General features: G+C 45.2%; 53 protein-coding genes and 2 tRNA genes (2 of these 55 running past the window's edge). 25 read left to right on the plus strand and 30 right to left on the minus strand.

Annotated elements, in window-relative coordinates; genetic code table 11:
* The 10 genes in view from GO816_RS10270 to GO816_RS10315 are tightly spaced (at most 15 nt apart) and all read left to right on the plus strand, a layout consistent with a single transcriptional unit that may run on beyond the window.
* Positions 1–1632: the 3' portion of a TraG family conjugative transposon ATPase gene (locus GO816_RS10270; protein ID WP_157541779.1), read on the plus strand. 822 nt of this gene lie to the left of the window's left edge; the window shows 1632 of its 2454 coding nt (coding positions 823–2454); the start codon falls outside the window, past its left edge; its stop codon occupies positions 1630–1632.
* Positions 1629–1931, plus strand: coding sequence for a hypothetical protein (locus tag GO816_RS10275; protein WP_157541781.1), 303 nt, complete (start codon positions 1629–1631; stop codon positions 1929–1931). The genes GO816_RS10270 and GO816_RS10275 overlap by 4 nt, the downstream gene beginning before the upstream one ends.
* Positions 1928–2596: a conjugal transfer protein TraI gene (locus tag GO816_RS10280; protein ID WP_157541783.1), complete on the plus strand. Its 669-nt coding sequence runs from the start codon at positions 1928–1930 to the stop codon at positions 2594–2596. The genes GO816_RS10275 and GO816_RS10280 overlap by 4 nt, the downstream gene beginning before the upstream one ends.
* Complete coding sequence (locus GO816_RS10285) at positions 2583–3212, plus strand: hypothetical protein (protein ID WP_157541785.1); 630 nt, start codon at positions 2583–2585, stop codon at positions 3210–3212. The genes GO816_RS10280 and GO816_RS10285 overlap by 14 nt, the downstream gene beginning before the upstream one ends.
* The gene (locus GO816_RS10290) at positions 3199–3822 is read left to right on the plus strand and encodes a TerB family tellurite resistance protein (RefSeq protein ID WP_157541787.1); all 624 of its coding nucleotides are present in this window, start codon (positions 3199–3201) and stop codon (positions 3820–3822) included. Before GO816_RS10285 ends, GO816_RS10290 begins: the two co-directional genes overlap by 14 nt.
* 8 nt (positions 3823–3830) lie before the next feature.
* Positions 3831–5033: a conjugative transposon protein TraJ gene (traJ, locus tag GO816_RS10295; RefSeq protein ID WP_157541789.1), complete on the plus strand. Its 1203-nt coding sequence runs from the start codon at positions 3831–3833 to the stop codon at positions 5031–5033.
* 4 nt (positions 5034–5037) lie between these two features.
* Positions 5038–5655 carry a conjugative transposon protein TraK gene (traK, locus tag GO816_RS10300; protein WP_157541791.1) on the plus strand — a complete coding sequence of 206 codons (618 nt, stop codon included), beginning with the start codon at positions 5038–5040 and terminating at the stop codon, positions 5653–5655.
* Positions 5652–5873 (plus strand): hypothetical protein, encoded by a 222-nt coding sequence (locus GO816_RS10305; protein WP_157541793.1) that lies wholly within the window; start codon positions 5652–5654, stop codon positions 5871–5873. Before traK ends, GO816_RS10305 begins: the two co-directional genes overlap by 4 nt.
* A 4-nt stretch (positions 5874–5877) precedes the next feature.
* Positions 5878–6882: a conjugative transposon protein TraM gene (gene traM, locus GO816_RS10310; protein WP_157541795.1), complete on the plus strand. Its 1005-nt coding sequence runs from the start codon at positions 5878–5880 to the stop codon at positions 6880–6882.
* Between the two features lie 15 nt (positions 6883–6897).
* Positions 6898–7656, plus strand: coding sequence for a hypothetical protein (locus GO816_RS10315; protein WP_157541796.1), 759 nt, complete (start codon positions 6898–6900; stop codon positions 7654–7656).
* Between the two features lie 140 nt (positions 7657–7796).
* Here the strand turns inward: GO816_RS10315 and GO816_RS10320 are convergent, their stop codons facing one another.
* The gene (locus GO816_RS10320) at positions 7797–8549 is read right to left on the minus strand and encodes an SDR family NAD(P)-dependent oxidoreductase (protein WP_157541798.1); all 753 of its coding nucleotides are present in this window, start codon (positions 8547–8549) and stop codon (positions 7797–7799) included.
* A 93-nt stretch (positions 8550–8642) separates the two neighbouring features.
* Between GO816_RS10320 and GO816_RS10325 the strand changes: the two genes are divergently transcribed.
* The 3 genes from GO816_RS10325 (at position 8643) to GO816_RS10335 (ending at position 10791) form a co-directional block, all read left to right on the plus strand.
* Positions 8643–8999, plus strand: coding sequence for a winged helix-turn-helix transcriptional regulator (locus tag GO816_RS10325; protein WP_157541800.1), 357 nt, complete (start codon positions 8643–8645; stop codon positions 8997–8999).
* 115 nt (positions 9000–9114) lie between these two features.
* The gene (locus GO816_RS10330) at positions 9115–9855 is read left to right on the plus strand and encodes an SDR family oxidoreductase (RefSeq protein WP_157541802.1); all 741 of its coding nucleotides are present in this window, start codon (positions 9115–9117) and stop codon (positions 9853–9855) included.
* A 24-nt stretch (positions 9856–9879) separates the two neighbouring features.
* Entirely contained in the window at positions 9880–10791 is a 912-nt protein-coding gene (locus GO816_RS10335; protein WP_198171484.1) for an AraC family transcriptional regulator, read from the plus strand.
* Here the strand turns inward: GO816_RS10335 and GO816_RS10340 are convergent.
* A complete protein-coding gene (locus tag GO816_RS10340; RefSeq protein WP_157541804.1) occupies positions 10788–11015 on the minus strand; it encodes a hypothetical protein in 228 nt (75 codons plus the stop codon). The two genes, GO816_RS10335 and GO816_RS10340, sit on opposite strands and share 4 nt — an antisense overlap.
* Entirely contained in the window at positions 11012–12130 is a 1119-nt protein-coding gene (locus GO816_RS10345) for a S1/P1 nuclease (protein ID WP_157541806.1), read from the minus strand. Before GO816_RS10345 ends, GO816_RS10340 begins: the two co-directional genes overlap by 4 nt.
* Positions 12131–12526: 396 nt before the next feature.
* Here GO816_RS10345 and GO816_RS10350 point away from each other — a divergent pair, with 396 nt between their 5' ends.
* From GO816_RS10350 to GO816_RS10370, 5 genes are all read left to right on the plus strand, one after another.
* On the plus strand, positions 12527–12796 hold the full coding sequence (locus GO816_RS10350; protein ID WP_198171485.1) for a hypothetical protein: 270 nt from the start codon (positions 12527–12529) through the stop codon (positions 12794–12796).
* Between the two features lie 339 nt (positions 12797–13135).
* Entirely contained in the window at positions 13136–13405 is a 270-nt protein-coding gene (locus tag GO816_RS10355) for a hypothetical protein (protein WP_157541809.1), read from the plus strand.
* 11 nt (positions 13406–13416) lie between these two features.
* Positions 13417–14142, plus strand: coding sequence for an ImuA family protein (locus tag GO816_RS10360; RefSeq protein WP_157541811.1), 726 nt, complete (start codon positions 13417–13419; stop codon positions 14140–14142).
* Complete coding sequence (locus GO816_RS10365) at positions 14135–15637, plus strand: Y-family DNA polymerase (RefSeq protein WP_157541812.1); 1503 nt, start codon at positions 14135–14137, stop codon at positions 15635–15637. Before GO816_RS10360 ends, GO816_RS10365 begins: the two co-directional genes overlap by 8 nt.
* Positions 15634–18843: an error-prone DNA polymerase gene (locus GO816_RS10370; protein ID WP_157541814.1), complete on the plus strand. Its 3210-nt coding sequence runs from the start codon at positions 15634–15636 to the stop codon at positions 18841–18843. Before GO816_RS10365 ends, GO816_RS10370 begins: the two co-directional genes overlap by 4 nt.
* Positions 18844–18851: 8 nt before the next feature.
* On the opposite strand, the gene GO816_RS10375 is transcribed toward GO816_RS10370, so the two are convergent.
* The 3 genes from GO816_RS10375 to GO816_RS10380 form a co-directional block, all read right to left on the minus strand.
* Complete coding sequence (locus GO816_RS10375) at positions 18852–19766, minus strand: SOS response-associated peptidase (RefSeq protein ID WP_157541817.1); 915 nt, start codon at positions 19764–19766, stop codon at positions 18852–18854.
* Positions 19715–20017: a hypothetical protein gene (locus tag GO816_RS18725; protein WP_198171486.1), complete on the minus strand. Its 303-nt coding sequence runs from the start codon at positions 20015–20017 to the stop codon at positions 19715–19717. The genes GO816_RS10375 and GO816_RS18725 overlap by 52 nt, the downstream gene beginning before the upstream one ends.
* 341 nt (positions 20018–20358) lie before the next feature.
* On the minus strand, positions 20359–20874 hold the full coding sequence (locus GO816_RS10380) for a hypothetical protein (RefSeq protein ID WP_157541819.1): 516 nt from the start codon (positions 20872–20874) through the stop codon (positions 20359–20361).
* A gap of 387 nt (positions 20875–21261) precedes the next feature.
* Between GO816_RS10380 and GO816_RS10385 the strand changes: the two genes are divergently transcribed.
* Both GO816_RS10385 and GO816_RS10390 read left to right on the plus strand, forming a co-directional pair.
* On the plus strand, positions 21262–23010 hold the full coding sequence (locus tag GO816_RS10385) for a hypothetical protein (protein WP_157541820.1): 1749 nt from the start codon (positions 21262–21264) through the stop codon (positions 23008–23010).
* Positions 23010–26123, plus strand: coding sequence for an AAA family ATPase (locus GO816_RS10390; protein ID WP_157541823.1), 3114 nt, complete (start codon positions 23010–23012; stop codon positions 26121–26123). Before GO816_RS10385 ends, GO816_RS10390 begins: the two co-directional genes overlap by 1 nt.
* 326 nt (positions 26124–26449) lie before the next feature.
* Here the strand turns inward: GO816_RS10390 and mobC are convergent, their stop codons facing one another.
* The 11 genes from mobC to GO816_RS10445 all read right to left on the minus strand — a co-directional run bounded on the left by mobC (position 26450) and on the right by GO816_RS10445 (position 35308).
* Entirely contained in the window at positions 26450–28342 is a 1893-nt protein-coding gene (gene mobC / locus GO816_RS10395; protein WP_157541825.1) for a conjugal transfer protein MobC, read from the minus strand.
* A gap of 2 nt (positions 28343–28344) precedes the next feature.
* Positions 28345–29556, minus strand: a complete 1212-nt coding sequence (locus tag GO816_RS10400) for a relaxase/mobilization nuclease domain-containing protein (RefSeq protein WP_157541827.1) — start codon at positions 29554–29556, stop codon at positions 28345–28347.
* The gene (locus GO816_RS10405) at positions 29523–29933 is read right to left on the minus strand and encodes a plasmid mobilization protein (protein WP_157541829.1); all 411 of its coding nucleotides are present in this window, start codon (positions 29931–29933) and stop codon (positions 29523–29525) included. Before GO816_RS10405 ends, GO816_RS10400 begins: the two co-directional genes overlap by 34 nt.
* A gap of 142 nt (positions 29934–30075) precedes the next feature.
* On the minus strand, positions 30076–30357 hold the full coding sequence (locus GO816_RS10410; protein ID WP_157541831.1) for a hypothetical protein: 282 nt from the start codon (positions 30355–30357) through the stop codon (positions 30076–30078).
* 158 nt (positions 30358–30515) lie between these two features.
* On the minus strand, positions 30516–31121 hold the full coding sequence (locus GO816_RS10415) for a ParA family protein (protein WP_157541833.1): 606 nt from the start codon (positions 31119–31121) through the stop codon (positions 30516–30518).
* A gap of 35 nt (positions 31122–31156) precedes the next feature.
* A complete protein-coding gene (locus GO816_RS10420; RefSeq protein ID WP_157541835.1) occupies positions 31157–31465 on the minus strand; it encodes a hypothetical protein in 309 nt (102 codons plus the stop codon).
* Between the two features lie 50 nt (positions 31466–31515).
* The gene (locus GO816_RS10425; RefSeq protein WP_232336543.1) at positions 31516–31833 is read right to left on the minus strand and encodes a helix-turn-helix domain-containing protein; all 318 of its coding nucleotides are present in this window, start codon (positions 31831–31833) and stop codon (positions 31516–31518) included.
* Positions 31834–32230: 397 nt separating this feature from the next.
* The gene (locus GO816_RS10430) at positions 32231–32593 is read right to left on the minus strand and encodes an ORF6N domain-containing protein (RefSeq protein WP_157541837.1); all 363 of its coding nucleotides are present in this window, start codon (positions 32591–32593) and stop codon (positions 32231–32233) included.
* Complete coding sequence (locus GO816_RS10435) at positions 32590–33630, minus strand: PDDEXK nuclease domain-containing protein (protein ID WP_198171488.1); 1041 nt, start codon at positions 33628–33630, stop codon at positions 32590–32592. The genes GO816_RS10430 and GO816_RS10435 overlap by 4 nt, the downstream gene beginning before the upstream one ends.
* Positions 33630–34919, minus strand: a complete 1290-nt coding sequence (locus GO816_RS10440; RefSeq protein ID WP_157541839.1) for a site-specific integrase — start codon at positions 34917–34919, stop codon at positions 33630–33632. Before GO816_RS10440 ends, GO816_RS10435 begins: the two co-directional genes overlap by 1 nt.
* 315 nt (positions 34920–35234) lie before the next feature.
* Positions 35235–35308: transfer RNA gene (locus GO816_RS10445), tRNA-Ile, on the minus strand.
* Positions 35309–35381: 73 nt separating this feature from the next.
* On the opposite strand from GO816_RS10445, the gene GO816_RS10450 reads away from it, so the two are divergent.
* Both GO816_RS10450 and GO816_RS10455 read left to right on the plus strand, forming a co-directional pair.
* Positions 35382–36014, plus strand: coding sequence for an HAD family hydrolase (locus GO816_RS10450; RefSeq protein ID WP_157541840.1), 633 nt, complete (start codon positions 35382–35384; stop codon positions 36012–36014).
* 45 nt (positions 36015–36059) lie between these two features.
* A complete protein-coding gene (locus GO816_RS10455; RefSeq protein ID WP_157541842.1) occupies positions 36060–36890 on the plus strand; it encodes an SDR family oxidoreductase in 831 nt (276 codons plus the stop codon).
* On the opposite strand, the gene GO816_RS10460 is transcribed toward GO816_RS10455, so the two are convergent.
* The 4 genes from GO816_RS10460 to GO816_RS10475 all read right to left on the minus strand — a co-directional run bounded on the left by GO816_RS10460 (position 36874) and on the right by GO816_RS10475 (position 39965).
* Complete coding sequence (locus GO816_RS10460; RefSeq protein WP_157541844.1) at positions 36874–38034, minus strand: GAF domain-containing protein; 1161 nt, start codon at positions 38032–38034, stop codon at positions 36874–36876. The two genes, GO816_RS10455 and GO816_RS10460, sit on opposite strands and share 17 nt — an antisense overlap.
* 124 nt (positions 38035–38158) lie before the next feature.
* On the minus strand, positions 38159–38776 hold the full coding sequence (msrA, locus tag GO816_RS10465; RefSeq protein ID WP_157541846.1) for a peptide-methionine (S)-S-oxide reductase MsrA: 618 nt from the start codon (positions 38774–38776) through the stop codon (positions 38159–38161).
* Positions 38777–38843: 67 nt separating this feature from the next.
* Entirely contained in the window at positions 38844–39095 is a 252-nt protein-coding gene (locus GO816_RS10470; RefSeq protein WP_157541847.1) for a hypothetical protein, read from the minus strand.
* 48 nt (positions 39096–39143) lie between these two features.
* Positions 39144–39965, minus strand: coding sequence for an MOSC domain-containing protein (locus tag GO816_RS10475; protein WP_157541848.1), 822 nt, complete (start codon positions 39963–39965; stop codon positions 39144–39146).
* Positions 39966–40088: 123 nt separating this feature from the next.
* Between GO816_RS10475 and GO816_RS10480 the strand changes: the two genes are divergently transcribed.
* Positions 40089–40162, plus strand: a tRNA-Arg gene (locus tag GO816_RS10480).
* Positions 40163–41197: 1035 nt separating this feature from the next.
* On the opposite strand, the gene GO816_RS10485 is transcribed toward GO816_RS10480, so the two are convergent.
* A complete protein-coding gene (locus tag GO816_RS10485) occupies positions 41198–43576 on the minus strand; it encodes an ABC transporter permease (protein ID WP_157541849.1) in 2379 nt (792 codons plus the stop codon).
* A gap of 642 nt (positions 43577–44218) precedes the next feature.
* Between GO816_RS10485 and GO816_RS10490 the strand changes: the two genes are divergently transcribed.
* Complete coding sequence (locus GO816_RS10490) at positions 44219–44953, plus strand: DUF3667 domain-containing protein (RefSeq protein WP_157541850.1); 735 nt, start codon at positions 44219–44221, stop codon at positions 44951–44953.
* A 127-nt stretch (positions 44954–45080) separates the two neighbouring features.
* Here GO816_RS10490 and uvrA read toward each other — a convergent pair whose 3' ends face one another.
* The 7 genes from uvrA to GO816_RS10525 all read right to left on the minus strand — a co-directional run bounded on the left by uvrA (position 45081) and on the right by GO816_RS10525 (position 55514).
* Complete coding sequence (gene uvrA, locus GO816_RS10495; protein WP_157541851.1) at positions 45081–47603, minus strand: excinuclease ABC subunit UvrA; 2523 nt, start codon at positions 47601–47603, stop codon at positions 45081–45083.
* A 464-nt stretch (positions 47604–48067) separates the two neighbouring features.
* Positions 48068–49081 (minus strand): hemin-degrading factor, encoded by a 1014-nt coding sequence (locus GO816_RS10500; protein WP_157541852.1) that lies wholly within the window; start codon positions 49079–49081, stop codon positions 48068–48070.
* Positions 49082–49102: 21 nt separating this feature from the next.
* Entirely contained in the window at positions 49103–49882 is a 780-nt protein-coding gene (locus GO816_RS10505) for a heme ABC transporter ATP-binding protein (protein WP_157541853.1), read from the minus strand.
* The gene (locus GO816_RS10510) at positions 49879–50925 is read right to left on the minus strand and encodes a FecCD family ABC transporter permease (protein WP_317163619.1); all 1047 of its coding nucleotides are present in this window, start codon (positions 50923–50925) and stop codon (positions 49879–49881) included. The genes GO816_RS10505 and GO816_RS10510 overlap by 4 nt, the downstream gene beginning before the upstream one ends.
* Positions 50925–51779, minus strand: coding sequence for a heme/hemin ABC transporter substrate-binding protein (locus GO816_RS10515; RefSeq protein WP_157541854.1), 855 nt, complete (start codon positions 51777–51779; stop codon positions 50925–50927). The genes GO816_RS10510 and GO816_RS10515 overlap by 1 nt, the downstream gene beginning before the upstream one ends.
* 73 nt (positions 51780–51852) lie before the next feature.
* Complete coding sequence (locus GO816_RS10520; protein ID WP_157541855.1) at positions 51853–53223, minus strand: HmuY family protein; 1371 nt, start codon at positions 53221–53223, stop codon at positions 51853–51855.
* Positions 53224–53252: 29 nt separating this feature from the next.
* Positions 53253–55514, minus strand: a complete 2262-nt coding sequence (locus GO816_RS10525) for a TonB-dependent receptor (RefSeq protein ID WP_157541856.1) — start codon at positions 55512–55514, stop codon at positions 53253–53255.
* Positions 55515–55611: 97 nt separating this feature from the next.
* Here GO816_RS10525 and GO816_RS10530 point away from each other — a divergent pair, with 97 nt between their 5' ends.
* Positions 55612–56577 (plus strand): helix-turn-helix transcriptional regulator, encoded by a 966-nt coding sequence (locus GO816_RS10530; RefSeq protein ID WP_198171489.1) that lies wholly within the window; start codon positions 55612–55614, stop codon positions 56575–56577.
* A 420-nt stretch (positions 56578–56997) separates the two neighbouring features.
* On the opposite strand, the gene GO816_RS10535 is transcribed toward GO816_RS10530, so the two are convergent.
* A protein-coding gene (locus GO816_RS10535) for a methionine synthase (protein ID WP_157541858.1) crosses the window boundary here: on the minus strand, positions 56998–57671 show its 3' portion. 355 nt of this gene lie beyond the right edge of the window; only the last 674 of its 1029 coding nucleotides appear in the window; the start codon falls outside the window, past its right edge; its stop codon occupies positions 56998–57000.

The raw sequence follows: 57671 nt of genomic DNA on the forward strand, positions 1-57671 counted from the left end.
AAGCTTGAAGCAAAAAAACTGCGGCTGCAATCCCTGTCGGCCTATTCCCGCGAAAATGCGATCGGCCGCGACGCTACCCAGGATTTCTTAAATGAGGCGATCAGCGAACAGCGCCTGCCGGTAAAAGCGCACTTTAATGTCCTGGCCTGGACGGCAGATAAAGACGAATTGAAGGATGTAAAGAATAAGGTCAGTTCTGCTTTAGCTCAACTGGATGCCCAGCCGAAACAGGAGACCGATGGCGCGCCGCAGATCTGGTGGGCAGGACTTCCCGGGAATGCGGGTAATTTTCCGATGAACGACACCTTTGACACGTTCGCGGAACAAGCCTGCTGCTTTTTTAACCTGGAGACCAATTACCAAAGCAGCCTTTCGCCTTGCGGACTTCGGCTTGGCGACCGGCTCAGCGGTAAGCCGTTGCATGTCGATCTCAGCGATGAACCTATGAAGAATGGCGTTATTACCAACCGGAATAAATTTATCCTGGGGCCGTCCGGTTCCGGAAAATCCTTCTTTACAAATCATTTGCTGCGCAGCTATTACGAGCAAGGCGCACATATCGTGCTCGTTGATGTCGGCCACAGTTATGAAGGCCTGTGTACGTTCGTTGGGGGTTATTACTTTACCTATGCCGAGAACAATCCGATCAGCTTCAATCCCTTTTACGTGGGTGCCGGTGATACACTGGATACGGAGAAAAGGGAAAGCATCAAAGCCATGATCCTTGCGCTCTGGAAAAAAGAGGACGAAGGTGTACTGCGTTCCGAATACATCGCGATCTCTGATGCGCTGTTCCATTATTATGAAAGCCAGCCAGAGTTTGCCTGTTTCAATACCTTTTATGAATTCCTGAAAGGACCTTTCTATGATAACATGAAACAAAGTAAGGTGAAGGACCAGCACTTTGACATCGATAATCTCTTGTTCGTACTGCGCCCTTACTACAAGGGCGGCGAATACGACTATCTGCTGAACGCGACCGAAAACCTGGATCTGCTGCACCGCCGGTTCATTGTATTTGAACTGGACAATATCAAGGATCATCCGATCCTGTTCCCGGTCGTTACGCTGATCATCATGGAAACCTTTGTGAGCAAGATGCGCAAACTACCCAAAGACGTGCGCAAAATGATCCTGATCGAGGAAGCCTGGAAAGCGATCGCCCGTGAAGGCATGGCGGAATACATCAAATACCTGTTCAAGACCGTGCGCAAATTCTATGGTGAGGCCTTGGTCGTTACCCAGGACATCGAGGACATCATCAGTTCGCCCGTGGTCAAGCAGGCGATCATCAACAACTCAGATTGCAAGATCCTGCTCGACCAGCGAAAATATCAGAACGACTTTCCTAAGATCCAGCAGCTATTGGGTATCACCGATAAAGAGACGGCGCTGATCATGAGCATGAACCGGGCCAATGATGAACGCTATCGCTACAAGGAAGTATTCATCAGCCTGAACGGCCAGTTATCCCGGGTATACCGTACAGAGGTCAGCCGGGAAGAATACTGGACCTACACCACAGAATCGGCTGAAAAGGCGAAGGTTAAGGCCTACCAACAAAAATATGGCGATATCCGAAAGGCCATTGCCGTTATCGTCCAGGAAGAAAAACAAAGAAAGCAATTATGAAAAATCTAATAGTCCTTGCGGTAGCGGCAATGTTATGTGCCGCCTGTAAAGATAACCACGATGGAAAATATGTAACGAAAGTTAGCAGTCAATATTCCATAGCTGAAGATACGATCATTTTAAATGGAGATCTCATAATAAAACGTATCGGTTACCATAAGATCATCAATGATTCAGTTTTGCCTAAGCATTTCTCGATCAAAAGCTGGCATGTCGGTGACTTCGAAGCTCCGGTTATTCAGTTTGGCAGCAGACAAATCACTATTAATGGAACCATTTATAAAAAGATCGAGCCATGAAAAAACTATTCATTTTTTGTGTGCTGATGCTCACCATATGCACCAGCCGTTCGGAAGCCCAAATCCCTGTTGTTGAAGCAGTAAAGTTGGTCGTTAAAAAAGTAATTAAAGCGATCGACCTGAAAGTTCAGCGGATGCAGAATAAGACCATTTGGCTGCAAAACGCACAAAAAACGCTGGAAAACGAACTGGCTAAATTCCGGCTGACCGAGATCTCAGACTGGTCGGAAAAACAAAAGAGACTGTACAACGACTACTACCAGGAACTTTGGAAAGTCAAATCAACGATCGCCTATTATCAGCGTATTAAGGAGCTGACCGTAAAGCAGGTGGGAATGGTCAGCGAATACCAGCGGGCCTGGAAGCTCTTTCGTGCTGACAGACACTTCCGTCCGGAAGAGATCATCGAAATAGAACGCGTCTACCTGGGCCTGCTTGACGCCTCTGCCAGGAACCTTGACCAGATCATGCTGGCGATCAACCCCGGCAGAACCCAGATGACCGACCAGCAACGCCTGGAAGCGATCAATGCCGCCGGGGACCGGCTTGATAAAAACTTCAGTGACCTTAAGCAATTCAACAATCAGAATATGATCCTTAGCTTCCAGCGAAGCAAAGACCAGAACGAGATACAAACCATCAGGAGGTATTATGGCTTACGTTAGATTGGTTTTGATCGCGCTGATGTTTAGTACCAGCGCAAAGGCACAAAACTTTTCCGAATGGTTCCGGCAAAAGAAGACTCAGAAGAAATACCTGTTACAGCAGATCGCTGCCCTCCAAGTTTATGGCGGCTATCTGCACAAGGGTTACCAGATCGCGCAGGGAGGTCTTGGTTCGATCGGCGGTTATATCGGTCACGAACTGCTGTTGCATAAGGACTATTATGACCGCTTAAAAACAGCCAGTCCATCAGTCAAAAGCAATCCGCAAATAAAGCAGATCATGCGCTGGCAGCAGGATATTCTCTTTGTAACCAGGGCTATTAATAAACAAGGTGGGCTTAATGAATCCGAAGCGACCTATGCTGCCCAAGTCACTGAAAAACTGCTTAATGACTGCGATGCGCAACTGCACGATCTGGAAACGGTCCTGGCGGCCAATAAAGTGGCCATGAATGATGAGGAACGTTTACGGCAGACGGGAAAGATCTATGAAGCGATGGAAAGCAACTTCCGGTTTGTCACAAGCTTTCAGGCTCAGCTGGGTTGGTATGCCTATAGCAAGAATAAGGAACAATTGGACGTCAAACGATTAAGGAAACTGTATGAAAACCATTAGCATTATCGTGGCTTTGTTCGTGATAACGGTCAAAGCACAGGCACAAAGTGATGAGCTGCAACAATTGCTGCTCAACCTCGAAAAACTGACCCAGTTCAAAGCGATCCTGTCGGATATGAAAAAGGGATATCAGATCTATCAACACGGCTATGGTACCATATCCAATCTATCAAAAGGCAACTTTGACCTGCACAATATCTACCTGAGCGGGCTGATGGCAGTTAGCCCGGAGATCCGTAACAATCCACGTATCAGCGAGATCATCGGTCAACAATATGACCTGGTCAGGGAATACAAGCGCTACCAGGCACTCTTCCGGCAAAGCGGGTCGTTCAGCGGCAATGAACTTAGCTACATCAATAATGTATTCAACCAATTGATCCGGCAAAGCGATGAAAATGTAAATGACCTGGCTAACGTTACGACCGCCAACCGGCTGCGGATGTCTGATGACGACCGGCTGCGGGCGATCGACCGGATCTATCAAAGCAGCACCGATCAGCTTCAATTCCTGCGTTATTTCAACCGGAAAGCTGTGCTGCTCAGCTTACAGCGCAGCAAAGACATCACTGACACGCGAACCCTGAAACGTCTCTACGGCATCAAATAAATAACAGTATGAAAAAGCTATTTACATGCGTCTTTTTGACGCTGACAGGAATACTCATCCCTATACTTTCGCGGGCAGACGGTTTAGCGAATGATATACAAGGCTTACAAGGCGTGCTTAACAACGTCTACAACGAGATGCTCCCGATGTGCAGTCAACTGATCGGTGTTGCCCGAGGCATCGCCGGATTCGGAGCATTATGGTACATCGCCGCCCGGGTCTACCGACACCTTGCCAGTGCTGAAGCCATCGATTTTTACCCGCTCATGCGGCCATTTGGTATTGGCCTCGCCATCCTGCTGTTTCCGACCGTTACCGCTGTGATCAACGGCATTATGAACCCAACGGTCAAAGCTACCGGCGGAATGGTCAAGAATTCTGATGCAGCCATCGCCAAATTGCTGGAGCAGAAAGAAAATGCGATCAAGCAAACCAAAACCTGGCAAATCTATGTGGGTGATGACGGAGAAGGAAATAGAGAAGAATGGTATAAATACACCCATCCAACTGATCCTAAAGGTAAGGATGATAAGCTGTTGACAGGGCTTGGCAACGATGTCAAGTTCGCCATGGACAAGGCCAGTTATAAATTTCGAAACAGCGTTAAACAATGGATGTCCGAAGTTCTGCAGGTGGTCTACGAAGCCGCGGCACTTTGTATCAATACTATCCGGACCTTTTATCTGGTGGTGTTAGCGATACTCGGACCGCTGGTCTTTGGCCTGAGCATTTATGACGGGTTTCAGCATACGCTCACGACCTGGCTGGCGAAGTACCTCAACGTGTTCCTGTGGTTACCGGTGGCCAACATTTTTGGTGCGATCATCGGCAAGGTGCAGGAAAATATGCTCAAACTGGATATACAACAGGTTCAGGGTGCAGGCGATACGTTTTTCTCAGGCACCGATACGGCCTACCTCATTTTCCTGCTGATCGGGATCGTCGGTTATTTCACCGTCCCTGCGGTAGCCGGCTATATCATCAATCCCGGCGGCGGCAATGGCCTACTCAATAAGGTCACCAATCTGACGTCGATCAGCCTGAGTTCGGTCCGGTCTTCGTCCTATGCCGCTGGTATGGCAGTGGGAGAACGAATGGGTAACGGCGCTCAGAATATCGTCAATGCTCCGGGCCACATCGCCGACGGCTACCGGTCCGGCGGCAGCGACACGGTACAATCAGAAAAATTAAACGGAAACCCTAAAAAATAAGATCATGTTCACCCATCTCAAAAATATCGAAACTGCATTTCAGCAGAATAAAAAGATCGTTGCCCTGGTGATTTTGACAAGTGCATTCATCTCCATAGCTGCCATCTATTTTTCCTTCGCAGCCTATCAAAATGCATCCGCGCACATTTACGTCCTGGCCAATGGTAAAGCGCTGGAAGCGATCGCTGCCGATCGAAAGGACAATATCCCGGTAGAGGCCCGTGATCACATCAAAATGTTTCATCATTATTTTTTCACGCTGGACCCGGATGAAAAGGTGATCAACGGGAACATCAGCAAGGCGCTTTACCTGGCGGATGAAAGTGCCCGCAACCAATACAATGACCTGAAAGAAAAGAGTTATTACAACAATCTGATCTCCGGCAACATCAGCCAGCAGATCGCGGTCGACAGTGTCCAACTCGACATGAATGAGTATCCCTATTATTTCAAATGTTTCGCTACGGAAAAGCTGATCCGGGCTACGTCAACGATCCACAAACGACTGATCACACAAGGTTATCTGCGCAATGTGAGCCGATCCGATAACAACGCCCACGGCTTTCTGATCGAGCGCTGGGAAACGATCTCCAACCGGGACACCACGCTAACCAGGCCATGATGAAAGCATTGATCGGCCGTTTCAGCCGCTGGTACAATGGGTTGCACCAGAACAAGCAGTTTTCTCTGCTCATCGGCTTTTGTGTGTTGTTCCTTCTGATTATTTGGCTAAGTATCACTTATATCCGCTTCGATACCCGGGTTTACCAAAGCGACATCCCTGCACACATTGGCCAGTCTTCCGGCAAAGTAACAGATCCATCCACTCTAAATAAATAAGCATATGGAAAAGCAACGCAAATTTTTACTGGTGTTACCATTACTGGTGATCCCGTTTTTAACGATGGCCTTCTGGGCACTCGGGGGCGGCAAAACAGCCCGTCAGGAGATCGTTTATACTAAAGGTCTTGATACCGATCTGCCGCAGGCTCAATTCAAAGATCAGGACCAGGCTAACAACAAACTGGCCATTTATCAGGCCGCTCAGCGTGACTCAACGCAGGACGGCGTCAGCCCGGCATTTCTTAAATCATTGGGCATCACGGATCCCGCAGCTACACCAGATGATCCGGCGCAGAAGATCCAGGAAAAGCTGGCGAAGTTGAACCAGCAGTTGAGCCAACCAGAAACCGCCAGGCAGGCTGCAGCTGACTATCCGGAAGAGGAACCGCAACAGGTCAAAAATCTTAAAAAGATGATGCGCCGTGCCCACGCTGATAATGCGGCTGATCCCGAAATGCAGCAACTCAGCCAAATGCTCGACAAGATCCAGGCCATCCAAAACCCAAGTGCTACTGTCACAAAGCCAAAAGTTACGGAAGCAGCTAAGCCATTCCGGGCCATTACGGCTATCATTGATGGTAAACAAAAAGTGGCCGATGGTGCAACGGTCAAACTTAAGCTGACCGATACGGTCACGATCAAGAAACAACTGCTCAACAAAGGACAATTGCTGTATGGTTCCTGCCAGATCACCAATCAAAGGCTGCTGCTAACCATACAAAATATCCGGTTGGATAAGCAGATCATCCCGGTCAACCTGACCGTATTCAGCCTCGACGGTATGCCAGGCATTCCGGCACCTGAAGCAGAACTTAGTGGTGTCACCGGCAGTAATGCCGATCAGGCCTTGCAGAGTATGCAGATCCTGAGCATGGATCAATCGATCGGCGCTCAAGCGGCAGCCGGCGGCATCAACGCCGCAAAGGACCTTTTCAGTAAAAAAGTAAAGAAAATTAAAGTCAAACTGCAGAACGAATATCCCGTGCTGCTGAAGATCAATCGTTAATTAAAATTGAATGTTATGAACACACAAAATTTGAGCTATCTGCAAAAACAGCTGCTGAACCTGGGCTTCGGCGAGGGCATGAATGCTGAACTTGAGAAACAGATCAAAGGTAAACCAGAAGGCTTCACGTTAAACGCTACGCTGGAATACAACAAACAGCCCGTCGACTACGCCTTACATTTTAAAGCCGGTGATAAGGAGGAAATGTACTTCTTCAATAAGTATGACGCATCACTGAAGGATAAAGACATGCAGCAAACGTTCTATATCAACAGAGGCGGCGCCATTACGGCCAAGGAGGCTTTTAACCTCATGGAAGGCCGGGCGGTATACAAACAACTGGAAAATCTTGAACAGCAAAAGTATAATGCCTGGATCGTGCTGGACAAAGAAAGCAAGACCGATAACGGTAATTTTAAGTTAAGACCGTTCACCGATGGCTGGAACTATAAACCGGAGCGCGCGGTAGATAAATTGGATATCGTCGGCATTGACGACCCAGGTGCCCGTGAAAAACTGATGCGGTCACTAGAGAAGGGCAACCGTCATCAGGTCACAGCAATGAAGGATGGCAAAGAGGTGAAGCTATTTCTGGAAGCCAACCCAGCTGAACACCGGGTCAACCTGACGAACTGGAAGGGTGAAGCTCAGCAGCTGGAACATTACAAAAAGCCTGAACTGAAAGCGGAAACTAAAAAGGACCAGAAGCAAGCGCAGACCCAGGAGGCTGCGCCTGTAAAAAAGCAGCGCAAGGGCGCTAGACAAAGCGTATAAAAATAAATCATTATACTTGCGGTCTAAGCCGGTCTTGCCGGCTTATTGTGATAAGGTTTAGGTTGAAAGTCCCCGGCAGCGAGTGTTTGGGGACTTTTGTTTTAATGACCGATGCAAATTCTAACCATACTCCAGCCGATTTAAAAGGCGTAACGTCGGGCGCCGCCGTCTACCACTGCGACCGTTCCTGTGATATAACTCGCACGCGGCGAAACCAGGAAGGCCGCCATATTTGCCATATCTTGGGGCTCACCAAAATCCCCAAGTGGTATCTCTTGTGCGGCATGGGCTTTACGTTCCGCGGTCGTAAACATCCTTCGGATATTTTCTGTGTCGATCAATCCTGGTTGTAAACAATTCACCCTGATCCCGTGCTGCCCTAATTGCCCGGCAAGTTGCTTTGACCACATCACAATGGCTGCTTTGGCAATAGACGAAGCATTTAGGAAACGCAATTCATAGGTGCTGGTGAGGTTTAATATTGTGCCTGTCCGGCCGGAGATCATACCCGGGAGTAATGCTTGCGTTAATTGACGGTGGCGATCGAAATCAAGTGTCATCGATTCAACCCAGGGTTCCTCTGGGCCAACCACATCAACAGGCTGGCTACGTCCGGCATTGTTGATCAGTATATCTACCTGTCCAAGTGCCGTTAAGGCAGCATTAGCAATATTCTGGACACTGTCTGTGGCGACCATATCCTGTGTAAATGTCAGTGGGACCACGCCGTTAAGCGCTTTTACATCGTGTATTAATTCTTGCAGTAGTTGCTGATTTCTGCCGACAGCAAAAACCTGAACACCTTCGCGTGCTAATTCAATCGCTATGGCCTTGCCAATGCCTTGGCTGGCCCCGGTAATAACCGCTGTTTTTCCTTTTAAATAAAGATCCATGTTGTATTTTAAATAATTGATTCAAAGCTAGCCGGTAACATCTACTTTTGTTGGTAAGCAACCAAATGTGTGGTACGAACAAAAGTGTAAGTAATGACCAAACGTAAATTAAACTCAACTTTTACCTTAAATGAGAGCTTCCTGACCGAGTGCGATCTGACCTACGCAGTTAATAAGATCGGTGGCAGGTGGAAGATCCTGATCATAGATAAATTAAGTGATCAAAAGCTTCGATTCAGTGAATTGAACAAGATCTTCCCGCTGATAACGGAACGGATGCTCACGCTTCAATTGCGTGCTTTGGAATGCGACGGCCTGGTTAAACGGACTGTTTATGCGGAAGTGCCACCACGCGTGGAATACGAGTTGACACCCATGGCACTTGAGTTTTTACCCATCTTCAAACAATTGAGCGCCTGGGGAAATAAACACAAAGGGCTGACTAAATAAGTGCTTGGTCAGCGGCGCTAAAAAGGTACGCTGTCTTTTGTCAACTGGCTAAAAAGGCTACATCTTCAACCAAATCGGCTACAATTAAAAATCAATTCCTACCGAACTTTGGTCTATGAAAAACGGAATAGCAAACAAAGTAGTTGCCATCACAGGGGCAAGCAGTGGCATTGGTCGGGTTACAGCGGAGTTGCTTGCTGCGCAAGGCGCTAAAGTGATACTTGGTGCCCGCAGGGCTGAAAGATTAAAAGAAATCGCAGATCAGATCAACGAAAATGGCGGAGCGGCCATATATGCCGAGATCGATGTGACCAGGCAAAGCGATCTTGCCAACTTAACCGGTTTTGCATTAGAACGGTTCGGCCGTCTCGACGTGATGATCAATAACGCCGGCATCAGTCAACTGCAAAAAATGGAGGAATTGGATGTAGCCGGGTGGGAACAAATGATCGATGTTAATGTAAAAGGCACGTTATATGGGATCGCGGCAGCTTTACCCATTTTTAAAAACCAGGGCTCCGGCCATATTATCAATGTCATATCTACCGCGGGCATTGCTATTGTTCCTACGATGGGCGTTTACGCTGGTACGAAAAATGCGGTGCGTACCATCAGCGAAGCGCTAAGACAGGAGTCGCAGGGCCGCTGGCGGGTCACCGGTATTTCACCCGGGTTTGTGGCTACCGAGTTTGTAAGTAATATTAAGAACGATGCGATCAGAGATCAACTTCAAAAAACGGCTGATGATATTGCCTTACCGGCAGAGGCTGTCGCCCGTGCCATTGCGTATGCCATTGAACAGCCAGACAATGTTGACATCGGCGATATTGTTATCCGGCCAACTGTTCAAGGCTAAATTGACCACTAAGCAATAATGTAAATGGATGTTCTGAAGTTTAGTACGGTAAGTGATCTTATGCAACGGTTGGCGTTAGCGCCACCAATGCATCCATTGATCGCATTAGTTAATTATGACCGGCAACAGATCAGTTTGTCTGACGCCGGAAAATGGTTCATGCTGGATTTTTACAAGATCACCTTTAAAAGAACCTTTCAGGGCAGTGTTAAATATGGCCCGGGAAGTTATGATTTTAAAGAAGGTGGCATGGCATTCCTGGGGCCAGGACAAGTGGTACAAATGAGTGGCGACCAAAATGACTATGAAGGGTATGCGCTCTATTTTCATCCGGATCTTTTAGCACATTACCCTTTAGCACAAGGCATTAAACAATACGGATTCTTCGATTACACCGTTGCAGAGGCGTTGTTCCTTTCTGCTAAAGAAAAACAAGTAATAGTGACTGTCTTTGAGGCCATTGGTCTTGAGTTAGAGAATTCGATAGATCAGTTCAGCAATGATGTACTTGTAGCCCAGTTGGAACTGCTGTTTAATCATAGCAACCGGTTTTACAACCGACAGTTCCAAACCAGGACACCAACTCATCACGAACTTATTGCGAAAATGAACGCATGGATATATGATCAACTGGATAACGGCGAAAAATTGATAAATGGTTTGCCATCGCCTCAAGATATCGCTGCTTATTTAAACGTCTCGCAACGTTACCTTTCAGATATGTTGCGTTCCATGACCGGAATGACAACTCAACAACATATCCATCTGGCCCTGATCGAAAAAGCAAAAACATTGCTGAATCAAACAGACCTCAACGTAGCAGAGATCGCTTACCAATTAGGTTTTGAACATCCGCAATCTTTTAATAAGCTATTTAAGCAACGGACAAATAGTACACCCGTACAGTTTCGGCGGGATCGGCAAGGCGGCAACTAAATGGAAAGTTGTTTCAGCCGGTCAGCGATCGCGTGTAGTAAACCGACCGCTGCATCGCCGGTGCCTAACACGCGATAATTTCCTTCCTCATCCGGTTCGAAAACATAAGCCTGGTCGTTGATGGAGACAGCGATACGGTAAGTGTAGCCATAACGTTGAAAAGCCGCGTGTAATTCAAGCACTTGGTCAGCATGATCTACTTCCAGAATAAAGGGCTCGTTCATTTGACAGTGATCTGTTCCGGTTTGGTAACTATGATCTCCGGTTTACCTTTGAAATCAATCACTTCACCGCTGACGGTGATCATTTTTCCTTCCAACTGGGCTCCCAGGGCTTTAGCATCGCCTTTTAGCGCCAGTGTAAGCAACTGATCAGGGTAGGCCGCCCCTAAATTTACCAGTACCATACTACCAATATCTTTAGCGCTATAGGCTTTCGCTGTTACGTAGATCGTCTTTCCAATATATTTTGCTACGTCATTAATGTCCACGGGGCCTACCGCGATCCCTTTAGTGGCGTTATTTTTCAGCATGTTGCTTTTGTCAGCTTTGTCTGATCGAGCAGGTGCGTTCGCATTGTTAAACAGCTTGTTCAGTTCTCCCGCCAATCGGATACCTGCCTGATCCACTCTTTTACGAATAACAGGAATGTACTTTTGATAGTAAGCGTCATCAATGGTTTGCCCGGGTTTGGCATTGGCATATAATTCAGATGTGACCTGATAGCTTTCCCATAGCCATTCCATAGGACTGTCGTTCTGCCATTTTTTGATCTCGGCAGGTGTGGCTTTATCGTAGGTTCTCACCATATCGTCTTGCGACAGTCCTTCCTGATCGATCAATTTGCTGTCCCACAAGCTGTGCAGGTTAGTACCTTTACCGTTAAGTCGCAGCTGGATCGTATTTCCGCCTTTATCTTCCTTGCGGCTAACATGCATAGGTTGGTGTGCATCACCAACAAAATGAATAAGATATTTGAGCGCTTCATTCTTCTGTGCCACACTAGCAGCAGGATCTTTCAAGGTCGCTTCCATTTTCAGGATCGCTGTATAGACGGTGCCCTCACTTTCCTGTACCGTTTTTACGAACTGCTCGCGGTTCAGGCCAAGCGGCAAGTTTATATAATGCCAGGCTGCTGTTTTCGGGTCGCGGTTCTCATCCGCCCAAGTGCTGACGGCATCCATGGGTTGTCCGCCCAGGTAGGCCGATACGACATAAGCCGTGTTACTTGTCAAATGTCTTTGCGCGATCGTCGCTACAGCACGATGCCCTTTAAAGCCCCAAGATATTAAACCGACAGCGCCGCTCAAAGCGAGTACGATAAACAGATATTTTTTCATTGATTAAATTTGATCTTTGTTAGGTAGGGTACTAATAAATCCCGGGAAGTAAACGCCTGAAAACGCAGGATCTTATTAGCGGCCGGGTCATAAAACGTCTCCACATAAAAGGCATGCACACTGTACAACTGGACGATCACTCCGTTTTCCTCACGGTCAGCCAGAAAGCTGCCTGACCAGACCGCCTCGGCCTTTCCGTGATCTGTTAATTCATTAAAATTGTAAAGGGTCAGCACAGATCAAAGATAAAGGTTCATTTAATAATTTACTACAGAAATTAGCAAACATCCATCTCTAGGCTGGAGATCAGGTTTAAACAATTGCAACGACGGTTGTGTTAAGCGATGGATGAATGCGCCAAAAAAGCAACTATTCAGTCCATTTTTTTTGTTCGCAGTGATTATACTGATCCCACTGCTCGTGCTGAGCATCCACAATGGCGGTAAGCTGGTTGATATCTATTTTACCAATCCCAGAGGCTATAAGATCACCAAAGCTAAACTGCTGACCAACTATCATCGCAAATACAACAATCGCGCAACTTATCAATTTACAAACGACGGAAAAACAGTTGAAGGCAGCGCGGGTAGTATTCTGTGGGAATCGGTTGGCGAGGAGGTCACCATCTATTTTGAAAAAATAACATTCAAAACAACGGCATTCTGAGCGGCTTATACTTCCTCACTATCAGCCAATGGCTTCTTTTTATCGTGTTTAGTAGCTATGTGACCTTTAAAATCGTCCGACATGCCAGAACACCGTAATACGGGATCGCGATCTTCGCAATCCCTGCAAGATCCGAGATGGGTACGGATCTTACTTTCACGCACCAGGAGATATTTTTGTTGAGATCACATCCCAACAAGAAAAACACTTAGCTCCACTCTCCTCGGTTATAGCACCAATTATGTTTCCATTAAAACAATAGTGGAAAAATAATTGTAAAAAAGATGGCAAGAATGCTAAAAATATTAGCATAACTTTATAGTCCCAAAATTCATTGCTATGACCCCATTTTATCTGCAAATCGAAATAGAGAGCAAACCACTGACAATCACGGTAGAACAATTAGATCCATTAAGTGATGATGATGGCTTTATGCGCTACCAAGTAGCCAGCTTTAACCACCATTCCGTGATCTGCGTGAACGATGGGAAATCATTTGGTGAGGACGAAACCTTCACGACTGACGAAATACAGGTGATCGCAACAGCAATTAAAGAATATAACAATGGGCGTATACTACGCTTCGATCAAATGGCTTTTGACTTTTAACCTGTACGATCATGTCGAGAACACGGGAAGCTATCATCGATAAACTCAAGCAGGATATTCTGCGCTGGGAAGGCTTCAGGCCTTCACCGGCTGGCACCAATAACGACATGGGCCTCGGCCCCTTGGCAGAGGCTTTTCCGGGCGGTATGTTTCCGACCGGGGTCATTCATGAATTTATTAGTCAAAGTCCTGAAGATACCGCCGCCAGTGGCGGCTTTATTGCAGGCCTGGTGCAAAAACTGTTAATTACGGGCGGTGCCTGTCTATGGGTCAGCTATACGCGCAGGATTTACCCTCCCGCTTTAAAGTTGTTCGGCGTCAATCCCGACCAGGTTGTCTTTGTGGATGTGCCCTTACAAAAAGATGTGCTTTGGGTAACAGAAGAGGCCTTAAAATGTGAAGGCGTGGCAACGGTGATCTGTGAAACCAAGGATTTGAGTTTTACAGAATCGCAACGCCTGCAACTGGCGGTTGAAAAAAGCCATGTTACCGGTTTCATTTTGCGTAAAGATGCAACCAAGATCAATACAACCGCCTGCGTAACACGCTGGCAGGTACGCCCTGTCCGTAGTAAATTAAGACGCGGTATGCCCGGCGTGGGTGTACCACGCTGGCAGGTCGACCTGCTCAAAGTGAGGAACGGCAAGCCCGGTCACTGGATCATTGAATGGACCAATCAAAATTTTAAAACCGTTTACGCTCCGGAAATTGCCGAACAAGCCCGCCGATATGCCTAAACGTTATGCGTCCATATGGTTCCGTCATTTACTGACAGACTGGAAGGCGATCCGCCAGCCCAGCCTTAGAGGCACGGCGTATGTTTTTGCTGAGCCTGACCATGGGCGTATGCTGATCACCGCAGCAACGGAAAAAGCGCGCGGCTACGGTGTAATCGAGGGTATGACCGTCGCGGATGCACGTGTGATCGCGCCCGATCTGGAAGTCTTTGATGGTAAGCCCGGTCACAATATAAAATTATTGACGGGATTAGCAGAATGGTGCCAGCGTTACACGCCACTGGTTCAACTCGACCCACCCGATGGCTTATTACTGGACGTCACCGGCTGTACGCATTTAAAGGGCGGTGAAAAAGCCTACCTGAAAGAGATCGCCGACCGCTTAAAAACCATTGGCTATACCATACGCCCTGCTATTGCCGACACCATAGGTGCCGCCTGGGGTGTGGCCCGTTGTGCAATCTCTGGTCTCATCGTCCCCGAAGGCATGCATCGTAATGCCTTAATGCCTTTGCCGCCATACGCTTTACGCTTGCCGGTTGATCAATTGCAAAGACTGCGAAATCTTGGACTGCATACCATCAGTACTTTTATTTATATGCCCGACACGGTTATCCGTCGTCGTTTTGGAAAAAGTATGGTATTGCGCCTTCACCAAGCCTTGGGACAGGAAGTCGAATACCTATTCCCGATCAAAGAGCCTGTGCCGTTCACGGAGCGGCTGGAATGTCTAGAACCTGTGAAAACCCGCTCTGCCATTGAAACCGGTTTGACCGATCTGTTGGAACGCCTATGTAAAAGGCTTTATCAGGAAGGTCTAGGCTTGCGTTCGGCTACCTTCACTTGGTACCGCATCGACGGAAAAAGCGGTAATATCACCATCGGTACCAACCAGTCCAATAACCGGGTAGAGCACCTTTTTAAACTATTCTTTATCAAGCTAGACAATGTCGCGCCAGGACTAGGCATTGAGCTGTTTACGCTGGCTGCAACGAAAACTGAGCCGATCAGTGACAAACAAAGTGAACTGTGGGCAGCTAAAGGTGGGACAGACAGTTCCGAAGTTGCAGAATTATTGGACCGCATAGCCGGACGAATCGGTAATGCTTATATTAACCGTTACCTTCCCGGCGAACATTACTGGCCGGAACGGACACCGCAAAAAGATACTGATCTAAAGAAAGCTGCTGAAAGTGAATGGCGCACTGATAAGCCAAGGCCAATTCAATTACTGGATAAACCTGAACGTATCCAGGCCATGGCGCTGACACCGGATTACCCACCTAAACAATTTACCTGGAAAGGGCAACAACATATCATTGTTGGCGCGGACGGACCTGAACGTATCGAACGGGAATGGTGGCTGGAACCGGGCGAGCACCGGGACTATTATATAGCGGAAGATGAAGCGGGCCGCCGCTACTGGCTTTTCCGTTCCGGTCATTACAATGCAGATAATAATCAGCACTGGTATTTACATGGATTTTTCGCATGAGCTACGTGGAACTGCATATGACCAGTAATTTCAGTTTCCGGCGCGGCGGCAGTCATCCCGAGGAACTGATCGACCAGGCCGCTGATCTGGGTTATGATGCTATCGGCCTGACCGACCGTAACACCTTTGCCGGCATGGTACGCGCCTACACGGTTGCTAAAGAACGCAATATCAAACTAATACCTGGTGTGCGGTTGGATTTATTGGATGGCCCAAGCTTGTTGGCTTATCCAACCGACAAACAAGCTTATGCCAGATTATCCGCCCTACTTACTTTAGGGAACCTGCGGGCTGAAAAAGAAAAATGCTTTATCACAAAAAAAGATGTTTACCACCATTCGGAGGGCAGCTATTTCATCATTATCCCTCCTGATAAGATCACACAGGATTTTGAGTTTGAACTGGTGTTTCATCATCATGTCAAGGAATACCAACAAAACCTGCCCAATCTCTTTTTAGCTGCCACTAAATACTACACGGGCGATGATGCCAAACGCTTATTCCTCCTGTCGGAATTAGGTGTTCCACTGGTTGCTACCAATGACGTACATTATCATTATCCTTCCCGCAGGGAATTGCAGGATGTCTTGACCTGCATCCGTGAGAAGTGCACCATTTTCGACGCGGGCTATAAGTTGCATCAGAATGCGGAGCGCCACTTGAAAGAAAAAAAGGAAATGGAGCGTTTGTTCCGTAACTATCCCGAAGCAATAAGCAACTCAAGGCTGATTGCCGATGCCTGTAATTTTGATCTCAAATCCCTTAAATATAAATACCCAAGTGAATTGACGAGTGAAGGCCGGACACCCATGCAGCAACTGGAGTACCTAACCTGGAAAGGCGCTAAAAACTTTTACAAAGGCGATATCCCAGCCAAAGTAAAAAAAGCCCTGATTGATGAACTGGAAACTATTGCCGAACTCGATGTGCCGGATTACTTTCTGACCGTAGAAGATTACGTCACCTGGGCACGTAACCAGAACATCCTTTGTCAGGGTCGCGGCTCGGCTGCGAATTCGGCGGTCTGTTTTGTCCTCGGAATTACATCCGTAGCACCCGATAAATCCAACCTGCTGTTTGCCCGGTTCTTATCTAAGGAACGAAACGAACCGCCTGATATAGATGTGGATTTTGAGCATGAGCGCAGAGAAGAAGTTATTCAATACGTCTACAATCGTTTTGGCCGGGATCGGGCTGCGATATTACCGACGGTATTCATGCTGCACTATAAAGGGGCTGTCAATGATGTCTCCCGGGCTATGGGGCTTTCGGTAGATACCACAAAAATATTATCAGACGCTTTCGGTGACCTGTCAGATGAAGAGATCACGCCTGACCAGGTTGAAAAATTAGGCTTGAATCCCGGTGATCCGCATTTGCTAAAAGTGATCGAATTGACGTCATTACTGATTGGTTTCCCCCGTCAGTTAGGCCAGCATACCGGTGGCTTTGTTATCACAGATGGCAAGTTGAGCGACCTGTGCCCGATATTCCATGCCCGCATGGAAAACCGCACCAATATCGAGTGGAACAAGGATGATATCGACGCGCTCGGTTTTATGAAGGTCGATATCCTGGCCCTCGGCATGCTCACCTGCATCCGCAAAGCTTTTGACCTGATCCAACTCCATTATAACGAAACCTGGACACTCGCCACTATCCCGCAGGACGACCCCAAAGTTTATGAAATGATCACTGCCGCTGACACGCTGGGCGTTTTCCAGATCGAGAGCCGTGCACAGATGTCGATGCTTCCCCGTATGAAACCCAAGTGCTTTTATGACCTGGTGATCGAAGTAGCTATCGTTCGTCCCGGGCCGATACAGGGTGACATGGTACATCCCTATATCCGCAGGCGTAATGGCGAAGAAGCGGTTGATTATCCCAACGATGAGATCAAGGGGATACTAGAACGTACGCTTGGAGTACCGTTATTCCAGGAGCAAGCCATGGAGCTAGCTATCGTCGCCGCAGGGTTCACACCGGGAGAAGCCGACCTCTTGAGAAGAACCATGGCCACCTTCAAGTTCAATGGTATGGTCAGCAAGTTTGAGCACAAACTCATCAATGGCATGAAGTCCCGTGGCTACAGTGAAGACTATGCCCGCCGCATTTTTAAACAACTCGAAGGCTTCGGCAGCTATGGTTTCCCTGAAAGCCATGCCGCCAGTTTCGCCTTACTGGTGTATGTTTCCTGCTGGTTGAAATATTATTATCCGGAAGTATTTGCAGCCGCGTTGCTCAATAGCCAGCCGATGGGTTTTTACCAGCCCGCCCAAATTGTGCGTAATGCCCGTGAACACGGCGTGAAAGTACTTCCCATCGATGTCAATCATTCTAATTGGGATAATACCTTGGAGGCTAAACAAGGCCAATACTTCGCGATGCGCTTAGGCTTACGGGAAATTACAGGTATCCGCCAGGAAGAAATGGAAAAGCTAGTTGCTTGCAGAACCAAGCCCTATACTGAAGTGCACCAGCTTTGCGATGCCGGTGTAAGTGTGGCTACCATGGAAAGACTGGCCAATGCCGATGCTTTTCGTTCTATGGGACTTGACAGACGTCGCGCTTTATGGGAGGTTTCAGCATTGCATGACCGGCCCATACAACTCATGCAAGGTCAACAATCAGAAAGCATTCACGAGCCTGAAGTGAAACTTCCTGAACTTCGCTTATCTGAACATGTCGTACAGGACTATGCCACGACAGGGCTATCCATCAAGGGCCACCCGCTCAATTTCATCCGTCATACACTGGACCTGTTGCATATCAAGACTGCTAGAGACGCTAACAATACCGAAAACAAAAAGCTCATCAAAACAGCGGGACTAATCCTGATTAGGCAACGACCCGGCACCGCCAAAGGCGTTTGCTTCATTACACTCGAAGATGAAACAGGCACAACCAACCTCGTGGTCTTCCCCAAACTGTTCGACAAATACCGCAAAGAAATTTTACATGCCAGGCTGTTGATGGTGGAAGGTGTGGTCGAGCGGACAGAAGTTACACATATCATCGTTCGCCGTGTATTCAACATCACCAAACTATTAGGCGATTTAACCGATACCAAAAACGAACAGCAACCAGTATTGACTTTATCGCGCGCAGATGAAAAGGCATCACCGTTCATTCCAATGGACAAGCCGTTAAAAACGCTTGATAATGAAGCAGCCGATTACCTGCACAAGGGCAGGAATTTTAAATAGTGGGAAAATCAATTAAACAAGTTGCCTTGGCGACCTCCGTCCGCTAGCTGGAAAGCCTTAATTTCAGTGCGTTCGGCACCCGCCAACACAGGTTCCAAATCGTCCGGCCAATGATTGAACTGTAGTTCTTCGGCCTCATATAAATAGGTCGTATCGATCGGTGCCAATTCCTCAAAGTCGCGCGGTGTTGCTTCTTTAGCGGTGCGGTAATCAGGATCAATGGTGCAAAATTCCAGCAAGCGGGAAGGAATCTGCGTACGAGCGATAATACTTAAGCGTTCTTCAGAAGGTTTCTCCAATAACCACTCATAAGCCAGATCGTCTGTCAGTATGGTTGGCATTCTCAGCTTCGTGTTGTGCACCTGTTTCATTAGTGCGTTTGCCTCCGTAATTCCTATGGCTACGGTGTTGACAAACTGACTCGTTTCCGGGTCTAGCCATTCATTATATAAACCGGGCATAAAAAAGTATTCCTGCCCCTTTACTGTAATGTAATATGGGTACTTGATCGTCTCTTTCAAAGGCTGGCCCTTCTTGCCAATCTTCGGCACATGACGGCTTTCAACAATGCCAGTTGACAGTACCAGGCAACGGCGGTTTTTTGCTGCAGATGACCACATCGACTTTTTACCGTCTTCTTTCAGGAATAAGTTTTCTGATTTGAAGTTCAGCGTAGTGTACTTAGCCCGGAAGATATTCGCTTCCGCCCGTGTTTTGACAAAGCCTGGTACATAGCCCCATTCAGCCTGTACGATCTCGAAGTCTTTGCCGTCTTCGGAAGGAATTAATATCGCGCAGGGCGCATAATTAAACCCATTATGAACGCCGACATTCAGAAAATTATAATTCCGAACCGCTTTCTCCAGATTCTTTAATCGAATAAGCTCGGAGCGGCTAACTTTTTGTCCGTTGTAGTAACACATGCTTGGTTCCTCCTGTATTCACGAAAATACGCAGCAATTACCTTGCCTGCAAATTCCGCTTCCTCATGACGACCTTCAGGCAAAGAAGCCCAAAACTTGGTGTCGTCATCTCTAGTGGCGATGGTTATGTTCAGAGGCTTACGGCGATCACCGTAAATGATATGGAAAACCCGGGTAGATTTTATAGTATGCGTGCTGACCTGGCAAATACTGCCATCCAATTCAATATCAAACACCTTAGGGTCATTCATATACAAATTTTACTAAAATATTTAGTATTTGCAAGTGGTATTTGATTTCAACAATTTTTTGATATAAAAAACCTACCATAAACTTGTTGCACGAAATAGTTAATTTTTAATCCAGTCAGGGGTGGGTAGCATACCCATTTCGAACTTTTTCCTGCCTTATTTGAAAAAAATCGCCGATTCTGGTTTTTAGCCGATATGGGGTTAATTTTTTACTTATTTCATTGTGGTTATAATCAACTTAAAAAAACTAAGGTTAATTTATTTACCACTACTCGCTGGTATCGTTACCATAATTAACGAGGAAATAATTTAAACTTGGAAAAACTAAAAGAAAATATTAATTATAATAAATTACGTTTGTTAATAAACTTTTGCCAATCCATCCAAGCATTTTTTAATATAATTTCGGCCTTGCCAACGTACTTACTATGACTATCCCTCACATAGGCCTTGTATGAAACTGATGTAGGATCATTTACCATGAATATTATTTTATCAGGGTCATTAGGATCTACTGAAGTATGAGATCCTGAATTGCATTGCATTATGACCTCATCTATATCTACAAACCTACCAGACCGGCTGGTTGTTAAAACCGCATGTTTACTTTTATTAGCAATATCGGCCGTATATTGTAAATACTTTTTACTGTCAACGAAAGTTTCAACATCATTTTTGTTTTTGCCGAGTGTCGTCATTCTTAGTTTTAGCTGATCTTTAAAACTCCAGAGTTTGATTGCCAAATCTCTTAATTCTGAAGTCTTTTCTTGGATAGATTTACAATTGAAGTTCCATTTAACAATATCATTTTTACCATAATATTCTACAAAAGTTCCCGGCTGCGTGTTCTCCTCCAACTTCGCGAGTGACCTCTTAATATCCTCACATAGTACAAAAAGCTGATGATTATTCAAATTGCTATAACTATAAAAACAAAATTATTAAATATATCAATGATATGCTTGAAAAAAACTTTCCCAACCGATTGCACCTTTGGTGGTGGACAAATTACTTATAAACGCACCGCTTCATTTCGATATGCGTAGGATAGCAGAAATAGACCTGGTTTGAAAAACAGGACAAAAGATAGGGCTTTGTGCTAGTCTGGTATTAATTTGACTTGAGTAAATTGAAGATACCCGGTAACCTAACACCATATAATCCAATCACTGGTAATGTTAGCATAAGCAAATTTTGTTTCCGGAATCTCATCGCTTATCTTTATCTGCCTTATCCGCGCCTATATGCCTGAATTTGATGAAAACTTCTGGAACGCCGATGGCCGTCAACTCAATAAGCCGACGCTGAGTTGCTTGGTACAGGACCCCGCTTTATATACAACACTGCTGTTCCAGGTGCGCGAAGATATTTCGTACAACAATCACGGTATCTGGATGACCGACGGCGAACGAGCCGCAGCAAAGTTTCATGGTTTTTTTGACTTGGCTCTCGCTGAAAGGGCGGCGCTGGCAGTAACGCCTGAATATTCTTGTCCCTGGACGGTAATCGGTGAACGCATAAAAAATGATCGCCTATGCCCAGCTGGCGATCTCTGGATTGTTGGTGCGCAATCGATTACGGCAGAAGAATTGGATACTTTTATTGAAGGCCATCCCGAAGTAACCTGGATCTGCGAAGACGATCTAATCAATCAGCACCGCGGGGATGGGCAATTCTTTGATCCTGTTTGCCTAGTACTGGAAACAACGGATTACGCAGGTCAGCCCCGAAAAGTGGTTATAGTACAATTCAAAAATCTGTTCTTTGGCGGCGGTGACTTTATTTGGGAAAGGGATAACCTAATAAGAGGGGCAAAGTTCTACGTCTTGTCTAATCGTGTATCTTCTGTCCGACTGGTTACCCAAATATGTTCAGACGCATTGCTGGGCATCAATTATAATGAAGTAGCGGATGGTTACTTCTTAAACACACCTTTGTTGATCGTCCATATACAGCTCAATCAGCGGCCTTTTCAAACCAATTACAAAAACTATCGTAACTTATTATTCGCCGCTGGTGGAAAGGATTCGGCCAGGGAAGTGCTCTGTTTGAACTGGGGCCGGGGCGTCAATATAGACGGCCACCCGGATTGGAATGTTTACGGAGGTTCCGCGTTCTATGTCAAAACCGATCAGTTGCAGCTTAGTGATGCCCGGATCGATGAAAATCATTTGCTGGGTCTTTATTATAACCATTGGCCTAACCGGCGTAGCCATATTTATTTCCTAGGATATCAGGAGCAAGTCTTTCGGCTGCGCAACACTAAGACTTCGCAGCTAGCTGCCGATCCGGCGCAAATGCGACGCACTGGACCACAATTGACAGGCCTGTACACTTGGGACAATGGCTGGCAAGCGGCGGCAGTAGCTGACGATGGTTTTGGTACTTTATGTAACCTACTCGAACCAGATGCGGGCGACATTTCCTGCTTAAGGGATCAACCCAGTGCGATCGCAGTTGAACGCCTGCTTGAATTGACCCTCGGTACGCTCGACCCAGCGCCGGATTGGCACCACCCGGCCAAGCTCAGCGCCTTTCAGGTGGGCGACGACGAGTTTACGAACCGCACCAACTTTACTCATGACCCTTCGGCTGTACAAACCGCAAAAAGGGAGGAACGCCTGATGAATTACGGCTTTTTAAAGCACACGATACTGGGCAATGCGGATAATCTTCCCCCAGGTCTAAAAGACGCCATATTAGAATACGAGCCGTCTGGTGGAGCGATTAATCGTCACTTGTTGAACTTGCGTTCAGAGAGTCAGCCGGAAAGAAAAGCGACCGGCATTTACCTGGGACTGGTGCCCGCCTATAAAGCAGCGGCGGTTCGTGACCGCGTGGTCAACCTGTTTACCGGTGGGCAGCAGGGTAAACAGGTGCTAGTATGGTATCTCGCACAGGGCGGTTTGATCACCCAAGTACCGCAACTCGTACCGGAGATAGCTGACAACACCACGAAACCTACCAATTCCTACAAAAAAACAAAAAGCTGATGGCCATCCTCGAATCTCTTAAACAATATTTCGGCGCAGAGAACGTAGTGCTTCCATCGGAGCGCACCGACCTTTTTTGCTGCTATAAAACAAGCACCAACGGATCTGTTTACCAGATTAACTACGTGGATTGCAGTGATGCTTGGTTACAGGCTGGGCTGGAAGCCTATTTCGAAGATCGACTGGCGGAGCGATATTATACTTCTGAGCCGTTTTTACAGTGGAACTTTTATTATTACTTTATTGCTGACGAAACGCTGCTGCGAAAACATGCAGATATTAAACGCATGGTTGAAAACAACGAGGCTTTCGCCCGGAAATTCGTGCTTACCGAAGCAGACTTGCTGGAGCGCTTCCGGAAAGCCGGACGGATCGGCCAGCAGGGAGGACATTTGGACGGGGGCGATCTCTATACTGAATGGTTAGACTATCTGCGGACAGAAGGACTCAGCTTTGTATTTGATGAACAAAATTATCCCAATTATAAAAGCTGGGTAGACCAATACGTTGAAGGTCGACCGTTCCTCACACCGACAGATCATACATCTGGCAACGCAACCGGAGCGGCACCGCATGTACGACAGCTTAGACACCTGCAAATCAGCCAATTCCGCTCCCTTCCAGCTACCCGACATTTCCGATTTGGCAAGGTTAACCTGGTCAGCGGTGCAAACGCGAGCGGCAAGACCTCGTTCTTTGATACGCTTGAGTTCTGCCTAACCGGTAAAGCCAAAGGCGCGGACGGTGATGGTTACCGGCTAGCGCTCGACACGACTGATGGCATTACTTTGCCCTATCCGGATACGGCCGCCGTTTACCGCCAGCGAGACGTTACCTGGTATAAGAGCGTAAACACGCGGGGCCATAATCTTTCCGGAAATTTTAATAAGTTCAATTATTTTTCGAGCGATGCCGCTTTTGTGCTCAAGACCGAGGACGACCGCGGAGAGAACTTAATCGAGCGGACAATCACCGATATTGCTGTAGGCAGAGAGATCAACCGCCTGGAAGAGCGCGTGACGGAGTTCCGTTCACGCTTTGACGCACAGCGCGACACCTTGCAAAAATCAGAAAGGCAAATCCGCGACGAGCTGAACAAACTCGCCCGCAATATGGAAGAGGTCAGGGCTTCCTCGACCGATAGTAGCGCCTTCCGGGCATCAGTGAAAGAGTATCTTGAAACCCACGGCTGGCAGATCAACGAAGCGCCAGATGAAAACTATATCGCAGAGATTGCTGCTGCGCTGGAACTGGTCAATCACGCTTACGATGATATGGTGTTTAACCTGCCGCGTTCCGGGGAGGAAAGTCCGGTGCAAATCGCCGCCGCCATCGAAAGCCTGTCGCTTAAGGCCAATACATTAACACTGTTTCGTGAGGAACACGACGCAGCCCAGCGATTGAACGAGCAATTACAGGGCGCCATGCATCAACTGAACGAGTTGGCTGATTTTGCTGCCGGTCTTAAGGATTATTTTGCGGACCCTGATCTGGCATTGCTCCAGGGGATTGGTCTAGCAATACAGGAAGCTGAAGCCAGGGTGATATTATTACAGAAAGCAGGGGAATGCCTGAGCGGCCTTCAGACATTCTTAACCTCACAACCGGCCGGCACCGGTACGCAAACCCTGTTCGAATATGGCGAGCAGCAAATGAACCGACGACAGCAGGCAGAAACGAACCGGCAGGCCGCTGCAGCGATCGCTGAAACGCTCCGCCAGAGCGTCGATCAGCTTACCACGCTGATTGCTGACATCAAGCGCCTCGGTGCAGATTTCCTAGATATTACCCCAGCAGCCAACCATTGCCCTTTGTGCGATACGCCTTTGCTGCACGACGTGCTGGCCGAAAGGATTCGCGCGACAGCGGCGAATTTTGGTGATCCAGCACTTTACCAGCAACGTCAGGAAGAGATTCGCCGGTATGAGCGGGTAATAGCCGATGCCGACCGGGTATTGGAGGCGATTGACCGCTTTGAAACGCTGATCCCCCATAATTACCTTGACGCAGTATCAGAACGGAGCCTCGATGAACTCAGCAAATTTTGGGAAAACGAAACAGACATGCTTCCCGTTGCGCGCACGGAACTGAGTCGACTGCGCGGAGTAAAGGAACGGTTTGAGGTCACGGGCTTGTCTTTTAGCCACTTGCGGCAAGTGCGTGAAGCGCTGCTGACCCGCTTTAACGTGGAAGTGCAAAATGAGGCCGATCTCAGCAATGTACTGGCGATAATCGAGCGTCAAGCCGAATCGCTCAACGGGCAGTTCCGTAAACAAAGCGAACTGATCGAGCGCTTACGTGAACGCGGTGCTGCGATCTTCGATTCCTTATACCCGGATGAAGAAGCCCTGATGGCTGGTATCCGGAAATGGAACGGCGCCCAGGCGGCATTGACCACGATTCGCAGTAAAGTGGCGGTGGCTGACAATCTTTCCGTGACCAGAATCCACCAGGACGTTTTGGGACTAACCAGCGTATTTACGACATATAAAGATAACTGGTATGCGCAGAAAACGCGGACCGAAGCAATGGAACTGATTACTCGGTCGCGCCAGAATGTTGATGAGCGGCTCCGTTCAAACCAGATGATGGCCACGCGGGTTAATTCGATTATCATAAAACTGGATTATCTGCTGAATGAACGCAGCAAAACGCGGTACCTAGCGGATTTTATTGCGGCCAATAAGCAGGAGATTGTGAGTATCTTCCGGCAAATCCATTCTCCGTTAGAATTTGAGGATATCAGTTTCGCGGAAAACAAGGTGAGGCTGAAAGATCAATTGGGTTTCTGGCATACGATCAACCAGGTGAGCACCGGTCAGCGGACAGCAGTCGCGCTTAGCCTGTTTTTGAGTTTAAATAAAAAATTGCCTTGCGGACCGGACATTATCTTGATGGATGACCCGGTAACTTATGTCGATGACTTGAACACGCTTTCCTTTTTTGATTATCTGCGCGAACTGGTTGAGCAATCCGGGCGGCAACTCTTTTTTGCAACCGCGAATAGCGATATAGCTTTCTTGTTTGCGCAGAAGTTCAGGTATCTTGGAACTGAGGAATTCCAGCATTTCGCCTTTACCCGAACAGAACAAAACGCAGCACCACTTATTTAAAGTTGTGGCGTTTATCAATTAGCCTGTGTTATTGCGAGCAGGTTCATTGATATAATAGTTGAAATTCATATTTGGATCAAGACTGAACGTCTCTTGATGTTGATGAAATCACTTTTATGGCAACTGATGGTAGGATAGTGTGGGGCCGAAAAGGCTATATCTGGCCGGATAATCAGCCTTGTAATGTACTCGACTTTAAGAAAGCGATGCTGATAGATTTAAATATATTTCTCCGCGGGTTCCACCTTTGGTGTTGGAAACTGGGATCGAACCATGGCGATGAAATACGTATTGGCTTACGCTCCCGAGCCGTAAAACAGCTATCATTACGCCGTAACATTGGATATAATTTCCGCTACATCTGACTTAATTTTAAAGTAATTACTAATAATCTCATTCTGGGTCACATTTCTCGCTTTTGGGATTGCATAATGATGTCGTTCTTCATTGGCAATTGCCTCGTGATCGTTTTGAATACTGCTATTAAACATTTTCAAGTCAATTTTATTGGTTGGGTCATCCGCTACTATGCCAACGAATTCACCGGATGATAAAGCAGCAATTTTAGAAGCAGGTATTGCATACTCCAATTGCGTCGACCGACTGACTGATGTATCTGTGGCATTAATTGATACGCTTTCTTTTTGCTGATTGATCTTGCCAAAACGTTCCGAAAGCTGCTTAGCGGTATCGCCGGTGACTTGTCCACAGATGATATTGCCGACTATGTTCATTATGACCTCGGCCTGTTCGCGGCCATAGTCTTTCTTTAATTGGGAATAATCCTGCACGGCCAGGGTAACCGCTACTTTATTCGAACGGGCGGTCGCTATCAGGTTATCTATACCATTGAAGTAAATGGTCGGGAACTCATCAAAGATCAAACTGCATTTTTGCTGGTGCTTCCGGTTCACCAGTTTATTGATCCTGTTCACATACAGTGAAAGGACGGCGCCATAGGTCTGTGACTTTTGCGGGTTGTTGGCGAGGCAGACCACTTTAGGATCATCAGGATTGTTGATGTCAAGCGAAAAATCGTTACCGCTCAGCACGTAGTATAGTTGGGGAGAACTTAACCTTGCCAAACTGATCTTAGCACTTGCGATCTGACCTTCCAACTGCTCAAAAGCCTCATTTTTCCAGGCGGAAATAAAGGGATTGATCAAGACCTCGATCTCAGGTTCATTCGTCAGCAATGCGAAAAGCTTCTTGTAATCAACAAGCGATAATTCGACCACATGCGGTAGGGTGCAATACCGGCCGCCCTCGTATTTTTTTAAGAACCAGATCAGTGCAGTCACAAAGTTGATCGGTGATTCCACGAAGAAATCGCCCTGCTTTTTGATCCACTCACGATTCAAGCCCAGCATGATTGTCCGGGCGGCTTCCATAGCATCCGTAATATCCAGCATTGTTTCCGGTTCGAGCGGATTACTACGGTGCATGATCTTTTCGAAATTGATGACAAAAAACGATCGGCCACGATGTTCTCTCAGTGCGTTGTAAGCGATCTTCGAAAGATCATCATACTTAAAGTCATAAATCAACATGGCAAAGCCTTTGGCAATGTGCTGCATGATGAGATGCCGGATGACAAAGTATGATTTACCCGCGCCGGGGCTGCCGCCAACAAGCGTGCCCCTGAACGGATTGATAATATTTATCCAACTTTTCCGCTCTTTGCCCTTTAACTGATATTTGGCTGGCAGGTTGATGGAATATTCATTTTCCAGCAAGCGTTCTTCTTGCGGAAACGTTTCGTTCTCTTTGTTAAAAATGTCCTGGCCTAACTTCAGCTTGAGCATGCGGAATAATAGGCCACCACCGGTCATGAATAAAATATAACCAAAAGTCGCAGCACCTATATAAAGCCAGGGGAAATGCAGTAAATAACTGCTCAAAAAGTAAAGGAGCAAGCCCGTTACGCAATAGGTAATGACGGTCTTAGGCCTGATCTTTTCGTCGCGCTTACCTTTACTACCGACGAGCGACACTACCAATAGCAATAGTGCGCTGAGTTTAGCGGTCAGCATCGTCTTGAATATCGGCATGCGTGCCAGGGGCAATAAAACCTGATCAGTGATCCGGTGTACCAATTCCAGTTCTTTGAAGGCACCGTAACAGGCCAAATAGAAATGAATCATCAGTATGGTTATACTTAGCAGCCTGGTAAAATCAATGATTTTCCGCAAGGCCTGTTCGTTTTCTCCGGTTTGCATAATTATAGATTTAGTCCTTTACGTTTCTTTCTTTTGAATTTGTTTAGTGCGGCAAGGTCTTGTTGCTCGGCTTCAAACAGTACATCCAATAATTGGCTTCGGATGCTTTGACCGTGATCGGTTGCCGTTGGTGACCAATCGTCCGTCTGTGTTTGCCTGTTTTGTTTTGGTTCCGGCAGTAACTTGGTTGCCAGTTGGTTTGCACTATACGTTTTGCCAAGGTCGCTGCCATTGAATACGGCCTTGTTATTCTTATCAATGAACGTAACACCATAAAGCCGCCCTTCTTCATTTCTGCGCAGAATGATCTGGACGCCCTTTGCCCAAAGTTGTTTTTGAAGTTGCTGTGCGGTCAGCGGATGCTTTAGCATCTCATCAAGTACTTTGATCAGGTTTTTTTTAAAGGGCTTCCGTAGTGTGGCATTCAATTTAAAGCGTTCCTCCAAGGCTTTCAGCGTTGGCTTGCCATAGATACTGCTGGCTTTGATGGGTACGCCAATCTTGTTGCCTTTACTATCGAGCATCCAATACATTAAGCCAGACCGCGCATACATACGACTGTCTTTGCTGCCCTGGTCGGCAGCAATATGGTATTGTTGCAGCACCGCATTTAATTCCGGGAGGCTGGTAAACTTATAGGTGCGGACAACATAACCAAGGATGTTTGTAATAGATCGTTTAGTTTCTTCCTGACCATAATCGGCTGCTTTTACCCCGGCTTTCATGTCAGGCTTTTGCAGTTTTTGATCTTCCGCTTTGGTCAGTTGGTATTTGACCTCGATTTCCTTACGTGCCTTTTCTGATTGGTTCTGCCCTAAGTAATGCAGGCTGATCCGCTCCCCATCAGATTTGATGTTGGTTGTGACAATATGAATATGCGGATGTCCGGCGTCCTCGTGGCGATAGACAAGGTACGGCTGTCCATCAAAGCCGATGCCTATCATATAGTCCTGCGTGATCTGTTGCAGCCTGTCATCAGACAATCGCTCACCGTTCGGAAAATTTAAAGAGATATGAACAGTATTGGTTTTTGTCCGCTCGTTACCGGCAGCCAGGTCGGTCAGCCGCAATAGCTTATCATGAAAATTTAGTTTGTCCATATCTTTTGAGTATCGAACAGCCGCAATCAGTTTCGCGGTGCCCTTTGCAACCTTCCGTTCATTGTAGTTCAATGCGCCGATCAGGCTTTTACCGCTTTTAATTTTTGCGACCATACCTCTGCATAATTGTTCATGCGATCCCTGATCTGTAGGATAGCAGGCTCCAGTTTACCATTGACCACATTCAGTAAATTCATCCAAAGCCGGGCATCGGCATGGCCGTGTGTGGCATTAATGCTTCGCATGGCCTGATTGAGATTGTTACCGATGGCATTCAACTCCTGGCGCAGGTTGACCATTTCTTCCAAAAGATCATCCATAGATTTATCCCTGTAGAATACCGTCACTGGTTTGTTGAGCAGCACGCTCCGCACATACTCGCTGAGTTTGCGGAAACGTGTTTTCTTGAATCTGTTATTGATCAGATCGTATTCCGCCTGCTTGAACCTTGTCAGCAACACCCGTGTTAATTTATCTTCTGCTGTTCCCATTTTCCTTGTCTTTAAAAAGCCGACTTCGGAGCGCTTTTTGCCAGACCGCGGCCGACTTTGGAGGCAGGGGCAAGATCCGTTTGTATTACAAACGTACATCTTGCTGACTGCTGCAAAGCGGGCAGTCTAGTCCTGCTATTAGTTATTCATTGGCTTTTTTTGAAATTTCTTCCGGCTTCGCCTTATGGCTCAGGTAAAGTTCAAGCGCCTGTATATTGATGTCTTTAAGGGATTCATCATGTTCCAGTCCGAATATTTTAAGCCGCTTTAAAAGGCCTTTGGGTATCCGGTTATTGAACTGTACGTCCGGCTCATTCGGAACAGGTGCTGCTTTGACCGGGATCACCGCCTGGATAGGTGTAGCCGGTCGCTCTTGTTTGAGTTTATCAGCCAAATTGCCGAGCTTATTTTTATAGTTTTCCATTTGCTATCATGATAGTTTGTTAGCACCCGTTGGGTCGTTTGCTAGCTTGATAGTTTTCTATCAACCTCAGCTAGTTTGATAACTTGCTATGACGATAGCTTGCTAAGTTGCTAGGGTCTTAGTTTGCGATCTTGCTAGCTTTTTAGTTAAATAAAAAGCTATGATGCTATCCGCTCAACAACCTCTTCTGTCAGTGCCATGAGTTCTTCCTTGGCCCGCTTGTCGGTGCTATTTAAGATACCGGCCGTCATCGATGAACGCGCGATACTTACCCGGTCATGCACTCTTGTTTTCAGCAATGGCGTGTCCATGCTTTGCAGAAGGTCAGCCACATCCTGGGTGATCCCAGCGCGCGGCTTAACCATGTTGAGTACGATGCCCGATCTCAAGTGCGGCGCTTTGCGCTGCGCTTCCCGGATCAATGCCAGCGTAGAACGAATAGCCATCACATCAAAGAAGCCGGCTTTGGTCGGTACCAGGATAAAATCTGATTGCAGGAATAGTTCCGGCAGTTTATTGGATAAATAAGGTGGCGTATCGATGATAATGAGATCATAGGCCAATTGTTGAAGATCCGGCAATTGGTCAATGCCAATGATCTCCAGATCAGGAAAATCTTGCCGGATATGATATAAACTTCCCTGTAAGTCGGTATCTACAAGGGCTACTGATAACTGGTCCTGGAAACATAAAGCCAGGTTGATCGCTAAAGTGCTTTTTCCTACGCCCCCTTTTTGATGGGCTATGGTGATGATCTTTGCCATAATGCTATTTTTGCTATGTGTATAGAATGCTACGTTCATAGCAGCGCGTTCTCACGCTGCCTTCTTTTGAGCTTTCGTTCCTGCTCATAATTAAATATCCATTCCCCGGCCAGCAACTTCCAGTTGCGGTAAGGTGTCCCTTTGGGGCTGCACCAATCTGCTTTTTCGTAATAGCTATAAAATATGCCTGCCTGCGCGGCAAGTCCTTTCTGATCAAAATAAATGTCAACCAGGATCTTTTGCGGCGGCATATCGGTGCCGAAGCCTTTTTGCTGAATAGGTTCTGCTTTACGATCTTCTATAGGAAGCCTTTTAGCTTTTCGTTTGGGTGTTGGAAATAACATAGGTAACATTTATGGCCGGGCACCCATATACAGGCCCGGCCGATGAAACATCAGGCGCTTTTGTTCGTGGACATCATATAGGTGATATCCTCATAATCATAATAAATAGAGCCGCCTATTTTAGTAAATGGCAATACGCCGCTATCCCGCAGCGATTGCAGGAAGCCATGAGAGATGCCGAGTAACTTTTTGACTTCAGCAGATTTAAGCCATTTTTTACCGGGTACGCCGCTGGCGCATTCTTTAATGATGCGCTTAACCTCCTGGAGCATGTCATTTTTGAAATCCTCCAGGTCGCCAAGAGTTAATATCTGGTTCCGGGTTGGAACCATGCCCATTCTTGACCTTTGTTCAATTGTTTTATCCATAACATAATTTTTAAAGGACTTCAAAATTCGGGAACGGAAAAATCAAAAAATGACAACTTTGGGGTAGGTGGAGTTATTTTAGGGTATGAAAAGATCAGAATGGATCAAAACGAACAGCAATAAAAAAGGTGTCACAAATTGTGACACCTGCTAAATAATTTGAGTCGCCTTAAATCAAATTTCAAATGCGATATGAAGCTGGCCTCCCAAGCCCTTTTCTACAATTGTTCGTAGACTGGATATGTGAACTTCCCCAATGCTGTTTTCTGTTTAATGATGTGATATTTGGGTAAGCCACATTTATCGGCCAATTGCTGTTGGGTCACGTTTTGTGCAGATCGCGCTTTACGGATCATAGCGGGTATTTGGTTTATATCTACAATAGCTTCCATAATAATTACCGATTTATATTTTTTGCGATTTGAAAGAACCCGTTAATAATTTCGATACTGATCTTAACGGCGACATCGCTTTTGATGACGCCAGAAGCCATCAGCAGCCCGGCTTCTGTAAATACCAGCGGTATTTGACCTCCACCAATTCTGAGCGAAGAACCAGCCTGGCGTTCTAATTGCAGCCATTCTTCTGATGTAGGTGTAAACAAGAAATCGGGCGGGAACCGCCGTTTGTTTCTGCTTACAGCCCGCCTCAAAACTCCAAGGTTGATTTGAAACAGTGCCGCTACATCTTCGTCGATCATTACCTTTTGTCCCCTTAACCAGTAAACTTGGTTAAGGGGTTGTTGATCTTGCCCGCTCATAACAATTGCTTTTTAAGTTCATCCTTGCTGGGCAAATAGAGCTTGTACTCCCGGCTGAAAATTTGTTCGTTATCAAGCGGTAATGTAAACTCTACCACCGCTTTGTTGTCCTCTTTACAAAGGATGATACCGATCGTAGGGTTCTCGTCTGGTTGCTTTATTTTGCGATCATAGTAGTTGACATACATCTGCATTTGCCCGATATCCTGATGCGTAAGTTTACCGATCTTTAAGTCGATCAATACAAAGCATTTCAGTAAGCGGTTGTAAAAGCTTAGATCAATATAAAAATGGTCGCCTTCCAAACTGATGCGGCGTTGCCTGCCCTCAAAAAGAAAGCCTTTTCCCAGTTCCAACATAAAGTGTTCAAGTTTGTTGATGATGGCGGTTTCAAGGTCGTTTTCTGAATAGCGGTGATCTTCGTTAATATCCAGGAACTCCAGTATGACCGGGCTTTTTAAAATATCGGTTGAGCGTTCGATGATTTGACCTTCTTCGGCGAGTTTTTTCACGCCATCTTTATCACGACTTAAGGCCAGTCGTTCATAGTAAGATGTGTTAATCTGCCGTTGCAGTTCCCGGACTGACCAATTGTTTCGGGAGGTTTCCAACTCATAAAATTTTCGTTCCTGATCATTCTTGATCTTCAGTAAGGTTACATAATGTGACCAGCTCAAATTCAGGCCGGTCGGCAAATTCCGCAACAGTGTTGCGGAATTTGTTTCGGGGTTCTCAGAATTACGAGACAGTGTCTCGTAATTTCGATAAGCCATATAAAACAGTCTCATGTACTGGAGGTTGTCTACAGAATAACCGCGTCCAAATACAGCAGTCAGATGCTGACTTAACTTAAACATTGTATTAGTACCGTATTCAGCATAGGACGTGCCGCCTTGCTCATCTTCAACGATCATCCGGCCAATTTGAAAATAGGTTAGGACCATCGTGGAATTTACTTGTTTGACTACGCTTGATCTCGCGTTTTCGATCAGCTCCTGGACCGATCGAAATAGCTGTTGTTGTTCTGCAGGCATCATTAGCTTACTCTTTTTAAGTGAGAATTAGTGTTCGCTTTTCGGTTCGCTTTGCGCTTTGGCGCGTCCGGTTCAAGTTTTTCCCGCAGAACGTGCATATCCTCGCTGATTTTTTTAAGCAGTACGCGGGCGTAGATCTGCGTGGTAGCGATCTTGGTGTGGCCCATCATTTTGCTTACGGTTTCGATCGGCACATTATTGGCCAGGGTGATGGTGGTGGCGAAAGTATGCCGGGCAACTCCGAACGTGAGCTTCTTTTTGATGCCGACGATCTTCGCGATCTCTTTCAGGTAGACGTTGACCTTTTGGTTGGTGATGGTCGGAAATATTCTATTTAAAGAAACTGATCTCGGGTTATCCTTATATTTATACATGATCGACAACGCCGGGGCCAGTAACGGTAGATTTGTCGCCTCATTACTTTTTTGACGGAACAGTTTTAGCCATTTTTCTCCGTCCTCACCACGCACAACATTGCCCTCGTTTAAATTCATTAAATCAATGAAAGAAAGGCCAGTGTAGCAGGCGAACAGGAAATAATCCCTTATGGCTTCCAGTGTATCGGATGCCAGTTGATAATTTTCGAGCATCTTAAGTTCATTGGCCGATAAGAACGCCGTCTCAACCTTTTTATAGCGGAACTTATAGTTTTTAAACGGGTCTTTGTGAATCCACTGAAGTTTAAATGCCAATGTGGTCATTTTACGCAGGCGTATCAGATGCTTCATTACGCCATTGTTATTCAATGGTTGGAAGTGGTCTGCCGGTTTGTGGTTACGCAAATAGGTCTCAAAATCTATAATGAATTTATAATCAATCTCGTGAATTCGGATATCCGTAGTATTGCGCTTCTCTTTGAGAAATCTCTCCAGATACCGCCTGGTCACGGCGTAATGTTTCAATGTACTCCAGGTTAACGCAGCAGATGCGGTATCATAATGGTAATCCATCAGTTTGCTGAGCGAATAGGTTTCTTCTGTCTCTTCGCCGAGAAACATGGCCTTTAATAGTTGAGGAGTGACTTCTTTACCCGCTATCTGTAATTGCTGGTAATAAGTAGTGATCGTAAACTTTACCTGTTCCAGGTAAGCGTTGGTGTCTTTAGCTTCGGGCACCTTGATCTTCAGGCCTCCTTTGCCTTTGTCCCAGTTTTCGACCTTGACGTAATGCTTCAGCGCAAAATGGATCCGGTCTTTGTTGATCGTGATACAGACGTAAACATTGGTTACTCCGTCCTTTACTTTGTCCTTTTTGATGGTGAAATGCACACCAAACGACTGCGATGTTCTCATCTTTTAACAGTTTTTAAGTGAATAAATGATTAATTACCGCCCGAAATCGCCTGTTTTCGGGGTGCAGGAAAGGGTGCAGGAATAAAAAATTTTCAGTCTTTTTGAGTACTTTATAGTCTATTTTTAACGACTTAACTAACTGAAAAACAAATCCTTAACTCTTAAATGCGCCCCAAATCTAAAAACTAATTTCGGGGTGCCGGATTGGGGTTCTAAAGGCTGTATTCGTAAGGACTGAAAAGGATTGAAATAAAACAAAAAACCCTCTAAATCAATGACTTAGAGGGTTTCGTACTTCGCCGGAAGTACTACCGGTGCGCCCACCTGGGCTCGAACCAGGGACCAAAAGATTATGAGTCTTCTACTCTAACCGACTGAGCTATAGGCGCAGCTTTTTTTGTGTTCCCGTTTTGTTTGCGGGTGTGCAAATTTAGATATTTGTGGCAAATACCCAAACTTTAAATGAAAAATATAAAAAACATCATTTTCGACTATGGCAATGTGATATTTAGTATCAATTTCGTTAGGGTTCAGCAGTCACTTAAAGATTTAGGAATCAAAGATGTAGAAGTGTTTTTTGGCCATTTGCAACAAGATCCGGTTTTTGATGCTTTTGATCGAGGGCAGATTACTTCCGCGCAATTCAGAGATAAAATTCGAGAGAAAGCCGGTGACGAGGACTTGACGGATGATCAGATTGATGCCGCCTGGAACAGTATTTTGATAGGCATTGCCGATGGAAACCACGATCTGCTACTTAAGTTGAAAGACAAATACCGTACTTTTTTACTTAGTAATATAAATGATATTCACTATCAATTTATCATGAAGTATTTGAAGGATGTATTTGAGTTCGACGGTAATGATCATCTTTTTGAAAAAGTTTACTATTCGCACTTTACAGGTAAGCGGAAACCCGAACAAGCTATTTTTGAGCAGGTTTTATTTGAGAATGGCTTGAATGCATCAGAAACCTTATTCATAGATGATAGTCCACAACATTTGAGAGGTGCAGAAAAGTTAGGCATACGAACTTATTTGATGAAACAGCCCGACACAATACAAGACTTTGTAAAGCGTGAGGGTTTGCTGTAATAGCTTACAATCTACGTAAATTTACACTTTAACTTTTAAGCTTTAATGAAATATATCAGCATTTTAGGTTGCGGATGGTATGGCCTTCCATTAGCAAAAGCCCTTTGTAAACAAGGTTATGTTGTAAAGGGTTCAACCACAACCCCGTCCAAAATTGAAGTGCTAAATAGCGAAGGTATCAATCCATTTGTAATTGATTTAAATGGCGATAACGTACCTGCTGACAGTGATTTTTTTAATTGCGATTTACTTATCATTAGCATCCCTCCCAAGCTTAGAAAAGGTGAACACGAGCAGTATTTAAGTAAGATTAAATCATTGGTCAATGCAATTCAAACTAAATTAATAAAGAGTATTATATTCATCAGTTCCACCGGTGTTTATCCTGAAGTAAACGGAGAATTGAGCGAGCTCAGCGATATCGAGCCTGATACTCTTTCCGGAAAAACGTTATTATCTGCCGAAAATATATTACGTGATGCCCTGGCCGATAAGTTAACTGTCATCCGTTTTGCCGGGCTTGTTGGGCCTGGCAGAAACCCAGGACGATTTTTTGCTGGTAAAGAAAATATAGCTAATGGCCAGGCTCCGATAAACTTAATTCATCTTGATGATTGTATTGAGATTACTATGGCGATTATAAGCAACAACTTGTACGGTTACACGATTAATGCCTGTACACCTCATCATCCTACCAAAAGCGATTTTTATACCAAGGCCGCTGCTAATGTGAACCTTCCCCTCCCCCAATTTAAAGATGAATTAGAAGGCTGGAAAATTATCAAGTGCGTCAAAATTGAAGAGTTGCTTAACTATCAATTCAAAGTGAATGATTGGAACGATTATCTGAAAACTGATTCTAGCAAGATCCTTTAGTTTCGGGAATAATTTCCCTGGTTTCCTTAATAGTAGACTCGGACTCGTGCACAATAGTTTTTATCTTGTTATCAAGTTCGTGTACCGTAGTTTCAATCATCCTATAAAAGACGTTTTCAGTGTAACTCTCATCAAGCTTTATAACCTCTAGCAAGCCTAATAGCGATGCCACCGGCCGGCGCAATTCATGTGATTGAATGGTGGCTATTCGTTGCAATGCCGCGTTTTGTTCTTCAATTTGCATGGCATGCAGTTTTTGAGTGGTTATATCAGCAGCGTTTATAGCAACGCCGGTAACAATGCCGTCATTATTAAAAACAGGCCTAAAGCTAATTGACAACCAGCAGGAAGTTGGCGAGTCATGATTTATTTGCCATTCAACTTCAACAACCTTTCCATCAAGCGCTTCTTTTATTTGATTTGCTGTTTGAGTAGTAAGCAGTTGGTTGGTAATATTTAGCAAATGAGCGCCTACTCTTAAATCCTTTTCGTACTTGTTTTTTATATAATTATAGGCAGCCTTGTTAAAGGCCAGCACTTCCATTTTGCGCCCTATAAGTATATGGATATCCTTTGTACTATCAAAAATTGCTTTAAGCTTAAGTTCTGAATCCTCAAAGGCTTTGTTATGTTGCTGATTGAGCAAGCTTTGCTCTAGCAAGCTTTGCATACTCCAGTTAAGCTCAATTAAGTTCAAAACCTGCCTGCTCAACGTCTTAAGTGTTCTAATTTGTAAATCCGTCAATTTTGATGGCTTCACATCGAGCACACAAAGCGTACCTACGGCATGTCCGTCAAATGTAACTAAAGGTGCACCTGCATAAAATTTTATATGAGGCTCATTTTTCACAACAGGCAAATCAGCAAAACGATCATCCTTTGAAGCATCAGGTACAACCAACACATCAGTTTGACTGATGGTCTCGTTGCAAAAAGACAGCTCCCGTTCATTGCATGTTAAGTCGCCAACGCCCAATGAAGCTTTAAACCATTGCATTTTATCATCAACAAGGGTAACAAGCGCAACCGGCACTTTGCATATACCGGCAATCAACTCAACCAATTCGTTCAAATCGGTCTTAATGCCGGCATCAAGGTTATTAAAACGGTTAACTGCCCTTAAACGTTCAAACTCATTACTCATTATCTATTCTCTGATACTGTGGTTTACAGCGTATAAATTTATACTTATTATTTAAATAAAAAAGCTATATCAAACTTCATTAAATAAAAATAAACGGCTGTAATCCACAATAGAATGAGGCAGATTATTGTTTGAGCTTTTGCTTAAATACTTTTTCCAGTTTATCAACCTTTGGCAAAATTACCATGCGGCAATAGGGTTGACTACCATTTAGTTTAAAGTAATTTTGATGGTAGTTTTCAGCAACGTAGAAGTTTTTAAACGGCTCAATAGCAGTAACGATCGGGTCTGGAAAAGCCTTTTGTTTGTTTAGTTCTGCTTTATAAGTATTAGCAAGAGCCTTTTGCTGCTCATTGTGATAAAAAATTATCGATCGGTATTGAGTACCTACATCTGCACCCTGTTTGTTAAGAGTTGTAGGGTCGTGCATTTTCCAAAAAATTTCAAGCAGTTCTTTATAGGAAATAACACTCGGCTGAAAGGTTACCTGCACAACTTCAGCATGACCTGTGGTGCCCGAACATACAGCTTCGTAGGTTGGATTTTTTACACTACCGCCTGCATAACCCGATTCAACTTTGGTAACACCTTTCAGGCGCTGAAAAATGGCTTCTGAACACCAAAAGCATCCCATGCCAAAAGTTGCTTTTTCAGTAGCTGGCTTTGAGCCTTGAGCTATTGACACGGCTTGTACTGCCATGGCTAAAACCAGTGTAAGTAATACAGTTTTTATTTTACGCATAACATTAAATACGTAACTCTCTACCGTTTTAGTTTTAGCATTAGCCGGTATGACTTTAAACTGATAATTAGCTGTTATAAGCTTTCTCGCCTATTTCATGGCCAAGGTGTTGTATTTGGCTGGCGTCTAACAAAAGGCCTGCATGAGCATGGGGCTCATAAATCCAGATATTGTGCTCGTTTTTAAAAATACAGCCACACAGCTCATCGCAATAGTATAAATCAAATACGTTAGCTTCTTCAGATTTTTCACGGCGTTGAACCTTAACAGCAATGGCATGGTCCTTTTTGGGTATTTCTATTTCAAATACATTTTGCATAACTCTATAACCCTCGAAACCGTACTTGGTTTATGGCAACTAAAAACTTTATTCAAAAATAAGTCCTTCGCCTACTTCGTGCTCGAAAATCTCATCACCTACTTTTATAACTCCTGTTCCATTATGAATCAAATTTTGGCCAAACATTACTTTCTTATTTACTTTTCTATAGCTCGCCAAAGTTTTCAACGGTTCAGGGCCTGTAATAGCAGTGCTGGGGTCAACATTAATCATTACGCAGCGTGCGCATGGTTTAACTCCGTAAAAGTTGACTTGATCAACCGAAAAGTGTTGTAATATATCTTCGTAATAGGCCCCCGTATCAGTAATCACAATATTTGGTCTGAAGCGGTTAATATCAATCTTTTCACTAAGTCTTCCATTCAAGTCTTTTAACGATGCCTCGCTGACCAATAGCATTGGGTAGCCGTCTGCAAAGGAAGTCATATGCTCCGGGCTGGCATAACGTTCATCCACCTGCCGCGTTTGGCTATCGGCCATGTAAACTAACCTGCATTTTATCTCTAAATGTTTGGTAAACCACGCGTCCCCTTCCTCGCATACATACGTCCCTGAGCATAGGTCATCCCAAACTTGCAGGTTAACTTCTTCGGTAGTTTGCGGTAAATATGGAATCATAATACTCTCCCCGCTTGGCTTATGGGTAACCTGTAATCCGTTGACTTTGAGCGCAACATCAAACAAACACATTTGCGGATACTTTCGCTGGGAAAGGAATTGCAGCCGGTCATCAATAAGCATCCATCTGCGGTCAAACTCAAGTCCGCGACTGGTTACATTTGATTGTTGCAATGCAATACCACCCAAGGATTTTATTGGGTAAATATATAACTGACTAATATGAGCCATTAATTGATTTTTACATCCAAATATAAATGATTTATAAGCCGAATTGCGCGGCAGCAAAATTACCAAAATAACATTTTGCCAATTTCAATTCAATTATGCATATTTGCACCTCCAAAAATAAGAGGTCCCGTAGCTCAGCTGGATAGAGCAACTGCCTTCTAAGCAGTAGGTCTTTGGTTCGAATCCAAACGGGATCACAACAGGTGATCTTTTCACCACCCGAAACCCCTTAAATAGCTTATTTAAGGGGTTTTTTCATTAATTATCCCCTCGGTAACCCTTAGTAAAGCCAGGTTTCTAAATACCTAAATGAACACCTGTGGGTAAACCTTACCTTAGGTGTTTCAAAAGTATTTAATCCATTGACAATTAATTTATTAACGGTCTCAGGTAATTTGAATTCAATTGCATTCGAACCTGTGATCCAACTTTTAATTTTTAAGATTGGAGGGGAAATATGAAGACCCAAAAGAAGTTCAGTGTATATTTTACGCTGAGAATGGACAAGGAAAAAGCAGGCTACGCCCCGCTTTACTTAGCGATCACGCTGAACAAGGAAAAATGCATTGCCGCATTGAAACGGCAATTTGCGATCGGCTTGTGAAACATAGGCAGAGGTTTCGCCAGAAGTCACAAAGATGAAGCGAAGGAGCTATACCGTTACGTAAATGAGGTGCAGACACTGATCATTAATATTCCTAACAACCATCAATTGAAAAGGAAAGCGATCACCTTGCGGCGATCAAGAGCCTTTTTTGGGTGAGGAAGAACAAGGATATACATTAATCAAGTTTATCGCTTATCTCGATGAGATCTTCAATAAAGTACTTCATCCTGCAACATTAAAACATTACGTCGTGTCTCAGCGCTATGCGATTAAGTTTTTGAAGGCCATGTACGGAATGTATAACATAGCACTGATAAATCTCAACTTTGAATTTATCTAGGATTTTGACAGCTTTTACGTAATCAAAAGCCTATCAATCATAAAGGTCCATCATGTACCAATGCAAGTCTAATCTTCATGGAAGTGTTCAAGAGTGATTATATCATATCTCTGCTTTTAATCAATACTACGTTGATCTTATTGTCTTAAGGAAAATTGGGCAATTGATACCATTTTTGAGCCTTTTGCAGTACCATTGTGCGCCTAAACAATTGATCATAGTCGCTCTCAAAACCAAAAGTGTATAATTCATCACTACAACGTCACCTACATTTAAGCAATTATTTTAATCTTTTAACAGCGTTGTTGGCTTAAACTTAATAGCTCTATTGATTTGAAAACTTACAGTAAATACTACTATAACAACTGACGTTATTAATGCAATCAAGAATGGATAGATATTTATATGAACGCGGTATGCAAATGTTTCCAACCATCCATGTGCGACTAAAAAGGCCAATGGCCAGGCAACACAATTTGCGGATAACACAATGTAAAAAAATGGCCTGGATAGTGTGATCATCAATTGCTTTGTATTTGCTCCAAGTACCTTTCTTATGGTGGTTTCCTTCATCCTTACGCGTATAGCTTGTGCTGCCAAAGAAAAGAAGCCGAGTGCTGCTATAAGCACCGCCAGTACGGAGAATAAAACAAGAACGGCTTGTAACTGCTCCTGTTTTACAAATAGCTGTTCATATAGTTCATCCAAAAAATGATAATTGAAGTTATCGCCGTCCAGTTTATTGATGTCAGGCCAGTTCTTGTTTAATGTCTTAATAACTGCAGGTAGCCTATTGTTCTCCACACTAATCATAATCTGGGTTTTCGAAATTCCGCAATGATCTTTCATCAAATAAATAGTAGGCTGAGTAATCTCTTCAAATCCGTAAGCTTTGACGTTTTTTATGATGCCTACTATTCTATATTTCCCACTACAACCTTCTATGATACCCGTAGCTCCTTTTAAATTCATTACTTGAGCTGCGGCTTCGTTGATCAATGCATTGGCAGAGTCTCCCGAATTATGAGCATTAAAAGTTTGACCAGCGGCTAACTTAATATTAAGCGTCTCAAAATATTCATAATCAACAGCAATGGTGTTCAAAGCATATGGCCTGCCTTGGAGTAGATAGTCGTGAGTAGCCGGCATTATGCCTCCGGGAATATTTGACGCTACTGTTACCGCTTTCACACCCGGTATATCTTTGATACGATCCCGAACAGGTCCAAATTTTTTTGGATCGTTGAACAGTGACAGATTGTCGATGTATAATACCTGTTTTGCTGTAAAGCCAGGGTTTTCGGATTTCATATAAGTTACCTGCTGGTTCACGATCACAAGAGTAATTACAAATGTGATAGCAACGGTGAATTGAAGCAGAGTGACAATTGTTGGTAGGTATGAAAGTCTTCCTTGTTTCGCCAGCTGGCTTCCTCGCAAAACTTCAATTGGCTTGAATCCTGCCATAACGATTGCTGGATAAGTGCCTGCTAGTAGGGTAAGAACTAACAGTGTAATAATAAGCTGAATGATGAGATGAGCATTGACTCCAGTTAACAGCAATTGAGTCTGAAGGATTTTGTTGAAATATGGAAGAGTCACACATACTAATACAAACGATAGCACAAGAGCCAGAAGGCATTGAAAGAATATTTCCAAAATAAATTGTAATGCTATGTGTGTTCCAACGACGCCGTTGACTTTTTTAATACCGACCTCTTTTGAACGCGCATCGGCTTGAGAAATATAAAGATTAGTGAAATTGACCGCCGTAATTATCAAAATGACGATAGCCAAAATACCGAGGCTAATAACGATTTGGTTATTCACATGAGAGCCATAGTGAGGTTTTAAATGCAGGTTTTTCAATGGGTCCAAATAAATGGCAGGACGGTCTGAACGCCTTATTGCTTCCTTGGCTACCTGACTGGTATCTGCTAATGCCCCCCTTTTGTAAATATTGTCGATTTTCGAAGATAATAAGGCAATGTCAGTTGATGGTTTAACAAGTATATACGTTTGATAAATCTGCGTGGCATAGGTCTGATCCTTCCCGGAAGTAATATCCGCTGAAAAGGCAATACAGTCAAACTTTAAATTCGTATTACCTGGAAAATCTTCTGCAATACCCGCTATGGGCATAGCCATTCCGGATCTCGACATCATGTTGATACTTTTGTTTTGTATTAAACTGTCGCCTGGGAAAAGCACTTCGGCGGTTTCTTTAGAAAGCAACATGGCCGGAGTTGAGCTATTGGCATTCAAGACAAACCCTTTTGGTTTAATACCGAGAATTTTCGAAATTGAATAATCTGCACCAATCCATTTTTTTATCAAAAACCTCCTTGATTTGGTGAAGAATGGAATTTGAAATAAAGCTGTAGTGATTCTGCCAGTTTCATCAACCTCAGGACACTGATCTTTGATAGCTGCTGCTAATTTTCCTGGAGTAAAAGGCGATGGCCCGTTTGGCAACTCTCGCTCCACGAGATAAACGCGGTCGAAATTTTTGTTCCATTTATCATAGCTGGTTTCATTATCAATAAACAAACTGACCAGGATGAAAGCAGCCAGTCCTATCGCCAGTCCTGCAATGTTAAGGAGGTAAAAAACTTTACTTTTCAGAAACGATCGAAATGCAATCTTAATACTCAGATTCGTCATACTATTAGCTAAATACCTAAAACTACGCCATTATGTAATTTATTCATAGTCAGATATATGGTTAACTATTAAGTGTTCATTTTCGTACACCTGCGTTCGTTTTTATACTGTTTATACATCTAAAGATGAGTTTATTTCTAATTACTCTACATGTATGTTGATGGTGCAGTTGTATAATCGGGAAATACTACTACCAGTAAATCGAATACGTACTAGATACTATCAGGTGAGGCGTATGGCAGCCCATGTATGCCCATGATCACATGGCGGTGCTAGTTGCTACCTGCCTGAACATCAAACTTATCTCTAGTTTGATAAAACGCTATCAATCAATTTTCTAATTATAAAATTGAGTATGCCCGCTTAAAAACAGCGGATTTCTGATACATACTAAAATTCATCTTTTTATAATCAATAACATAAATGCTTCCGTAACTCATTCGGGAAAAGGCGCTTTTTGCTTCCGAGTGATCCTATTGCTGCAAATAGTCGGCCTCGGCTAACTGTATTACTTCATTATCTGTTAACAGTGCGGTTTTGCTTTCAGTGATCGTGGGGCGAATTTATATAGCAAATCTACACTTCAGTGTAGTTAGCAAACCCATCCCTTTTTTAATTTTTGCACTACTATTTTCTATTCTTATGATTTTAGATACTATCACTTGTGGCCATTGCCATAACGAGATAACGCATAAGTTTTGTTCGCAATGCGGTCAGCCGGCTAAACTTAACCGTATAGACGCTCACTATATTCAGCACGAAGTGTTACATGTGCTGCATTTTGAAAAAGGAATATTGTACACCATTAAGGAGCTACTTTTGAACCCTGGCAAAAGCGTACGGGCATTTATTGCCGAAAACAGGAGCCGACTGGTTAAGCCTGTCATTTTTATTATTCTATCCTCGTTGTTATATACCGTTGTCAGCCATTCTTTTCATTTAGATGAAGGGTATATTACCATACGCGACAAGGATAACCTGACAACCAGTTCCATCAAAAATTGGGTGCAAAGCCATTACGGATACGCCAATATCATTATGGGCATATGTATAGCAGGGTGGCTACAGCTATTTTTTAGAAGGAGCAATTATAACTACTTTGAGATTTTGATACTGCTATGCTTTGTGATGGGTATGGGCATGCTTATCTTGTCTGTGTTCGCGCTGATTGAAGGCATAACCAGTTATAAAACAATGGCTTTTTCGGTGGTAATTAGTCTGGGCTATTCTGCCTGGGCCATAGGCGACTTTTTTGACAGCCGGAGAAAGATCGGCCGTTACTTTAAGGCTTTGGCGGCTTATCTGCTAGGCATGCTCACATTTAGTGTGATGATTTTCATGCTGAATACAACCCTTAATTTGATTACTAAACACTAACGTATGTCACATTAAAGTTTGTGTGAAGGTTTTGCCTATGAAATAATCAGCCCCTGCTTTTTCAATTCAGCTTTTATCATTGATAACGCCCACTCGCTTCTGCGACCGTACGGTGGTTTATCCAGCTCTATAGGTGCTTGGCCAGGTAAGGAGCGGTACGGCTCTCTTCGTTTTTGACAATCGCTGCCGGCTCGCCTTCGGCTACGATGCGGCCGCCTGATTCGCCTGCGCCCGGCCCGATATCGATCACCCAGTCGCTGGCCGCGATCACGTCCATATCGTGTTCTACCATGATCACCGTATTACCGGCATCGACCAGACGGTGGAGTTGCAGTAATAAACGCTCCACATCTGATGGATGCAGCCCTGTGGTTGGTTCATCTAGCACATATAGCGTTTGACCGTGCTGTACGCGTTGCAGTTCTGTTGACAGTTTGATCCGCTGTGCTTCGCCGCCTGAAAGTTCGGTCGCGGGCTGTCCCAGTCGCAGGTAGCCCAATCCAACTTCACGGACGACCTCCAGCGCGCGGCTGATTGCAGGCTCTTCGTAAAAAAAGTTTGCCGCCTCATCGACGGTCAGGCTCAGTACCTCCGCAATATTTTTGTCTTTGTAAGTAACTTCTAATGTTTTCGGGTTATAGCGGGTGCCGCCGCAGGTTGGGCAAGGCGTATAAACACTCGGTAGGAATAGCAGTTCAACCATCACCATCCCCTCGCCTTCACAATGTGGGCAGCGCCCTTTAACAACATTGAACGAAAAACGGCCGGCATCGAATTTACGCGCTTTGGCCATGGGCGTGGCAGCAAATAGTTTGCGTACATGATCGAACAAGCCGGTATAAGTGGCCAGGTTTGATCGTGGCGTACGCCCAATAGGTTTCTGATCAACAACCACCAATCTTTTGACATGCTTCATCCCGCAGGTGATGTTACCGCCCGTCGTTTGTACTGGGGTGTCTTCCAAAGGGTCGGTTTCGCCATCGCTGGTGATATCCATTTGCAAACCTAATTGATCACTAACTAATTCAACCAGTACCTGGCTTACCAGACTGCTTTTGCCGGAACCGGATACACCGCTCACGCTGGTTAAAACGCCCAAGGGGAAAGCGACATCGAGATTCTTAAGATTATTCCTGGTGATGCCTTCTAGTTTTAGCCATTCTTTGGCTTTCCTGAGGTCGTTGGTCCTTTTGGGCCTATCGTCATAGATATAGTGGCGGGTGAGCGATTCCTTCACGTCGCGCAAACCACCAGGTAAGCCGCTGTATAAAATATGACCGCCTTTTTCACCGGCCGCTGGGCCTACATCCACAATCCAGTCGGCATGCCGGATCACGTCGATCTCGTGCTCAACGACGAATAAAGAATTGCCGGATGCTTTTAATTTATCCAGTGCCCTTAGCAAGGCCTCCGTGTCAGCCGGGTGCAGGCCTGCCGATGGCTCGTCCAGCACATAGACCACTCCGAAGAGATTTGAGCGCACTTGCGTGGCTAAACGTAGGCGCTGCAATTCACCCGGCGATAAGGTCGGGGTACTTCTTTCAATGGTCAGGTAACCTAAGCCAAGGTCCAGCATGACCTGCACGCGGGCCAGAAAGTCTTCCGCAATGCGTTTGGCGACCACCGCCTTTTCGGGATGTTTTTCTTCGAGTTGCTTCAGTGCCCTGGCTTCACCGCTGGCATAGGGCGCAAAGATTGTGGCTAACTTGTTCAATGCAAGTCTGGATAGATCCGCGATATCATAACCCGCGAATTTAACAGATAAGGAAGCCTGCCGCAGACGCTTTCCATGGCATAACGGGCATTCACTACTGATCATGTATTGCGCTACCCTTTTCTTCATAAGTGCGCTTTGCGTGTTGGTGAACGTATGCCTTACATACCTGCGCGCGCCTGTAAAGGTGCCCATGTAATCAGGCTGCCGTTTATTCTTGATAAAGCGTTGGATCTCTTCGTGGTTATAGCCGGAATAGACCGGGACGACAGGCTGCTCTTCGGTGAACAGGATCCAGTCTCGGTCTTTTTTAGGCAGGTCTTTCCATGGTATGTCCAGGTTATAACCTATAGTGGTCAAAATATCACGCTGGTTCTGTCCCTGCCAGGCAGATGGCCAGGCGGCGATCGCTTTTTCCCGGATAGTGAGGGTGTCGTCGGGCACCATCGTTTTTTCGGTGATTTCGTAAACCCGGCCAAGACCATGGCATTCCGTACAGGCGCCTTCGGGTGTATTGGGCGAAAATGATTCCGCGTAGATGATAGCTTGGCCTGCCGGGTAATCTCCCGCGCGCGAATAAAGCATGCGTAACAAATTGGAAAGTGTAGTAACGCTGCCTACTGAGGAGCGGGTACTGGCCGCGCCACGTTGCTGCTGCAAGGCGACTGCCGGGGGCAGACCTTCGATCTCATTCACTTCTGGAATAGCCATTTGATTGAACAACCGCCGGGCATAAGGCGATACGGATTCCAGATAGCGTCGCTGCGCTTCTGCGTATAGCGTACCGAATGCCAAAGATGATTTGCCCGAGCCGGAGACCCCTGTAAATACGACTAAGGCACCACGGGGAATGTCCAGATTCACATTCTTCAGATTATGTTCGCGCGCACCGCGTACCCGAACAAAGCCGGAAACATCCGTAACATTTTTAGCCATGGATATTGAACAGGAAACCAAGGTTGAAGTTTCGATCTGTTTATTTTGCTCTTTCAGTAGATCATGTTACTGAGCACAATATGCTCTGTTGTAAAATCTTATAGAAATGCTTGACTGTTGATTGTGTAATAAAATGCCGCTCAATATTTTCGGCATGCTCAAAAGCCACCGACAGTCCAAATGCAAAAATAGGGTTCCCAAATTTGCTAAACACGGATGGGTTAAGTTCCACAAAGTAACCACTTACGCTATTTTCCAAGAAAACGAACCAAAGCGGCGTCAATCTCGGTCAGCCGTTTCGTACGAACGCATAACTCAGAAAAACTCAGTACTAAGTTCTTTTTAAATTTTAGTTCCAAATCCTCTACCTTCTGCTAAAATTGACTGATATTTAACATAGGTAAGAATGGCCCTATGTCCTTAAAAAGTACATAGGGCATTTGCTTTTTATTGTGGTTATTGCTTTAGTTTAAAATACTACGCCAAGCCTCACTTTCGGGAATACCCGGCTTACGTTTACCAAAGAACTGAACAATTGTATTGCCCTTCGCATCATATACTTCAATGCTGTGGACCAAACCGTCTACGGTTGGTTTTTTGACTAGCCAAATGGCGGCGATGCCATCCAGGCGTAAATGCATATTAAACTCCGGGTCTAATACGTTAAACCACGGACCAGTTTCCACCAGCTTATTCACCTGGCCTGTATGTATCTGGATACAGCCTGCACTTCCGGTAAATACCATAATTTCGGTCTTCCAGGCTGATGCCTTTTGCAGAATGTTCTTTAAAGCGCTAACTTCCATGCGTTGAGCAAAGCCATCCGGAGCCAATCGCAATGCCTGCGTACGGGTAAGCTCGTATTTGCGCAGCATACCATGAAAATCGTGCGTATCCTGCAAATTGATCCATTCATGATGGAAGTCTTTCAGGTTCACCTCATGGTCCGGGATTTCAACCGTCTTATTGGTCGTAGGCATAATAACCATATCAATCTCCTGCTCTTCAGCACGATATTTAGCTACTAACACATGATAAGCGGCTACGTCACTTTGCTCGGTTAAATAAATCTTATGTACGGCCTGGCCGTCTTTGTCAAAAAACTGCAAGCTCAAGCGGTCATTCTCGTTTACGGCAAAGCCAAAATGCCAATGCGTCATAAATAAGCGCAGATCAATATCAGGAGTGACTACTAACCCTACATGGCCGTTAAAGCCTGCTTTTTTGTAAACGCCCTTGCGCTCGTGTACGCAAAAGTCGTTTCGGGTCAAGGCCATTACGTAACCCAATGTCGCCACTTCTTTCAGCAGTTCTTTGAAATCGCCACCCAATTTGATAGCGGTATTGCCTACGCCAGTGTTTACCAACTCAGCTTCACTTACCCCTAGTTGTTTAGCGGCATCGCGTATTCTGATTTTGGGCTGTTGCTCTTTTAGCGCTAGCCATTGCTCTTTGATGGAGGTAATTGTATTTTCCATGATCATTATAATTTATAAATTTTAGACAATGCCCTTGGGTATTACAAATGGATACTTGCAGCCATAAGCATCAAACAATGCCATTTGTACCCCAAAAGCTTCTTGTATACTATAGGCGGTAATTACTTCGTTAGGCGTACCCAACGCCAGTATTCGTCCCTCTTTCAATATCAACACCCTGTCGGCATATCTGGATGCGAAATTAATATCGTGCAATATGGCTACCACGCCAAAGCCCTTATCGGCCAGGTGGCGTGCGGTGTTGAGTATTTGCTGTTGATAAAGCAGATCAAGCCCGTTGGTAGGCTCGTCTAAAAACAAGTAAGCCCCATCTATATCGTAAATTTGGGCTATTACCCTAGCCAGTTGCACTCGCTGTTGTTCTCCGCCCGAAAGTGTGCTATAGTCGCGCCCAGCCAAATGTTTTACGCCTGTCTCATTCATAACGCTTTTCACTATATCAACATCATGTGACGACGGCTGGCCATTAAAGTGTGGGTACCGACCCATCATTACGATTTCCTCTACCAGAAATGAAACGGATAAGGTGTTATGCTGGCTCAATACCGCACGGCGCAAGGCAAGTGCCGCCATACTATATGTTTTAATATGCTCATCATCTAACCGAACTTCGCCAGTATGAGCCTGCTGGTCGCCGCTCAATAATTTCATCAGCGTACTTTTTCCGGCACCGTTAGCACCTATAACGGCCAGCATTTCTCCCTTTTGCACCTCAAGGTTGATATCAGCCAGTAAAGTTTTCTTACCAGCCTTATAGCTCACCTGATTTAAACTGATCATAATTGTGTTCTCCTTTTGCGGCTCATAATGATGTAAATAAAAACGGGCGCACCCAACAACGCGGTGATTACGCCCAAAGGCAATTCGGCAGGGGCAACAATAGTGCGGCTAACCAAATCGGCCAGGGTAAGTACTGCGGCACCCAAGATGGCCGATGCCGGAATTAGCAGACGATGATCTGCACCAAAAGCCATGCGGATAATGTGCGGTATAATCAATCCGACAAACCCGATGATGCCGGATATTGCCACTGACGAACCAACGGCCATGGTAGCCAGTACAATCACCAGTCGTTTCACCAGCCCGGTATTCACGCCCATATGCCGTGCCTGCGCTTCGCCCAAGGCAAAGGCGTTTAATGATTTGGATAAAAACGGCAATGCGACTACCGGTATGGCAATAAATGGTGATAATGCAGTTACTGACTTCCAGGTGGCACCGCCCAGGCTACCCAAATTCCAGAAGGTAATGTTACGAAGCTGTTCGTCTGTGGCCATATAGGTCATGAGTCCGATCAAAGCTCCGGCCAATGCATTAATGGCTATACCACCCAACAACAACACTGAAACATCCGACCGGCCCTGTTGAATTGAGATGCGGTACACGGCAAATGTGGTGATGCAAGCTCCGGCAAAAGCTGCAAGTGAAAGTGCGTAATAGCCCGTGGCCTGCTGCAACTGTTTAAAGATAGTGGCTTCGAGCACAATCATCATAACGGCAAATAAGGAGGCTCCGGACGAAATACCAATCAGGCCTGAATCAGCCAGCGGGTTGCGGAACAAGCCCTGTAAGGAGGCGCCCGAGATTCCAAGCCCGGCACCGACCAAAACGCCCAACAATACCCGCGGAAAGCGTAGCGCAAACAGCACCGCCTCTTGCTGTGGTTGATAGTGAGCTTGCGGATTGACTCCTGTTCGGTAGGCCACGATAGCAAAAAAATCACAGAGCCGGATATGTACCGCACCCAAACAAGCCGAGGCAATCATTACCGCCACCAGCAACCCCAATAGACCGGCTAATATTAAACTGTAACTCTTAAGCACTACGATTTTAATTTTTGTGCCAGTTCGGCTATTGCCTGTCCCAAACGCGGACCGAACCCGGTTAACAATTCGCCATCCATGGTGATAAAGCGCTTAGCTTTACCGGCTTTAGTTTGGTTAACACCTTGCACGTCCTGCAATCCGGCAGGGCCACCCAAACTTTGCATACCACTGCTAAACAGAAGTATCACATCAGGATTAGCTTCCACCAGTGCTTCAGCAGTGAGCGGCTTATAATCGTTAAAACCTTTCACCGCATTTTGGCCACCGGCCAGTTGTATCATTTTTTCGAGCGGAGTGTTTTGCCCGGCTACCATCATGGTACCCGTTCCTCGGGCGTAAATGAACAGCACTTTAGGCTTGCCTTCACTTCTGGTCAGTTTTGCGGCAGCGGCCAAGTCAGCATTCAGCTTTTTAACTAAGGCTTCAGCTTTAGGCTTATTACCAAAACTATTGGCTACCTGGCGTATGAGTTTCTTGGTACCTTCAGCACTTAATTCCTGCGTAAATAACACCAGCTTAATTCCTGCGCTTTTCAACTGGTCAGCCAATTCAGGTTTAATATCGGTAGAAAGTCCGGTAACCACATCGGGCTGTAAAGCCAGAATGCCTTCGGCAGATAGGTTACGGTTATGGCCCACTTTCGGTTTGCTTTTTAAGCTGACGGGGTAAGTACTGGTTACATCCACACCAACAATACTAGGCTCCAGGCCAATAGCTGCGAGTATTTCACTTACTGTACCGTTAACAGAAACAATTTTTTTAGAGGTAGCATTTATATGACGCGCTTGTACGGCGCTGATAGATGTGCTGATCATTAGGAAAAGCAACAATGCATTTTTGATAATCTTCATATGTTAAAAAATTTGAAAAAGCTCCCTAATTCGCACCAGGGACGCCTTACTTACTACTATTCAAGGAAACAAATCATGCTTTTTTGACTAAGGCATAGGCAAGTACCGGGTAGCCACGTGTGCCGCCATCCGGACCGAAACTGACAAATTTCAGTTTGTACACGTTACCTGCGCTGTCTTTGATGACGTAAAAGCGGTCGGTTTTTACGCCAACCGTACCGCCGCTGGTTACGCGCCAGTTGGAGGATACCGTATTACGGCTGGCCGTGAAAGTGGTGGCCGCAATATTAGCTTCGGTATAAGCATCGTAGCTTACCGCGCTGGTTAAAACCTCGGCCACCTGGGTACCGGCCAGGTAATTGGTAAATACTAAATCAGAAAACGCATAAGGCGTAGTGCCGGTGTAATAAATGCTGTAGGTCCATTGCAAATCCCAGTTGGCTTTAGCCGGTTCAATTTCAACGGCGCCCTTGGCAAACGATATGTAACGGAAGTTATACTGACTGTCTTTAGCAATGCTTAGGGTTTGAAAAGTGGTTTCGCCCACTTTGGCATATTGTAATGTGTAGCCACCGTTTGACATATTACGCAGGATACGAACTTTCATTAAATCGGCCGCCGGCAGCACTGTACCCGAGCCGCCCGAACGGTTAACGATATATACTTTGTTATCGGCGTCAGTGGCACTTACCGCAGCAATGGCCGTCTTAGTGAGGTCGCCATTAACATCGTCGAAAATGCTAAAGCTGCCCTGACCAAATCCAAGTGCCAGATTTGCGGTGGTCACATCGGCGGCGGTAACCGCGTTGATGTCCGTTTTGGTAGTAGGCAGCACCGATGCGGCGAGCGTGTTGTTCAAGATCACGCGATAATCAGCACCCGAGTAAAAGCCCAAATCCCAGTCGTTACGAGCAACGCTGGTTTGCTTGTTAGCGCTCAGGTCAACGTAAACTGAATTTACGGCTGCCGAACCGCCGGTGCCACCATCTAACGTTAGCTGTGTACCAGTTGATACGATAGACGAAAAGCTTAATTGCATTTGGCTGGTAGCACCCACTACCACCGGCGAACCTGCCGAAGCCACTTTAAAGGTGATCGATTCGTTACCGTTTAAAAACAAATTGGCTGCTTTATTTACCTTGATGGCAGCTGAATTACTGCCGGCAGGTATAGTAACGGATACCGTACCATTAGTGGCAGCCGGCTCGGTTGTAAACTGGGTACCATAAGTTAAGCCTGTACTCGACAGGCTGATTATTACCGGGACTGCTGCATCAGCATTGCGCGAGAGGGTAAGCTTTACTTCTGCCGATGTTTGTGCTGCTGTAAAGCCTTGTTTATCAGCCTGGAAGTTGACTGCATTGTCGGCGACCGGCGGATCGTTTTCTTTACAGGCGGTAAACAGCACTGTAAAAGCGATAAGCATGGATAATAGTTTTTTCATAAAATGATTGTTGAATTTGAAAAGTGGAATTATTTGAAAAGTTGGTAATTAAGGCCTAAAAACAATGAGCGCCCGTAGCCTACCGGAACCGCTCCGCCTGTGCTGTGTGCGCTACCCACATCCTGCGAAGTGTTGTTGATTCGGGTCACATTAAACAGATTGCGTACACCGCCGCTAATGCTTAGCGCTTTGTTTACAATCTTATTCAGTGTAAAATCAGCAGTGTTGAACGAGCCGATAGCGGCCCGCTGTATGATGGTGGTGCTTCCACTGGAAACATACTCGTACGATGGCCGTTTGCCGGTAAACTTGTAAAATAAGCTCATGGTGGTTTGCCACCTCGTGATAGTGTAGACGATATTGCTGTTCACCTCGGGCGTCCAGCTCATGTCTGGCAAAGTGGGGTCTTCATCCTTTAACCGGTTATAGAGACCGGTGTAGTAAAACCCTAACGTAGCCTGTAGGCTTTTATAATTTATGGTATTCTCGAGCGTCCCTCCTACAGTTTTATATTTATCAATGTTGAGGTAAGTGGTGATAGACCCATTGGCGGCATCGTAAGCTGTTCCGATGAAATTATTAAACCGGTTGTAGAAAGCGCCCGCAACAGTTTTAAGATTTAATTGAGCCCCGTTTAATGCACGCAAGGATAGCGAACCATTGTAGCTATTGGAATACTCGGCCTTTAAATTAGGATTTCCTATAACGGAGTGGCTGGCATCAAAAAAGTTGAAGTATAATTCGCGAAGCGCAGGTGCCCTAAAGCCACGAGCGTAAGCCAGGCGTAGGTCTAGCGCAGATGATAGTGCCACCTTAGCATTAACCGAGGGGATGACCGGAGGTGCATCATACACTGAGTTGTGTACTAAACGTAAACCAGGTCTAACCGTAATAGCCGAAGTAAACTTGATTTCGGATGAGGCGAAAAATGCATAATCATTAATCCTTGGTGTGCCCAATATGCGGTCGCCGGTGCTACCAGTTAAATTAACTTCTATCCCTGGCTGAAACGATACGGCAGGCGATAGTTCATAAAGCGCCATTCCTCTGAAAAATGTGTTGTTGAAAGCCGCCTTAGCTTGCTCTGACGCTGCTGCCGTTAAACGTACTTCGCCGGTGGTATGATTAAGCTCTGTGGTTTGTGTTCGGCGTGTGTAATCGGTATAGGATGCAGCTGCGTTAAAACTCAGCTTGTTATTCAAAGCATAATTACCTTGCAGTTCATGCAAAAAGCGGTGTGTGATATATTTCTGATCTTTGGAGACATTGGTAGAAAGATTAGGAACACCGTTACTGATGATGTCCTCGTCGGTAGCGTTGATACGATACCATATACCCAATTTTTGGTTACGGTAACCGGTGGTAAAGCTGCCCAGCAACTGGTTTTTAGGCAACCAGCCCTGCGTGCCGTCACCAGGACTCCAACCACCAAAGTAATTACGGGAGGCATTTACGCCAATGTTCCAGCCGTTGCGCCGCCATTTTAAGTTGAGATTTTGATTGTGTGTACCACTGCCATTAAAGCCTTTATATTGCTTGCCGGCGCTTTCTTCCTGCACACGTACACTGGCACTCAAACCACTATTTTCAGATGTTGCTTTTTTTGTAATCAGGTTAATGACGCCACCCAAAGCATCCGTACCATACATGACCGACATCGGACCTTCCACAATCTCAATATGGTCGATCATGTTAATGTCAATCTGTCCCAAGCTTTCGCGCGTTTCACCGCGGTCGAGCAAGGGCACTCCATCTAATAGTATTTTTACCCGCTGACCGCTTACGCCGATCATCTCAATGTCTGATGTACCTAAAGTTAAATCATTAGTAAAGCGCACGCCTAGCTCGGTGTTTAGTACTTGCTGGAGGTTGGTAGCTGCTCTGAGCCTGATGCGTTCCGCGCTGATGGTGCGAATCTGATAAACCGAATTTTTAAGTGACTGCGGTTCATATTGCCCTGTCACTACAACATCTTTTAAGTGCAGTGAGCTTTGCTTCAATATGATGTCGTTGAGCTTAGCAGTTTTGCCGGTTGCAACGTCTATTGTTTGGGCGGTTTGTACCAAACCCATAAAACTTGCCTGTAATTGGTGTTGCCCCCGTACCAATGTAACGGAGTAGTAACCATTGTCATCTGTTTCGGCAAGCGGCTTATTATTAACAATGATGGTGACACCTCCTGCTGGCTGGCCATCACTAGACAAAACTTTGCCTGTTATTTTACCCTGTTTTTGAGCACATACATACGTCGTAGCACAAAAGATACAAATTAGGGTAAAGAAAGCTTTCATTTATTTAGACTTATTAAAAATAACACTGCAAATGTGTATCATTGCAGCCAAAACGTATCAACGCCATACGGATTATTATCAACGCCATACGGATTTTATGACCATCAGCATTACTTCAGCCTCGCAAGAAAGCTTCAATTTAGAACTCAAGTACCCTAGGGAGTTTTCGGGTTTACACCAGTTGGAAGAGCGGTACTCGCAAAAAACTGCTGCTTGGGGTAACTTGACTGTTAACGAGTTATGGTTCGACGGGGCATGTGTTTTTCAGAGCACTATAGAAGCTAACCAGCATTGCCGGTTAAAAATGCAGTGTGATAGCCCCTGTTGGCTTATGAATTTTGTACTGGATGGCGAGCTAAACACCATGGTTCAAATGGATGCAGCTCTTAACACGAAGGCAAATCATTTTAACTGCTTTTACTGCAGCAGTTTGGCTGTTGAGGCTGGTATTGAACGCAAAACGCATGTATTTACCGTGTGTCTTACCCGTCGATTTATCAAGCATCTGTTTTGGAAAAGTTCTGTATTTACAGGCGATGAACTGGCTAATAATGGCGAAAAGGTATTTATAGCCGGCAATCAGTTGATCACTACGGAACTCAAAACTATTATTGGCGAGATTACCGGTGCTGAGCAACCTACTTACATCAGGCGTATTTACCTGGAAGGAAAGATACTGGAACTACTTTCGCTGCAATTGAAAGATAGCATGTTTTTTACGCCTGATAATACAAAATCAGATGTAGTACATACCGACTTATCTAAATTGCAAACTGCCAAGCAGCTGCTCGAACAAAATATCAGGTCACCATTTACATTAACCGAACTGGCTAAACAATGCGGGTTAAATGATTTTAAGCTTAAAAAAGGTTTTAAGGAAGCGTTTGGTTTTACCGTGTTTGGATACCTGAATGAATTACGCATGAATAGAGCCAAAAGTATGCTGCAAAAAGGGTTGCCCGTAAATGAAGTTGCGGATTATGTAGGTTACAAGAATGCACACCATTTCACAGTTGCTTTTAAAAAAAGGTATCAAGTACTTCCACGAGACGTTTTCGAATAAAGTCAAAGGTTTTTCACACTAAGCTTGCTGCCATTATTTCACAACTCATAAATTCGTTTCATAAATTTACTTTTCCAACACTTAATCTAAATGGCCTATTAATGTTAACCGAGCACTCAGCTTGTTTGTTAATCGCTGCAACTAAATTACGACATTTCTAAAATTTACGGTCTTGCCGGTTTACTTTAAATAATTACGGTATCAATAAATCGCAGCTTTTAAAAAGTGTTCAAGCATCTCTGCATGCTACTGAATTGAAGCAATCGCGTCATTTAAGCAGTTTACTTGCATGGCATTATTTATCCGGCCAAACTCTACCGTTAGCTGTTCAAACCAAATAAATTTATTGATCCCCTTCTATTAATTCCACATATGGAAGGAGGTAAAGGAAAATGCAATTTTACAATTGATGTATTGAGTTTAAATTGCAAATTCGTTGCGTATAATCTTTGCTCCTGCACTTAAAGCACTCAGTTTACCCCTTGCTATGTTCCGAGACAAAGGAGCCATACCACAGTTAGTTGATGGATAAAGGTTTTCTATATTTACAAACTCCAGCGTTCTACGTAATGTATCGGCTACTTCTTCGGGTGTTTCAATCTTGGCAGATGCCACATCTATTGCACCGACCATCACTTTCTTACCACGGACCAGTTCGATTAAACTTACGGGTACGTTCGAATTGTGGCATTCCAACGAGACGATATCAATATTAGATTTTTGAATTTTTGGGAAGATTTCTTCGTATTGACGCCATTCTGATCCCAAGGTCTTTTTCCAATGATTATTAGCTTGTATGCCATAACCGTAGCATACATGCACGGCAGTTTCGCAGTGTAAGCCATCAATGGCTCTTTCTAATGCTGCCATTCCCCAGTCGTTCACTTCATCAAAAAAAACATTGAACGCAGGTTCATCGAACTGTATAATATCTACACCGGCAGCTTGCAATTCTTTCGCTTCTTCATTGAGTACTTTAGCAAATTCCCACGCCAATTTCTCTCTGCTTTTGTAGTGGGCATCGTACAAGGTATCAACCATGGTCATCGGCCCTGGTAATGCCCACTTTATGGGCTTATCTGTTTGTTTACGTA

Source organism: Mucilaginibacter aquatilis, assembly GCF_009755275.1.
GTDB lineage: Bacteria > Bacteroidota > Bacteroidia > Sphingobacteriales > Sphingobacteriaceae > Mucilaginibacter > Mucilaginibacter aquatilis.

Bases quoted from the DNA above. Each gene is read 5' to 3' on its own strand.
- GO816_RS10430 (WP_157541837.1), bottom strand. From the start codon at position 32,593: ATGAGCGGGCAAGATCAACAACCCCTTAACCAAGTTTACTGGTTAAGG.
- GO816_RS10390 (WP_157541823.1), top strand. From the start codon at position 23,010: ATGGCCATCCTCGAATCTCTTAAACAATATTTCGGCGCAGAGAACGTA.
- GO816_RS10500 (WP_157541852.1), bottom strand. From the start codon at position 49,081: ATGGAAAATACAATTACCTCCATCAAAGAGCAATGGCTAGCGCTAAAA.
- GO816_RS10365 (WP_157541812.1), top strand. From the start codon at position 14,135: ATGCCTAAACGTTATGCGTCCATATGGTTCCGTCATTTACTGACAGAC.
- GO816_RS10525 (WP_157541856.1), bottom strand. From the start codon at position 55,514: ATGAAAGCTTTCTTTACCCTAATTTGTATCTTTTGTGCTACGACGTAT.
- GO816_RS10520 (WP_157541855.1), bottom strand. From the start codon at position 53,223: ATGAAAAAACTATTATCCATGCTTATCGCTTTTACAGTGCTGTTTACC.
- GO816_RS10275 (WP_157541781.1), top strand. From the start codon at position 1,629: ATGAAAAATCTAATAGTCCTTGCGGTAGCGGCAATGTTATGTGCCGCC.
- GO816_RS10455 (WP_157541842.1), top strand. From the start codon at position 36,060: ATGAAATATATCAGCATTTTAGGTTGCGGATGGTATGGCCTTCCATTA.
- GO816_RS10450 (WP_157541840.1), top strand. From the start codon at position 35,382: ATGAAAAATATAAAAAACATCATTTTCGACTATGGCAATGTGATATTT.
- GO816_RS10360 (WP_157541811.1), top strand. From the start codon at position 13,417: ATGTCGAGAACACGGGAAGCTATCATCGATAAACTCAAGCAGGATATT.
- GO816_RS10370 (WP_157541814.1), top strand. From the start codon at position 15,634: ATGAGCTACGTGGAACTGCATATGACCAGTAATTTCAGTTTCCGGCGC.
- GO816_RS10490 (WP_157541850.1), top strand. From the start codon at position 44,219: ATGATTTTAGATACTATCACTTGTGGCCATTGCCATAACGAGATAACG.
- GO816_RS10345 (WP_157541806.1), bottom strand. From the start codon at position 12,130: ATGAAAAAATATCTGTTTATCGTACTCGCTTTGAGCGGCGCTGTCGGT.
- GO816_RS10330 (WP_157541802.1), top strand. From the start codon at position 9,115: ATGAAAAACGGAATAGCAAACAAAGTAGTTGCCATCACAGGGGCAAGC.
- traM (WP_157541795.1), top strand. From the start codon at position 5,878: ATGGAAAAGCAACGCAAATTTTTACTGGTGTTACCATTACTGGTGATC.
- GO816_RS10440 (WP_157541839.1), bottom strand. From the start codon at position 34,919: ATGAGAACATCGCAGTCGTTTGGTGTGCATTTCACCATCAAAAAGGAC.
- GO816_RS10335 (WP_198171484.1), top strand. From the start codon at position 9,880: ATGGATGTTCTGAAGTTTAGTACGGTAAGTGATCTTATGCAACGGTTG.
- GO816_RS10385 (WP_157541820.1), top strand. From the start codon at position 21,262: ATGCCTGAATTTGATGAAAACTTCTGGAACGCCGATGGCCGTCAACTC.
- GO816_RS10435 (WP_198171488.1), bottom strand. From the start codon at position 33,630: ATGATGCCTGCAGAACAACAACAGCTATTTCGATCGGTCCAGGAGCTG.
- GO816_RS10285 (WP_157541785.1), top strand. From the start codon at position 2,583: ATGGCTTACGTTAGATTGGTTTTGATCGCGCTGATGTTTAGTACCAGC.
- GO816_RS10460 (WP_157541844.1), bottom strand. From the start codon at position 38,034: ATGAGTAATGAGTTTGAACGTTTAAGGGCAGTTAACCGTTTTAATAAC.
- GO816_RS10320 (WP_157541798.1), bottom strand. From the start codon at position 8,549: ATGGATCTTTATTTAAAAGGAAAAACAGCGGTTATTACCGGGGCCAGC.
- GO816_RS10470 (WP_157541847.1), bottom strand. From the start codon at position 39,095: ATGCAAAATGTATTTGAAATAGAAATACCCAAAAAGGACCATGCCATT.
- GO816_RS10505 (WP_157541853.1), bottom strand. From the start codon at position 49,882: ATGATCAGTTTAAATCAGGTGAGCTATAAGGCTGGTAAGAAAACTTTA.
- GO816_RS10530 (WP_198171489.1), top strand. From the start codon at position 55,612: ATGACCATCAGCATTACTTCAGCCTCGCAAGAAAGCTTCAATTTAGAA.
- GO816_RS10315 (WP_157541796.1), top strand. From the start codon at position 6,898: ATGAACACACAAAATTTGAGCTATCTGCAAAAACAGCTGCTGAACCTG.
- GO816_RS10410 (WP_157541831.1), bottom strand. From the start codon at position 30,357: ATGGAAAACTATAAAAATAAGCTCGGCAATTTGGCTGATAAACTCAAA.
- GO816_RS10415 (WP_157541833.1), bottom strand. From the start codon at position 31,121: ATGGCAAAGATCATCACCATAGCCCATCAAAAAGGGGGCGTAGGAAAA.
- mobC (WP_157541825.1), bottom strand. From the start codon at position 28,342: ATGCAAACCGGAGAAAACGAACAGGCCTTGCGGAAAATCATTGATTTT.
- msrA (WP_157541846.1), bottom strand. From the start codon at position 38,776: ATGCGTAAAATAAAAACTGTATTACTTACACTGGTTTTAGCCATGGCA.
- GO816_RS10340 (WP_157541804.1), bottom strand. From the start codon at position 11,015: ATGAACGAGCCCTTTATTCTGGAAGTAGATCATGCTGACCAAGTGCTT.
- GO816_RS10420 (WP_157541835.1), bottom strand. From the start codon at position 31,465: ATGTTATTTCCAACACCCAAACGAAAAGCTAAAAGGCTTCCTATAGAA.
- GO816_RS10425 (WP_232336543.1), bottom strand. From the start codon at position 31,833: ATGGATAAAACAATTGAACAAAGGTCAAGAATGGGCATGGTTCCAACC.
- GO816_RS10485 (WP_157541849.1), bottom strand. From the start codon at position 43,576: ATGACGAATCTGAGTATTAAGATTGCATTTCGATCGTTTCTGAAAAGT.
- GO816_RS10515 (WP_157541854.1), bottom strand. From the start codon at position 51,779: ATGAAGATTATCAAAAATGCATTGTTGCTTTTCCTAATGATCAGCACA.
- traK (WP_157541791.1), top strand. From the start codon at position 5,038: ATGTTCACCCATCTCAAAAATATCGAAACTGCATTTCAGCAGAATAAA.
- GO816_RS10375 (WP_157541817.1), bottom strand. From the start codon at position 19,766: ATGTGTTACTACAACGGACAAAAAGTTAGCCGCTCCGAGCTTATTCGA.
- GO816_RS10405 (WP_157541829.1), bottom strand. From the start codon at position 29,933: ATGGGAACAGCAGAAGATAAATTAACACGGGTGTTGCTGACAAGGTTC.
- GO816_RS10280 (WP_157541783.1), top strand. From the start codon at position 1,928: ATGAAAAAACTATTCATTTTTTGTGTGCTGATGCTCACCATATGCACC.
- GO816_RS10305 (WP_157541793.1), top strand. From the start codon at position 5,652: ATGATGAAAGCATTGATCGGCCGTTTCAGCCGCTGGTACAATGGGTTG.
- traJ (WP_157541789.1), top strand. From the start codon at position 3,831: ATGAAAAAGCTATTTACATGCGTCTTTTTGACGCTGACAGGAATACTC.
- GO816_RS10355 (WP_157541809.1), top strand. From the start codon at position 13,136: ATGACCCCATTTTATCTGCAAATCGAAATAGAGAGCAAACCACTGACA.
- GO816_RS18725 (WP_198171486.1), bottom strand. From the start codon at position 20,017: ATGAATGACCCTAAGGTGTTTGATATTGAATTGGATGGCAGTATTTGC.
- uvrA (WP_157541851.1), bottom strand. From the start codon at position 47,603: ATGGCTAAAAATGTTACGGATGTTTCCGGCTTTGTTCGGGTACGCGGT.
- GO816_RS10290 (WP_157541787.1), top strand. From the start codon at position 3,199: ATGAAAACCATTAGCATTATCGTGGCTTTGTTCGTGATAACGGTCAAA.
- GO816_RS10475 (WP_157541848.1), bottom strand. From the start codon at position 39,965: ATGGCTCATATTAGTCAGTTATATATTTACCCAATAAAATCCTTGGGT.
- GO816_RS10325 (WP_157541800.1), top strand. From the start codon at position 8,643: ATGACCAAACGTAAATTAAACTCAACTTTTACCTTAAATGAGAGCTTC.
- GO816_RS10400 (WP_157541827.1), bottom strand. From the start codon at position 29,556: ATGGTCGCAAAAATTAAAAGCGGTAAAAGCCTGATCGGCGCATTGAAC.